Origin of the sequence: Flaviaestuariibacter amylovorans (assembly GCF_039541815.1) — a bacterium.
Classification (GTDB): Bacteria; Bacteroidota; Bacteroidia; order Chitinophagales; family Chitinophagaceae; genus Flavisolibacter; species Flavisolibacter amylovorans.
The window spans coordinates 512,890-564,685 of record NZ_BAABGY010000001.1; the positions used below are offsets into that span (position 1 = coordinate 512,890).

Below are 51,796 nucleotides of genomic sequence, written 5' to 3' on the forward strand. Positions count from 1 at the left end.
CGAAAAGCAGCTCTTTCTCCGCCTCCTCGGCGTGGCCGGCGTCGGCGCCACCACCGCCCGGCAGATGCTTTCCTCCCTGAAGCCCGTGGAGCTCGCCCGCGCCATCGCCAACGGCGACGCCCGCTCCCTGGAGCGCGTCAAGGGCATCGGCCGCAAGACCGCCGAGCGCATCGTGCTGGAGCTCCGTGAGAAGCTCGTGAAGCAGCCGATCACAGACGCCGGCAGCCCGCAGAATATTTCCGCCTGGAAAGGCAATACTTTGGAGATGGATGCGTTAAATGCCCTGGTGGCCCTGGGCATCGCGCGCTCGGCCGCCGATGCCGCCGTGCGCAAGGCGGCCGCCCAGGACCCGTCCCTCGGGGTGGAGGACCTGATCAAAAAAGCGCTCCAATCCCTGTAAGAAGCCACTGCTACGCTGCTGAGAACCAATTGATTCACGCTAATTGTCGAGAAAAACGCTTGTACCGTCCATTTACCCTGATCAAACGCTGCCTCCCGGCCGCCCTGATCCTGTTTATACTCTCTGGCATGGCCAATGCCCGCCCGGAATGGGGGGGCAATCGCCTGCCCGGACCTGCCGTAGACACCACGCCCCGTCCCGATAGCCTGCCTTACCCGATCTACGACCGCCGTACCGATGGCTACTCCTCCCGCTCCCGCAATCCCTTCGACCTGAAGGATACCGGCTACATCAAGCGCCGCGTCGAATACGACCCGGTGACGAAGCAGTATTACGTGGTGGAGAAGATCGGCAACCGCTACTACCGCACGCCCACCACCCTTTCGAGCAAGGAGTTCCTGGACCTCCAGGCGAGGCAGGACGAGAACGAGTACTTCCGCCGTCGCGCCAACACCCTCTTCGCGCTCAACAACCGCCGCGCCCGCCCCAACTTCGGGTTCGACCGCAACTGGATGAACCGCATCACCGGCAACGGCAAGGTCTCCATCAACCCCTCTGGCTACGTCGACATCGCCGCCGGCTACCAGGGCCAGAAGATCAACAACCCGACCCTGCCCGAGCGCGCCCGCCGCAACGGGGGCTTCGACTTCAACATGAACGCGCAGCTCCAGGTCGACGCCCAGATCGGCGACAAGATCAAGCTGCCGATCAACTACAACACGCTCGCCAACTTCGACTTCGAGAACCAGCTGAAGCTCGATTACCAGGGCAAGCCCGACGAGATCCTGAAGCTGCTCCAGGCCGGTAACGTCAACTTCGCCTCCAAGGGCACCCTCATCCCGGGCGCCCAGTCGCTGTTCGGGATCAAGGCGCAGCTCCAGTTCGGCAAGCTCTATGTCAGTACCGTGCTCGCCAACCAGCGCTCGCAGCGCCAGAGCGCCAACCTGCAGGGCACCGCCGCCACCGCGCCCTTCTCGATCCGCGCCGACGAGTACGAGGAGAACCGCCACTTCCTGCTCGGCCAGTATTTCCGCCTCAACTACAACGACGCCCTCAGCACCCTGCCCATCGTGCGCAGCAAGGTGCAGGTGAACCGCGTAGAGGTATGGGTGACCAACCGCACCGGCGCCACCACCAACACCCGCGACATCGTAGCCCTCGCGGACCTCGGCGAAACGACGCCTTTCGGCTCCATCGACTCCCGCCCGTCCAACGACGTCACACTGAACAACCTGTACCTCCGCCTCGCCTCCGACGACGCGGCCCGCAGCTCCACTACGGCCACCAGCACGCTCACCGGCACCTACAACCTCGCCCCCGTACAGGACTTTGAAAAGACCTTCGCCCGCAAGCTGCAGCCTTCCGACTTCACCTTCCAGACGCAGCTCGGCTACATCTCGCTCAACCAGCCCCTTATGCCCGACGAGGTGCTCGGCGTGGCGTATGAATACACCTATAATGGCAAGCGCTACCAGGTGGGCGAATTCTCGCAGGACGTGCCGCCGGACTCGACGGGCACCTCTCAGAAAGTACTCTTCCTGAAGCTCCTGAAGGCCACCTCCCAGCGGCCCAACCTGCCCATCTGGCGCCTCATGATGAAGAACGTGTACACGGTGGGCTACGGCTCGCTGCAGCGCGAGGACTTCAAGCTCGACGTCGTGTTCGAGGAGCCCTCGCTCGGCGAGAAGCGCGTGCTGCCGCTCGCCGATACCGTGCACCAGGTGCCCGGCACGCCGGTGAACCCCGTGCGCCCCGAGTATGTGGCGGTGCCCCTCATCCAGCTGACCAACCTCGACCGCCTCAACAACAACAACGACCCGCAGCCCAACGGCGTGTTCGACTACGTGGAGAACGTGACCGTGGTGTCGGCCCAGAGCCGCATCATCTTCCCGCGCCTGGAGCCCTTCGGCCGCGACCTGGAGTACGTGTTCGCCAACGAGCGCGCCCGCCAGAAATACCTGTATTACCCGCTGTACGACACCATCAAGGCCATCGCCCAGAACTTCTCCAACCTGAACCGCTATAAGCTGGTGGGCAAGTCGAAGCAGGCCAACAACGTCGACTACCAGCTCGGCTTCAACATTCCCCGCGGCTCCGTAACGGCCACCGCCGGCGGCCGCGTGCTGCAGGAAGGCGTCGACTACGAGATCAACTACGACCTCGGCACCCTGCACGTCACCAACCCCGCCATCATCCAGGGCGGCATCCCGGTGCAGATCCAGTTCGAGAACAACGCCACCTTCGGATTGCAGCAACGCAACTATATGGCGCTGCGCCTCGACTACCTCGCGAGCAAGCACCTGACCGTGGGCGCCACCATGGTGCGCCTCGGCGAGCGCCCCTTCTTTACGAAGCAGCTCTACGGCGAAGACCCGATCCGCAATACGATGTACGGCGTCGACTTCGACTACCGCCGAGACATGCCGCGCCTCTCGCGCCTCCTCGACAAGTTGCCCTTTTACAGCACCAAAGCCATGTCGGGCATCACGGCCTACGGCGAATTCGCCTACCTCGACCCGGGCCACTCGCCGCAGATCGGCAAAGGCAACGAGGGCCAGATCTATATCGACGACTTCGAAGGCACCCGCTCCTCCATCGACCTGCGCTTCCCGCTCTCCAGCTGGACGCTGGCTTCGACGCCCCAGAATTCGCCCGACGCCGGCGGCAACGTCCTGTTCCCCGAAGCCACCACCTCCTCGCTCGCCTACAACTTCCGCCGCGCCAAGCTCGCCTGGTACAACATCGAGCCCGTGCTGCAGGAGCGCCGCAACTCCAACAACCCGCTCCAGAACAACCTGCCCGAGCTCTCGAAGCCCGAAACGCGCCAGGTGTTCCAGAACGAGATCTTCCCGAAGCGGACCCTCGACATCGGCCAGGGTATCCTCACCACCTTCGACCTCGCCTATTACCCGCACGAGAAAGGACCTTATAACTATGCAACGGTCGGCATCGACCAGAACAACCGGATCACACAGGCGGCCCGTGCCTGGGGCGGCATCATGCGCTCCATCGACCAGACCGACTTCGAGACCGGCAACATCGAGTTCATCGAGTTCTGGATGCAGGATCCGTTCATCTCCGGCCGCAACCCCAACGGCGGCGAGCTGTACTTTAACCTCGGCAACATTTCGGAAGACGTATTAAAAGACGGCCAGCGCCAATACGAGAACGGCCTTCCGACCCCGTCGCAACCGGCCGTGCCCACCTCGGAAACGATCTGGGGCCGCGTCCCGCGTAACCCGCAGCAGGTGACCAACGCCTTCTCCAACGACCCCGCCGACCGCCCCTTCCAGGACGTAGGCTTTGACGGCCTCCAGGATACGGCCGAGCAGCGCAAGTTTGCCCCCTACGTACAGCAGGCACAGACCATCGTGACCGAGCCCGCCGCACGCCAGCAGCTGCTTGCCGACCCCTCGAACGACAACTTCCGCCACTACCGCGATGCCGCCTTCACCGCCAACAACGGTATCCTCGAGCGCTATAAGAATATCAACAACCCCCAGGGCAACTCGCCCGTGGCCGGCTCCGCCGACGAGTTCACGACCGCCTTCACGCTCTACCCCGACCAGGAGGAGCTGAACCGCGATAACACGCTCAACGAAACAGAGTCCTACTTCCAGTACCGCATCGAGCTGAAGCCCAGCACCATGGTGCAGGGCCAGAACTACATCACCGACGTACGTACCGTGAACGTGCGCCTCGCCAACAATTCCCAGCGCCAGGAAAAATGGTACCTCTTCCGCATCCCCATCCGCGAGTACCAGGCCAACGTCAACAACCTGCCCGACTTCAAGTCGATCCGCTTTATCCGGATGTTCATGACCGGGTTCCAGGATACGATGGTGACCCGCTTCGGTAAGCTGGAGCTCGTGCGCAACCAGTGGCGTAAGTTCAGCTACGAGATCGACTCGTCGGGCCAGTTCTTCCAGCTGCCCGCCTCCGACCCGACGCAGACCTCGGTGCTCGCCGTGAACCTTGAAGAGAACGACCAGCGCCAGCCCGTGCCCTACGTAACGCCCCCGGGCATCGAGCGGCAGCAGCAGATCTCCAACAACAACACCCAGCTGCTGCAAAACGAGCAGGCCCTGTCGGTACGCTTCAACGGGCTTAAGAAAGGCCAGGCCCGCGGCGTCTTCAAGAACATGAACATGGACCTGCGCCAGTATGGCAAGCTCCAGCTGTTCCTGCACGCCGAGAGCGCCTTGTCGAGCACCGACTTCAAGCCCGGCGACGTGCAGGCGGTGGTCCGTATCGGCTCTGACTTCGTGAGCAACTACTACGAGATCCGCATCCCGCTCGATCCCACGCAGTGGAACACGCGCGACTCCAACCGCATCTGGCCCGTGGCCAACCGCCTCGAGCTCGAGCTCAACGACCTCGCCCTGCTCAAGTCGGCACGCAACCGCAGCGGTACCTCCTCGTCGGCCTATTACCGGCAGCAACGCGCCGACGGTAAGATCTATGCCATCATCGGCAACCCGAACCTCGGCGAGGTGCGCGGCTTCCTGCTCGGCGTCCGCAACGAGAACAAGGAAGTGGCCTCCGGTGAGGTCTGGTTCAACGAGCTGCGCCTTTCCCGCCTCGACGAGAGCGGCGCCTGGGCCGCCCTCGGCCGCGTAGACCTGCGCCTCGCCGACCTCGGTACCCTGAGCCTCGCCGGCTCCATCAAGACCCGTGGCTTCGGTACGCTGGAGCAGCGCGTCAACGAGCGCTCCCGCGAGGACTTCTACCAGTACGACATCGCCGCCAACCTCGACCTCGGCAAGCTGCTGCCCAAGAAGGCCGGCTTGCAGATACCGGTGTACCTCGGGCTTTCCAAGACCAACAGCACTCCGGAGTACGATCCTTACGATCTCGACATCAAGCTGAACGACAAGCTCCGCGACACGCCGAAGGAAAAGCAGGACTCCGTACGCAACGACGCCGTGGAGCAGCGCACCATCAAGACCATCACCTTCACCAACGTGAAGAAGAACAAGACCAACGGCAAGCCGGTGCAGCCCTGGGACATTTCCAATATCGACCTGAACTACTCCTACACGCACGACGCACACACGAGCCCGATCCTGGAGGAGGACATCACCACGCGCACCCGCGCCGCGGTGGGCTATACCTACGCACCGCAGCCGAAGTACATCGAGCCGCTGAAGAAGCTGATCAAATCACGCTCGCCCTGGCTGGCGTTTATCCGCGACTTCAACTTCAACTACAAGCCAACGGTAGGCCTCCGCGCCGACGTGTTCCGCCAGTTCGGCGCCGTGCGCTCGCGCAACGTGGGCGGCGAGGGCTACAAGCTCCCCGAGACCTTCGACAAGCGCTTTACCTTCGACCGCTTCTATACGCTCCGCTGGGACCTCACCCGCTCGCTGCTCCTCGACTTCAATGCTGTCAACAATGCCATCGTGGACGAGCCCTACGGCCGCCTCGACAAGCCGGGCCGCGATACCGTGAAGCGCAACTTCTGGAGGGGCGGCCGTACCACGCACTATTCGCAGACCGGTACGCTCACCTACACCCTGCCGACTTCGAAGTTCCCCATCCTCGACTGGACCACGGTGCGCGCATCGTACACGGCCAAGTACGAGTGGATCGGCGCCTCGCTGCTGGCAAAGAGCCTCGGCAACAAGCTGCTCAACGGGCAGACGCGCAACGTCACGGGCGAGCTCAACTTCGACCAGCTCTACAGCAAATGGAAGCTGCTCCGCGCCCTCGACCAGAATGCGGCACCCGCACCGCCGCAGGCTCCCCGCAACCCGCGCGATACGAGCGCCAAGGGCAAGCCCCGCCGTGATCCCAACGCGCCCGTGCAGCTCGGCACGCTGCCCCGCATCTTCCTGGGCCTCGCTACCTCGCTGAAGCGCGTGGGCATCCAGTATACCGTGGACATGGGTACGCTGCTCCCGGGCTACCTCGACAGCACCCGGGTGCTGGGTATGAACCTCCGCTCGAACGCCCCGGGCTGGCGCTACATCCTGGGCTACCAACCCGACACGGCCGACATCAACGCCCTCGGCCGCGCCGGACTGCTGACGCGCGACGCGCTCTTCAACGAGCTCATCCAGCAGCGCTACAGCGAGAAGTTGTCCATCACCGCCCAGTTCCAGCCGGTGCGCGACCTCATCATCGACGTCAACCTCGATAAGACCTTCGAAAAGCAATACTCGGAGCTGTATAAGGATACGAGCGAGTTCCAGACCGACGGGCTGCGCCGCTTTAACCCGTACGCGGTGGGCTCCTTCAGCATCTCCTACATCTCGTACCAGACGCTGTTCACCAAGTTCGATCCCAACCAGGTGTCGGAGACCTTCCGCACCTTCGAGGCCTACCGCTCGCAGCTCTCGCAGCGTCTCGGCCGCGAAAATCCCTATGCCAGCGGCAACCCCAACCAGGGCGGCTACGTGGAGGGCTACGGCCGCTATGCGCAGGACGTGGTGATCCCGGCCTTCCTTGCCGCCTACACCGGCAAGAACCCCGATAAGGTGGCCCTAATCAAGCACAACAACCCGAACCTGAAATCGAACCCCTTCCGCGGCCTGCTGCCGAAGCCGAACTGGAACATCGCCTACAACGGCCTCACGCGCCTGAAGCCCTTCGAGAAGATCTTCACCAACTTCACGATCCGCCACGGCTACCAGAGCACGCTGAGCATGAACTCCTTCAACACCTCGCTGCTCTTCTCCGACCCGCTGCGCATCGGCTACCCGCAGTTCCGCGACCCGATCTCGGGCAACCTGATCCCGTACTTCCTGGTGCCGAACGTCACCATCGACGAGCGCTTCACCCCGCTGCTCGAGGCCGATATGACCTTCACCAACCAGCTGTCGGCGCGCGTCGAATACAAGAAGAGCCGTACGCTGAGCCTCTCGCTGGCCGATTACCAGCTGGCCGAGAACCGCTCTACGGAATACACCATCGGGCTCAACTACCGCCGCCGCGGCATCCCGTTCCTGAAGTTCAAAGGCAAAAAGCTCGAGGGCGATGCTACCTTCCGGTTCGACTTCTCGCTGCGCGACGATGCCACGGCCAACTCGAAGCTCGATCAGAACACTGCCTACCCGGCTGCCGGCCAGAAGGTGGTGCGCATCTCGCCCACGATCGACTACGTGCTGAACAACCGGATCAACATCAAGCTGTATTTCGAGAACAACCAGGTGATCCCGAAACTGGCCACCACCGCGCCGATGAGCACCACTCGCGGAGGCATCCAGGTCCGGATCTCGCTCGCTCCATAAGGCTGATTCCTAACATTTATCTTAAGCTGCGGCCTGATGGCCGCAGCTTTTTTTGCACGCGGAAAACGCTGAATACGCGGAAATTTTTTGCTTCGGCGAGTGCCAGGAAAGCGCTACGGGTAGTTGACGGTAGTCTCCGCTAAAGGCAGGATCAATCCTTACGCGCCAGAGCCAATAGAAAACGCGGAAGGCCGCAGGCGGCCTGGACCCGGTTGGTGATTGCGCGCGGGGCGGTACCATCGTGTACCACAACAAAAGGCCCTGATCGCTACGCGATCAGGGCCTTTTGTATTTAGTGCTTTCGGAGTGATGGCTACCCTACGAACAGCTCCAGCCTAAGTTTCCCATTCGGGGGACAGGGGGCCTTTAGTTATTCTCCAGGTAGTGATCGTAGTTGTTCTTTTTCTTTTTGGTCGTATCGTTCTTGGGCTGCTCGGCTGCGGGCTTCTGGGCGGGCGTCGTTTCCTTTACGGCGGCCGTAGAAATACCTGGCAGGGTCACATTGTATTTCTTCGCCTGCTCCTCGAGCTCCGTAGGGCTGTGCGTGCGGCGGAAGAGCATTACGTAGCCGGCGAGATCCGCCTTCTTCACCTTGTTTACCTGCAGCACCTTCATCATGTGGTAATTGTCGGTATGCGTCATATACGGATAGGCAATGATGTTGCCGTCCATGTCGCCCCACATATGCTTTTTGTAAAAGACCTGCTTTTCCGACCAGTCGAACATCCGCACCTCGTAGATCTTGGAGCTCATCTCGCCGATGAACACGAACTGGTAGGGCGTACCGGCCTTCAGCGGAATAACCACCGGGAACTCGAACTGGCTCTCCATGTTCACGGAGTTCTCTTTCATCAGCACATAGCCCTGCTTGAGGTAGAGCAGCTTGAGGCTGTCGGCCTGCCGCTGGATGCTGGCGTCCTTATGCTCCTTGTAGCGGATCACGTCCTGGCCAATGGCCTGGCTGCCGCAGCAGGCAAGGAGGAGGGAAAGGGTGAGGTATTTCATTGCGACGGGTCAGGTTAAGACAGGCTTTTCCGGCCTGCCCAATAAAATTACTGGTTTCGTCTACTCCTTGCCCTGCTTTTCGGTGAAATCGCCAGCTCTGCGGCACTTTTTAACAGGGAATTCGGGGCCGGCCACGGAAAATGCCCGGTGAACGAGTCGCTCAGGAGTCTTTATGAAAATAGATCGCGTCGGCCTGCTGGGTGCAGGTGAGCACGAGGTCGTTGATGCACACGTGCGGCGGAAGGGTGCTGGTATAGTGGATCACCTCGGCTACATCACGGGCCGAAAGGGGCGTGAACCCGGCGTAGACCTTGCGCGCGGTGTCGGCATCGCCCTTGAAGCGCACCAGCGAGAACTCGGTATCCGCCGCACCGGGATGTATGGCCGTAACCTTGATCCCGCGGGGGAGCAAGTCGATCCGGAGGGAGCGGCTCAGCGCGTCCACGGCGAACTTGGAAGCGCAATACACGTTGCCCCGCTCATACACTTCCTTGCCCGCCACGGAGCCGAGGTTGATGATGTGGGCGCCGCGGTCCATGTAGGGGAGGGCCGCCTTGGTGACATACAGCAGCCCCTTCACGTTGGTGTCGAGCATCGTGTCCCAGTCGTCGAGCGATGCTTCGGCAAAGAGGTCGCGGCCCAGCGCGAGGCCGGCGTTGTTGATCAGGATGTCGATGTTCCGCCAGCCTTCGGGCAGGCCTTCGAGGGCGGCGGTGGCGGCGGCGCGGTCGCGCACGTCGAAGGGCAGGAGCAGGCTTTCGGTGCCGAAGCGGGTTTTCAGGTCGGCGGCAATGGCCTCAAGGCGCTCCGTGCGGCGGCCGTTGAGGAGCAGGCGGTGGCCGGTCTCGGCAAAGCGCTCCGCGCAGGCGGCGCCAAAGCCCGCGGTGGCGCCGGTAATCAATACGGTCTTAGACATGCGCAAAGCTAATGTGCTGAAGGGACAATGGGGGAAAGGTTCAGGAGGGTTCAGGAGGGTTTCAAATGGTCGGGGCATGAAAAAGCCCGCATCGGGGGATGCGGGCTTTTTGAAAGGTAATCGCTTAGAATTTGACAACGATCCGCGACATGCTGGCGCCGCTGCGCGGTTCTGACACCTGCACATAGTAGGTGCCCGGGCGAAGCGACCCCAGGTCGGCGGTTGCCGTAGTGCCGGTGAAGCTGAAGGGCGCAAGGGCCGGGGTACCGCTGGCGTTGAGTACCGTCACCACCAGTTGGGTTGCCGTGCCGCCATAGACGATCCGCACGGTGCCGCGCGTCGGGTTGGGACCTACGGTCACCTGTGCGTCGAGCGCGGCGCGCTGTCCGTCGCCGTTGGCTACACCCCCGCCGCCGCAGGTAACCACGAAGATCGGGTAGACCAACGGCGCACCAACGCAACGCGCCGGGCTTGTCGGGACCACCGTTACTTGGGCCAGGTTCGGCGACACCAGACTGGGATTGAACGTGACAAAGGCCGGCACCGTATTTACCCCGCTGGCGCCCAGTCCTACCGTAGTATTACTGTTGGTCCAACGATAGGTGGTCCCGGGCACCGTGCCCGAAAAGGTCAGCGCCGGTACCAGCACGTTGGGACAGCGGACAATAGGGCCAACCGGGCTGATCGTGGGCACCGGGTTCACGGTGATGCGGAAGCCGGCGGCCTTGCTCTCGCAGCCCTGGCTCGAAACGGCCCGGACCCGCACGTGGGCCAGCTGCTCGGAGCTGCCGCTGTTTATGACCGTAAAGGAGGGAATCGATGTGCCTGAGCCGGAGGCTGCAAGCCCGATCGACGGATTGTCGTTCAGCCAGGTATAGTTGGTGGTATTGCCGATAAATGGCGTGTTCGCCGTCATCGTGTTGGCGCAATAGGTCTGGTTGGCGATCGGCTCGATGGCGGGCATCTCGTTGATCGTGATGTTGCTGCCGTTGTCGGGGCCGGTGAGCGCCGGGTTGGTGGAAAGCAGGCGCACCCGGAAGCCGTTCCCGGACATATCGGCCGGGACGATGACGCTCACTGTGCCCGTTTTGCGGGCTGAAAACGTGCGCAGGATGGTCGATTCGACAAAGGAGCCGTTCTCGTCGCTGAGCTCGACCTGGAATTGGTTGCCGGGAGCGAAATTCGACGATACACTGTAGCCGACCTTCAGCACAGCGCCGGCGCATACGGTATTGTTGACGCTGGTGACGGTGGCCGAGGGGCCCTGGGCCATAACCGGATTCAGGAGGGTGCCGCAAAGGAGGAGCAGGAGCAAGCAGGTTGCTGTTCGTTTCATAAAAAGCAGTTTTTGGGTTTATAAAAAGGTAGGAGACCCGCTGGCCACGGGTGGGTAGGGAGGGAACGGTTACCTAAAGCTAGGTAAAAAGCCTGAGCTTCCCTGCTGCGCGGGATTTTTCCCCGGTCAGGGCCGCCTGCGGCCGTCAGCGTTCTACCGGGCTGCCCCGCAAAAGAAAAGCCCCGCACGTGGCGGAGCTTTTCTTTTATAAGGTAAATGCATGGCGCTGACTGACCGAAACAAATATCTTTCTCTTTATTCCGCGCCTTTCGCGTGCCGATCCTCCTTACCGGATCAGCGTTACCGTACCTTTCGCGAAGTATTCCTTGCCTTTGAAGTCGACGGCTTTCACCACCCACACGAACACGTTGGAGCCCTGGTCCTTGCCCTTGATGGTGCCGTCCCAGCCGTGTCCGTTCTTCTGCGTTTCGAATACGAGCTGTCCCCAGCGGTTGAACACCCGGAACCACTCGATCTTGCGCATGCCCACGGCAATGGGGCGCACCACGTCGTTCCTGCCGTCGCCGTTGGGCGTAAAGGCCGTAGGCACAAAGATCCAGGGCTCGGTGCGGAACACGCGCACCCGCAGGCGCGCCGAGTCCACGCAGTCGCGCGGGTCAAACACGCGCACGATATAGTTGATGTATTCCGGGTCTTCGCTGTAGAAGCCCACCGGGTTGGCAATATTCGGGTTGTCGAGGCCGAGGGCCGGGAGCCATTGGTAGCGCACGCCGCCGGTGGCGAGCAGCTGCACGGGCTGTCCTGCCACCACCATCGTGTCGTTGCCGGCCCAGGGGTAGATGCGGGGCATCACGCCTACGGTAATGGTATCGCGCCGCGGCTTCGGGCAACCGCTGGACGTATTCCATACCGTGAACACGTATTGCGTGGTGTCGGGCGGCCGCACCGTGGGCGTTGCCGACTGCGGGTTGGTCATCCAGGTGGTGGGGCTCCATTCAAAGCGGTTGCCGTCGTGCACCCCATTGAGCTGCAGCGATGCCCGGAAGCAGATCGTCGTATCGTCCTGGATCCGCACCTGCGGGTAGGGCACGGTACGCACCCGCATCGTTTGGGTGGCACTGCAATGACCAATGTAGGCGGTCAGGCGGTACGTGTTGAGCCCGGGCCCGGGTAGCACCACTGGTGTCAGTAGCCCCGGGTCGTCCATCGCTTCGCCGGGCGTCCATTCAAAGCGCAGGCCGTCGGTCTGTGCGCCGAGGCGTACCGAGTCGGTAAGGCAGATCGTCGTATCTGGGTTGATGTTCAGGGTCACGAATTCGACCACGTTCACATCTACGGAATCGTGGTTGAGGCAGCCGTTCTGATCCAGCTGGACGTAGTAACGCCGCGTGGTGGCCGGCCATACCCGTGGGCTCGGCGTATTCGCGCCGGATATGTTCACGGCGGGCGTCCAGGTAAAGATCCCGTCGCCGGCAGCACCGAGCTGCAGGGTGTCGCCCTTGCAGATCAGGGTGTCGCTGAAGGCCATCGTGAGGGGAGGCTTGTCCATGATGGTGACCGTCTTCGTGATCGTTTCGGAGCACCCTTTGTTGGTGCCCACCGTAAAGGTCACCGTGTAGGTCGCCGGCGCTCCGTAAGTATACTGGGGCAGCTTTAGCAGCGACGTGTCGGCCAGGGTCGTGGGGTCGCCGAAGTTCCAGAACCATTTGTCCACGAAGCCGTGGTTGGTCTTGGTAGTATCCCGGAACTGGGTGGGCTTGTTGGCGCAGATGCCCGAGAACTCGAAGCCGGGGAAGAAGCCCGGGTACACGCGCACGATGGAGGTGGTGCTGTCGGCGCATTTCTCGCCGCGGTTCACCAGGAGCTTCACCACGTACAGGCCGGTGTCGGGATATACGAAGGTGGGCGTGTTGATGTTGGCCGTATCGTTTGTCTGCGACGCCACGCCGAAATCCCAGAACGAGGAGACGACGCCGGTAGGGGTTGCGTTGTTGAAGATGACATTGAAGTCCTGGCAATTCACATACTGGGGCAAAAGCGTGGCCTGCACCGCGGAGCAGTCGGCCACCTTGATGTGGAGCTCCTTGCGGGTCTGGGCGATGAGCACGCCGTTGCGGTATTCGTTCACGCACACCGTTACCACGTACTCGCCCACTTCGGGTGCGATGCCGCTGAACTTGCCGGTGCGCGGGTCGATGCTGACCTGGGGCCCGAGGGGCTGGCCGCCCGAGAAGCCGGAGCTGTAGCCGATGACGGGGTAGGGCGGGGGCGCGGCCGGGTTGGGCGCGGGACAGGTGGTGCAGGTGCCGCCGGGCGACTGGCCGCCGCCATGCAGGGCATCGCAGAAGCTGTAGCTCAGGCTGTCGCCATCGGGGTCGGTGCCGTGGAAGTCGTATTCGAAGTAGGAATTGCGGCAGATAATGCCGGTGTCGTTGACGAGGAAAACAGCGGAGCTGTTGGTTGGCGCGGCCAGCAGCACGTTGCGCCCGGGGATCGTGATCGCATAGGTATTGCCCGAGCTGTTCGACGGCATGATCACGTTAGCGATGCCGGAGATGCGGCAGCAGCGCTGGTAGGCTACCACCCAGCCATTGTTGTTGGGCGACAGCTCGACCATCGGCAGCTGGTACACCAGCACCTTATAGAAGATGCCGACCGGTGCGTTGATGATGCACTCGTCGGCGGTATTCTTGCGCAGGGTATCGAGGCGGATCCTGCTTGCATCGAGGGTGGTAAGCTCGGTGCCGTTGTCGGCATTGAAGATGGTGAACGGGATCGACGTCGTGATCTGGTTGGAGGCGAATTCGTCCATGTACACCGTGAGCGTGATCTCGTAGGCATTCTTGGAAGGGTCATTATCGCCGGGGCCCAGGTACCGGTAGGTGAAAAAGCCGCCTTTGAGGTGGTCGGCCGAGGCCGTGCCATAGGCAAACACAAGCAGTAGCAGTACAAGGAGTCTTTTCATTGGGCGGCGGTCCATTGGTTTACAAATCGCAGGTAGGTGAGGAGCTGATCGTTTGCCGCTTCAGGACATTCCACCATGCCCATATGCCCGGCCTCGTTCATCAGGAACACCATGCCACGATCCGGCAGCACGCATTGGGCGAGGCCGTCCTTTAAAGGTACGGCATTATCGTGCCTGCCGAGCAGGAATAGAACGGGAATTTTTGCATCCTTTAACATAGCGGATCGGTCGGGGCGTTCGATCATAGACCGGTAATAGGCGGTCAATGTTGCATCGGCTACCGGCAAAGTTCCGGAAAGGTGGGCAGCCACAAGTTCGGGCCGGCGCGTGCGGCTCTCTTCGCTGTAGAGGTTCGGGGTGCTTGCCCGCAGGAAGGCGGTGCCCCCGTTCTTTTCGATAAAGGCGATCCCTTTACGGCGCGTTTCCCGTTTTTCTTCGGTGTCGGCATAGGCCGTGGAGTGAAAGAGACCAAGCCCCTGCAGCCGCCCCGGGTAGCGCTCGCCAAAGGCAAGGGCCACGTAGCCGCCCATGCTATGGCCCACCAGGATGCAGCGGCTGATTCCTTCCGCGTCGAGCATGGCGGCCACGGCATCGGCCATGCCTTCCATGCTGAGGTCCCCCGTCGGCGCCGACCGGCCGGAGCCGGGCAGGTCGGGGAGCAGGAGCCGGCAGTGCGCGGCCAGCTCCTGCTGCCGGGCCCAGATGCCGCTGTCTTCGCCGAAGCCATGAAGCAGCACAAGTACGGGGCCGTCGCTACCGGAGATCCCGTAGGAGAGCAGGGCGCCCTTATGTTCGGTCAGCTTCCGGAGCATGGTAGTGGGGTTTCAGGATGATCAGCCAGGCACGCAGCAGGAGCAGTAGGACTACCGGGAGGAAGCCCGTGTTTAATTGCTGTGGTAAAAAGATCCACCCGATCAGCGCTAGGGCATTGAGGGCGATGGTTGCCCCGAGGTACCAGTGCATGGGGCGGCTGTCGCGCCGGACGAAGGGAGCGGCGAGCAGGTTGGTGGGCAGGGCCCAGAGCAGGTTCCAGTTGTTGGCGCACAGCTGGTGGTCGGTGCCGAACCACATAAAGAGCAGCAGCACGCCCACGGCGCCGGTGCTGAAGAACAGGAGGAAGTCGAAGGCCCGGATGAACCCGCGCACGCCGCGCCGGGGCATGAAGGACAGCACGGTCACCACGGCCAGCAGGGCGCCAAATACGATCCCGGGCCGCGGAATACCGCCGCCATCGGCAGGGCGGGGAAGTTGCAGCACCGGGCGGGCGGCGCTTACGATGAGGCTGTCGGCTCCCCGCGCGCCCGTCATGCCCTGTAGCAGGATCTCGGGCAGGAACTGTGCCTCGCGGTTCGTAACGCGTCGGTCGAGTTTGGCCCCGAGCAGGAGGTCGATGCCCAGCTTGCTCCAGTGCTGCTGCCCGGAGTCGAGGTACCGGTGTATGAGGTTGCGGAAGGTGGGTGCCTTGTCGGCCGCCTCCGGAATGACGCGGGCCGTGGTCACGGGTGCCGGCGCCTGGCGCAGGATCATGTCGCCGGCGCGCGTGGTGCAGTTGTCGAACAGGAAATCGTATCGGTACTGCCGGTTCTGCGGAAGCGCGTTCTCGTCGAGCGCGCGCAGCAGCGCCGCCCGCCGGGTGCAGTCGAGGAGTACTTCCTGCTCCCACACGCTGCGGCTTTCCATCTGGTACTGGTAGATAAAATCGTCGTACCGCTCGATCGAAAGAAAATAAGGCAGCTTGCCTCGCACGAACTTCACGTAGAAGTCCTCGCCAAATTCGAAGGTCCCGTAATTATACACCCGGTCTTCGCCTGTCTGCACGTTCTGCACCCGGAGGGCCGTGTGCCCGAAGGTGGAATACAGCTCTGCGCCCGGCGCGCAGGTGAGCAGGGTGATGCGCAGCGGGCAGTCGGCCTGCGCGGCAGCAAGGAGCGGGGACGCAAAAAAAAGCAGGAGAGCAAGGAGGCGTGCAGGCACAGGCAGGGTTTGCCGCAAGTTAACGAAAAGCGCGGCCGGGCGATGGCTTGTCGGGATGAACCGGGCAAAGGGATGGATGTCCGCTTGTTGTTATAGGCTGAACCCGCAAGGCGTTAGGCACGAAAAGGAAATGCCCGATCATAATGAGGCTTTACCTCACGCCTCACGCTTCAGGGCCCCCCGTTAGTTCTTGCGGGCAGGCGTTGCGGGGGGCAGCAGCTTGAAGGAGGCGGCCTTGTAGCGTCCGTCTATGATGCTGCCGGTCACTTCGGCCTTTCGGATGGCATTGCAGAAGCCGTCGGCGGCATGGGCGTCGCCGTGGTTGTCGATCTTGCTGCCGTCCACGAGGTAGGCTTTGCCGTCGATGCGCACGGCCAGCTCGCACTCGTCGCCGGTCATGCCGAACTTGCACTTGCCGCAGGAGGCTTCTACCACCTGCACTTTAGCGGCAGCGGTTTTGGCTTCGGATTTTTGCTGGGCATGGGCGGCTGCAGCGGAGAGGCACAGGCCGAGGGAAAGCAGGAAGACGCGGGTCATAGGAGCTCGTTTGAAGCGCAAAAGTAGCCGTTTGGTTGCGTACCGGCTCCTGATTCTGCTCATGCCCCCGCAACTACAACCATCAAACTACGCTCCGATCAGGTCCCAGAGGTTACCATACAGGTCGGCGAACACCAGTACCTGCCCGTAGGGTTCGCTTGCGGGGCCGCGCACAATGCGCACGCCTTCCGATACGAGCCGCTGATGGTCGCGCGTAAAGTCGTCGGTATGCAGGAAGCCGAACACGCGGCCGCCGGTCTGGTTGCCCACGCGGCTCATTTGTTCCTCGCCCACGGCCTTTGCGAGCAGCAGGCAGAACTCCGTCGCTCCTTTCGGGGCCACGCGCACCCAGCGCTTCGTGTCGCTCAGCGGCGTATCCTCGAGCAGGTCGAATTGTAGTTTCCCGGTATAGAAGGCAACGGCCTCGTCGTAATCGGCCACTACGAGGGCCATCTGGGCAATGTGTTGTTTCATGATTCGATCGTATGGGAAGAGCGGTAGAGCAACAGTTCTTCTCCGGCGGGCGATGTGCTCGTGCCGATCCGGTGCATCCTGAGCCGCTCCAGCAATCGGATGGAGGCTGTATTATCCGGCAACGTAATGGCGTCGATCGTGGTGAGTCCCCAGGCGCTGCGGGCATGGCGGAGGGTAGTCGAGGCAATCTCGTACCCGTACCCCTTACCCGCATGTTCCGGCAAGAAGGCGAAGCCGATATCGGGATAGTCCATCGTGTCGCGCACAAGAATCCCGCACATACCGGCGGCTGTCCCTTCTTTCGTTTCCACCAGCGAAAGCCCGAAGCCGCGCTCCGCATAGCTTTTGAACGGGCCGTTCCCGAGGTAGCGCAGTGCGTCGGCCTCGTTGTGTACACCACGGTCGCCGATGAAGCGGAGCCAGCCCGGACTGTTGAGCAGGGCTACGATAAAGGCTGCATCGCCGGTAGTAAAGCGGCGCAGCCGGAGGCGGTCGGTCTGCAGGATGATCCCGGGTTGCATACGGACACGAAGCTACAATTTCCCGGGCCGGTTTATACAGGCTGCTTCGCTCAAAGCCGCGGGAGCCATTCCCGGTACTGCGCACGCCGTCCCTCCGGTGTCAGCGCGCCCCACTGCTCGGCGAGCGGCGAGGGCGAGAACAGTGTTACCGTGTCGATGACGCGGGCGCTCCCCTCCGCATCCGTGAAAGTGAATTGCCGGCGGCGCGGGCCCTTTTGCCGGATGATCCTCATGCCGCTGAGCCGGCCGGCATCGCGAAGGATCCGGAGCGTGCCGCTTTCGGCGTTCACCTTGCCCGAAGAGGAGGTGAAGTAGAGCCGGGTGATGGAGGAGTGGGTGTCGAGATCCCTGATGAGCTGTAAATTGGGTTCGAGGTCGTGCAGCGCCGTATCCATGGCGGAACCCAACGTATGACAGGCATAGATGGAATCGGAGAGCCCGAGGCTCAGGTCGTCGAGCAACTGCATGCGTTGGCGGATCGCTTTCTCCGTGCGCTCCTGGTCGAGGGGGCGTCCGTAGATATACGAGAGATCGCGCCAGAAGTTGTTGTCCTTGCTGCCGTAGAAAAAGTCGACGTCCTCCGGGCGGATCCTGCCGAAGGCTTCGCGGATGAGCACACTCGGGAAGGTGCCGAGCAACAGCGCCCTTGCACCCTTGGGGATGTACCAGCCCCGCCCGATATAGGAATGCACAACACGGGTCCCGGCCCCCTGTCCCCCCAAGGGGGAACTTAGGTCATTGCTTTCGTTTTGCCTATCCACCATGCTCAACGCACAGCAAAACAAAGGCCCGGATCGCATAGCGATCCGGGCCTTTAGTTATTAGCACATTAGCTTATTAGCACATCAGCACATTAACCGGTTACCAATTCCAGCTTTTGGAGTAACCGCTACCGGAAGAATTGTTCGGCCTAAGTGCCCGCTTTGGGGGACAGGGGCTATTTCCTGCTATAGTTCGGGGCCTCGCGCGTGATCTCCACGTCGTGCGCATGGCTCTCGCGCATGCCGGCGTTCGTGATCTTGACGAAGGTGGCCGTCTTCAGCGTTTCGAGGTCGGGGGCGCCGCAGTAGCCCATGCCGGCGCGGAGGCCGCCCACGAACTGGTATACGATCTCGCGGAGCGAGCCCTTGTAGGCCACGCGGCCTTCGATGCCCTCGGGCACGAACTTCTTCACGTCGGCTTCGGGGTCCTGGAAGTAGCGGTCGGAGGAACCCACGCTCATGGCGCCCAGTGAGCCCATGCCGCGGTATTCCTTGAACTTGCGGCCCTCGTAAATAATGGTGTCGCCGGGGCTTTCCTCGGTGCCGGCGAAGATGGAGCCCATCATCACGCAGTCGGCGCCGGCGGCGAGGGCCTTCACCATATCGCCGGTGTAGCGGATGCCGCCGTCGGCGATGATCGGGATGTTGCGGTCTTTGAGCGCGGCGTGCGCCTGCATCACGGCCGTGAGCTGCGGCACGCCGGCGCCCGCTACGATGCGGGTGGTGCAAATGGAGCCGGGCCCGATGCCCACCTTCACGGCGTCGGCGCCGGCGTCGGCGAGGGCGGCCGCGCCTTCGGTGGTGGCGATGTTGCCGGCAATGACGGGCAGGTTCGGGTAGGCGGCTTTTACTTTCTTCAGCGAATCGATGATGCCTTTGGAGTGTCCGTGGGCAGAGTCGAGCACCACCACGTCCACGCCCACGGCCTGCAGGGCGGCCACGCGATCGAGGATGTCGGCGGTGACGCCGATGGCGGCGCCTACGAGCAGGCGGCCGAGCGAGTCTTTGGCGGCATTGGGGTAGGAGGTTACCTGCAGGATGTCGCGGTAGGTGATGAGGCCGATGAGCTTGCCGGAGCCGTCTACCACGGGCAGTTTTTCGACCTTGGTCTGACGGAGGATGGCTTCTGCTTTCTTGAGGTCGGTGCCTTCAGGGGCGGTCACGAGGTTGTCTTTTGTCATTACCTCGGTAACCGGCTTGCTCATGTCCTCCTGGAAGCGCAGGTCGCGGTTGGTGAGAATGCCGGCGAGGGTGCCGCCGTCGGCCACTACTGGGATGCCGCCGAAGCCGTATTCTTTCATGATGCGGCGGGCGTCGCCGATGGTGGCGGAGGTGGGCAGGGTCACCGGGTCGAGGATCATGGCGCTTTCGGAGCGCTTCACGCGGCGCACCTGGTCGGCCTGCTTCTCGATGGTCATGTTCTTGTGGAGGATGCCGATGCCGCCTTCGCGTGCGAGTGCGATGGCGAGTTTCGCCTCGGTCACGGTGTCCATGGCGGCGGAAAGCAGCGGGATGTTGAGGGTGATGTCGCGGGTAAGGCGCGCCCGGATGGAAACGTCGCGGGGCAGGATCTCGGAATAGCCGGGGACCAGCAGCACATCGTCGAATGTGAGTCCCTCCAGGAAGGTGCGGGGCGTGAAGTTTGTTGCCATGTGCAAAGATATAGGGCGGGCAGGGAAAGCCCCGTTACCGAATTGTAAACAGGTGTGGAGAACAACAATGGTTTAGAAGGTTTTGGGGGTTTAAAAAAAGGTTGTTGCTACCAGCCCACGGCTTCAGCCGTGGGTTTTCGATATGCACTAGCCCACGGTTTTAACCGTGGGTTTTGCGTCCGTCCGCACGCATAATTGAAAGTGCCATCAGCGCCCGGCGAATGGTCAGGTGGGTTTTCCGCTAGGTTAAGTGGTAACCAGGAACTTCCCCTGCAACCGCACCAGCCTATCGCTTCACCAAGGACGATAAGCTCAATCTGTCGAACCTACCTGAACCTCATTATCCCATCAGCACATTACCCCATTAGCACATTACTCCTCACGCCAACCGGTAGCACTTTCCCGGCAGCCCCACGATCACGCCCTGCAGCTCCAGGTTGAGGAGGGCCGCCGCGGCGCTGCTGTTCGGCAGGCCGCTCCGGAGGTAGAGGTCGTCCACGTGCAGTTGCGGCGCTCCTTCCAGAAGCTGCATCAGCTGCCGCTCGTCATCCGACAATTCCACGAACAGGGCTTTCTGGGTTGCCGCCGGTCTGTTCCGGTCTTTCCAGCCAAGCGCCTCGGCAAGGGCGTCGGCCGAGGTAAAGAGCTGCGCCTTCTGCTGCCGCAGCAGCTCGTGGCAGCCGGAGCTGCCTTTGTCGGTAAGCCGCCCCGGCACGGCGAACACGTCGCGGTGATAGCCATCGGCCATCCGCGCCGTGATCATCGAGCCGCCTTTCACCTGGGTCTCGATCACGACAGTGCAGTCGCAAAGACCGGCTACGATGCGGTTGCGTAGCGGGAAGTTGTGTTTGTCGGGCTTCACGTCATGAAAAAACTCGCTGAGCAGGGCGCCGCCACCGTCCACCATGGAGCGCGCGAGCCCATGGTGCTCATAGGGGTACACCCGCGCGAGCCCATGACCCACCACGCCGATGGTGGGCAGGCCAGCGCGGAGGGCTGCCTTGTGGGCGATGGCGTCGATGCCGAAGGCGAGCCCGCTTACGATCGTAGCTCGATAGGGCGCGAGCTCCTGCACGAGGGCTTCGGTTACGGAGCGGCCATAGTCGGTAGCGTTGCGGGTACCCACAATGGCCACGAGGCGCGGCGTATTGAGGTCGGCAGCTCCGCGGCCGAAGAGGAGGGTAGGCGGGTCGTAGCAATGCAGCAGCCGCTGTGGGTAGGCGGCGTCGGTAAGGCACCAGGCCTGCAGCCCGGCCCGCTGCAAGTAGCGCAGCTCGCTCTCCGCCAGGTGGAAGTCGCGGAAGCGCCGGATCGCAGCGGCGCGGGCGGTGCCGATGCCTTCGAGCGATTCGAGCTCGGAGCGGCGTGCCCGGAACACGGTTTCGGCGTTTCCGTAGTGCTGCAACAGGAAGCGTGCCTGCACATCGCCGATGCCGGGCACCTGCGTGAGGGCAAGCTGATATAAAAGGTCAGGGGCCATCGCCTCAAAATTCGGCGCCGGCCCGCAGGAAATCAGGGGAAAAACAACAGAAAACCGCGTGAAAAATCTCAGATCTCGGCCCCCTGTCCCCCGAAGGGGGAACTTAGGCCGATGCTTCCGTTATAACAGCGAGTTTTTTCTCAAAGCACGGATGGGCGATCGATGAGCACATAAGTACGAGATTGTATGATTTTACGAGGTGTTCGATTGCCGGCGTTAGGCCACCTCGTTTGCTCACCTGCTCATGTACTCAAATACTCAAGAATTCCCCCTCCGCCCTTCAACCCCTTACCCTCCTAACGTAGAAAGCCCCCGCCTCAGGCGGGGACTTTCGTATGAAGTGCTCTGAGAAAAGGTCGAATCAAGAAAAGTATAATCGACCTAAATTCCCCTACCGGGGGACAGGGGGCCGTCACTTCGCCACGATCTTCACTTCCGTTCGTCTGTTTTGGGCACGACCAGCATCGGTCGTATTCGGCGCTACGGGCTGTGCTTCGCCGAAGCCCTTCGCCGTTACGCGCTCGTTCTTGATCGCCTTTCGGTTCAGGTACTGCATCACGGCGCGGGCACGGAACTCGGAAAGCTTCTGGTTGTCGGCAGGCTTGCCCACGTTATCGGTATGCCCCTCGATCTGGATACGCACCGTGGGGTTGTCGCGGAGGAACTGCACGAGGCGGTCGAGCTCCACCTGCGACTCCGGCCGCAGCTCGTACTGCTTCACGTCGAAGAAGATGTTCCGTAATACTACGGAGGCATTCACCTCGATGGGCTGCAGCGGGATGTCCTTGCGGTACGTCGAGTCCGAGGTCTTTTCGCGCAGCAGGAACTGGTCGGAGTAAAAAAGGTAGCCCTTGCGGTTCACGTTGAATACATAGTCTTTGCCCAACGGCAGCGTCACGAGGTATTGTCCGGTTTCGTCGGTCTGGAGGCGCGATTGCTCGAAGCCTGTTTTCAGGTCGATGAGCGCTACGGTGGAGGGCAGGCCGGCTTTCGTCTGGGCATCGTGCACCCGGCCCTGCACCCAAAGCGTGCGGCCGGGCCGCATCGACGGACGCATGTCGAAGCTGTAGATGTCCAGGCTGCCGAGGCCGTCGGGCCGGTCCGACGCGTAATAGGCCGTCACTGCGTCGGAGGCGATGGCGAGCGCGCTCTCCTCGTCGATGGTATTGATCGGGTAGCCCAGGTTCTCGGGTGTGCCCCACTGCCCGTCGGCACTGCGGCGCACCACGAAGAGGTCCTTGTTGCCGTAGCCCGGAAGACCGTCGGAGGCGAAGTACAGCGTGTTGTTGTCGGCGTGTACGAAGGGCGTGAACTCGTCGCCCGGGGTATTGATATTCGGACCGAGGTTCTCGGGCGCGCTCCAGCGTCCGTTGGCCAGCTGGTGCGACACGTAGATATCGGCGCCACCTAACCCACCAAAGCGGCGGCTTACGAAATAAAGGTCCTTTTTATCCGGCGAGAGGCAGGGCTGCGATTCCCATTGGTCGGTGTTGATATTGGGGCCGAGGTTGATGGGCTCGCTCCAGCCTTCCTTTTCGCGGTAGGAGATATACAGGTCGCAGGAGCCTGCGCCGCCGGGGCGGTGGCAGCCGGTGAAGATAAGCCAGTTGCCGTCCTGCGATACGTTCTGAGCGCCTTCGTTCTGCGGCGTGTTGATGGAGCCGGTGAGGTGGTGCGAGGCGCCCCAGGTGCCGCCGGCGCGCTGGCTCAGGAAGAAGTCTTCGTTGCGCCCGCCGATGCGGCGCGTATAGATCATATTGTCGCCGTCGATGGTGATGGAGGGAAAGTATTCCGGGTCGGGGCTGTTGACGCCGGGACCGAGGTTGCGCGGGTTGAACACGTAGTTGTCGGGGTGGGTGCGGGCATGCTCCACGGCGAAGCCGAAGCTTTTCTGCCGGTACTCGGCGGCCTTGCGCGTGGCGTTGGAGATCTTCGGGCGCGTGGCGAGGTCGGTGACGATGGCAAGGGCTTTTTCGAATTGCCCGTTGCCGGCCAGGGCAATGGCGTAGGGTAGCCGTATTTCTACGAGGTAGGAGGAGTCTATGGCAAAGGCCTTTTCATAATTCTCGATGCTGCGCCGGCGGTCCTTCAACTGGCTGTGCACCCCTGCCAGCGACACGTACGCCTCCAGGTAGTTGGGGTCGCGGCGCACGGCTTCGTTCAGCTGGTCGACCGCGTCGCTCCACTTGCTCTCGTCGATCTTGACGAGCGCTTTCTGGTAGGCCTCCACCGCTTTTTTGTTAATGCGGGAAGGGTCGTATTGGGCGGAAGCAAGGAGCGCGGACAGCAACAGGCAAAGTGTGGTGAGGGACCTCAGGTTCATCCGATGAAAATACGGTACGCCCGCTGTACCGGAAAGGCCGCGTTGCTCTTTTAACGTTCCCTTCATGCCACGGGAGCGCTCTTTATCTAGGAAGGTAAAGACGCGCCATGGCGCTTCTCCATGACAGCAAGGAGCAAGGAACAAAGAACAAGGAACAGGGAATAAGGAACACGGAACAAAGAAGGAGTGATAGAAAAGGGAAATAGGCAAGGCCCATTACTCCGGGCAAAACCTGCATCCACTCCCACGCGCGCCAGCCCAAATCTGAAATCTGAAATCTGAGATCTGAGATCCCTACGGCACGTTGATATACTTGTGGGTCTGCAGCGTGAGGGTCCACTGCGGGTGGGCTTTTACATAATCGATGATGAGCGGCGTCACCTGTGCGGCCTTGTCCCACTCGGGCTGCAGGTAGAGGCGGCACCCCGGTTTTACCTGTGCCGCCCACTGCTCGGCCCAGGCAAAGTCCGACTTGTTGAACACCACCACCTTCAGCTCGTCGGCCGCGGCCACCGCTTCGGGGAGGGGCGCCTTGAACTTCTTGGGCGACAGCGTGATCCAGTCCCAGCGGCCGGAAAGCGGCGACGACCCCGACGTCTCGATATGGGTGCGCAGGCCTGCGTCGCGCAGGGCAGCGGTGAGCGGATCGAGGGGGTGCAGCAGCGGCTCGCCGCCGGTGATGACCGCGATCGGTGCGGGCGTCTCTTTCACCAGCGCCACGAGCGAATCGATGGCATAGTGCGGGTGCCGCTCCGCATCCCAGCTGTCTTTCACATCGCACCATACACAGCCCACATCGCAGCCGCCGAGGCGGATGAAATACGCGGGCCGGCCCTGGTGCAGCCCTTCGCCCTGCAGCGTGTAGAAATGCTCCATCACCGGCAGGGTGCCGGAGGGAGCGAGGCGGGCTTCATCGGTGATGGGGATGCTCATGGGAGAACAAGGTTTAGGAGGTGTAGAGGGTTTAGGTGGTTGGTTCCGGTTAATCAGAACCTTCTAAACCTCCTAAACCCTCTAAACCCTTTATTCGAAGTGCTTTCTTGCGCACGCATGATAGGTATTCTTCATCAGCGCGGCGATGGTCATGGGGCCGACGCCGCCGGGAACAGGCGTAATGAACGAGGCTTTTTCGGCCACGGCTCCAAAGTCGACGTCGCCGGAAAGGCGGTAGCCGCTCTTCCGCAATGGGTCGTCCACACGGGTAATGCCTACGTCGATCACCACGGCGCCTTCCTTCACCATATCGGCCGTTACGAAGCCCGGGCGGCCGAGGGCGGCTACGATGATGTCGGCGCTGCGGCAGATCTCCGCCAGGTTCACCGTATGCGAATGCGTGATGGTGACGGTAGCGTTGCCCTGCGCGCCAGCAGCGCTCAGCAGGATGCTCATTGGGCGGCCTACGATATTACTGCGTCCGATCACCACGGCGTGCTTGCCCCGGGTGTCGATCTTGTAATGCTGCAGCAGCAGCATGATGCCGTAGGGCGTGGCCGGGATAAAGGTCGGCTGCCCGAGCACGAGCTTCCCCACCGTATTGGGGTGAAAGCCGTCCACGTCCTTGGCCGGGTCAATGGTGTTGATCACTTCTTCCGATGAGATATGCGCCGGCAGCGGCAGCTGCACCAGGATGCCGTCGACGTCGGGGTCGCCATTGAGTTCACGGATGGTTTCGAGGAGCTTGAAGGCGGATACCGATTCTTCGAACCGGATGAGGGTCGACTTGAATCCCACTTCCTCACAGGCCTTCACTTTTGCGGCTACATAGGTTTCGCTGGCGCCGTTGTTACCCACCAGGATCGCTACCAGGTGCGGAACTTCCTTGCCGTTGGAGGCTAGCTGCGCCACTTCGATCTTCAGGGCATCTTTGATGGCCTGGGCAGCTTCCTTCCCGTTCAGGATTTGCATGCGCCAAAGGTAAATTCCCACCATTTGATGGGAAAAACATTTTCTTTCCCCCAACCGGGCGCAGGAGCTTTGCACAAACCCTTTTCCATGAGACCGTTGCTGCTGCTCCCTTTCCTGCTGGTGCTGCTGCGTGCCGCCGCCCAGCTGCATCCCGCGCAAGGCGCTTCGTTGTACACCCGCCTGTCGGCATCCTCGCCGCGCTTTGCCGACGCGTCCTCCTTTGCCGTCAACCCGGCGGCGCTGGCAGGCCGCACCCAGTTTTCGGCTGCCCTTTACGGTGAGTACCGCTTCGGGCTCGAAGCCCTGTCGGCCTACCAGGCTTCGGCGGCGTTGCCGCTTGCCGGCGGGGGCGCCGGAGCCCTGCTGCAATTCGGAGGCGGCCCCGACTACTCCGAAAGCACGGTCGGACTCGCTTATGCCCGCCAGCTTGGCTCACTGCTCGACGTCGGCGTTCAGTTTCGCTATGCTGCGGTACGGGCCTCCGGGTATGGAGCGGCTGGTGGCCTTACGGCGGACGCCGGTCTGCGGCTGCACCTCGGTGAGCGGCTTCATGCAGGTGCCTGGGTGCACAATCCGGCGCGGGTGCGCCTCGGCAAGCAGGGTACCGAGCGGCTGCCGTCGGCGTTCGGACTCGGGCTCACGTGGGAGCGCACTGGCCAGTGGCTTATGGGCGCCGAGCTGCGGCAGGAGGGGGGCGGGCCGCCGGCCCTCACCGCCGGCCTCCAGTTCCGTGTTGCCGGGGCCCTTCGCGGGCGCGCCGGCATCACTACGGCCGGCCCGGTGGCCTACCTCGGCGCCGGGCTGCGCCTGCGCCACCTCTTGCTCGAGGTCACCGCCACCGGCCACCGCTACCTGGGGCTGACCCCGGGCCTGCTGTTATTGTTTCCCGCCCAATGATCCGCCATGCACTACCTGTACCTGGTCCTGCTTTGTAGCATCCTGCTGCCGGCCGCCGCGCAGGATCTGGACCCCGTTCGCTCGGGGCTCGAGCAATTGGGAGACCCGCCCGAGCGCAGCACCGACGCCGAGCCCCTCGCCCAGGAGCTGGAGTACCTCCGGCGTCACCCCCTTTCGGTGAACACCGCCACCGCCGAGCAGCTGCGCGCGCTGGGCGCCCTGCACGAGCTGCAGGTGCAGAGCCTGCTCCACTACCGCGCCCGCCTGGGCCCGCTGCTGGCGGTGGAGGAGCTACAGGCCGTCCCGCATTGGGACCCGGCCCTCGTGCAACAGCTCCGGCCTTACCTCAGTGCCAGTGCCGCCGGCCCGCCCCCTCATCTGTTCCGGGGCGAGCACCGTCTGCAATTCCTCTTTGCCCGCGAGCTGGAGCGGGCAGCCGGTTACCGCCTCCCGGGAGGCTACGCCGGCAGCCCCGACCGCCTTCAGCTCCGGTACCGCTTCCAGGGGCCGCGCCTTCGCTGGGGGCTGACGGCCGAGAAAGACGCGGGCGAGCCACTTTTCCGCAAGGGAACGGGCATCGATTTCCTGTCGGGGCACCTCTATTATGAGGGTTCCGGCTTGCTCCGCACGCTTGCGCTCGGCGATTACACCGTGAATATGGGCCAGGGCCTGATCCAGTGGCAGGGGCTTGCTTTTGGCGGGGGCGCCGATCTTTCGTACCTGAAGCGACAGGGCCCGCTCTTCCTTCCGCACCGGGCGGCGGGCGAGTTCGCCTTTCACCGGGGCGCGGCGCTGACGCTGCAGCGCGGATCCCTGGAGCTTTCCGCCTTTGCCTCATACCGTCGCCTGGATCCTACGGGCGCCGAAACAGCTGACTCGGGGCGACTGCACTTTACCGGCTTCGGGGAGAGCGGCCTGCACCGGACGCCGGGCGAGCGGGCCAGCCGGGGGCGCCTGGTGCAATGGGCAGGTGGCGGGCGACTGCGGTACCGGAGGGGGCGCTTTGTGCTTGCTGTTCAAGGAATTAGGTATCGATTCTCCGCCCAGATGCAACAAAGAAAAGAATCATATGATCTTTTTTCGCCGCAGGGCAATGAATGGTTCAATGGCAGCGTTGATTACGCCCACAGCCTCGGCAACGTCCACTTTTTCGGTGAATGGGCTACCGGGCAGGGGGGCGGCAGCGCCCTTGTGCAGGGGCTGCTGTGGAGCGGCGACCCTGCCTGGGACCTTGGCCTACTCTATCGCCGCATTGCCCCGCGCTTTGCCAGCCTGGGCGGCAATGCGTTCACCCGTCATTCGGCGCCGCAGAACGAAGAAGGGCTTTACCTGACGCTCCAGGTGCGCCCTTCGGTCCAGTGGCAATGGAGTGTGTTTGCAGACCTCTATCATTCCCCCTGGCTTCGATACCGGGTGGATGCCCCGGCCGGCGGGGCAGATCTCGGTGCGGGCCTCCGCTACCGACCGTCGCGGCGGGTAGAGCTGTCGCTTCGGTATGCGTGGCGGCAACGAATGGTGAACAATGGAGGCGATCAGCCGGTACGCGGCGTGGACCCGGTGCGGCGGCACAGCGCCCGGCTCCTGCTGCGGCAGCAGCTGCCGGGTATGGCCGTGCAGCTGGAGGGGGCGGCTACCTGGGGGGTGCAGGGGGGCGGGTCGGGGATGGCGGTGGAAGGGGAGGGGCGCCTCGGCCGCCGCTGGCGCCTGACGCTGCGGGGACATTTGTTTGCGACCGGGGACTGGGAGGGACGCCTCTATGCCTGGGAGCCGGATGTACAGGCAGGTGCCCCGGCGCTGGCCGTGTACGGGAGGGGCGCCCGCTGGCTGGCACTATTGCGGTACGAGGGAAGAGGCGGCATCGGTGGGTCACTACGCTGGGCACAGACGATCCGGCCCGACGAACCATTCACAGGCAGCGGGATGGAACGGGTGGCCGGAAGCCGGGTGTCGGAGATCCGGGTGGGGGCAATGATCCGCCTTTGATGCAGGTTTTGCCCCGCTTATCACCGCTAAATTTTAACAACAAAGAAAATTTTTGTTAGAAAAAGTATAATTTGGCGCAGCAAATCCGCAAAAACTGTTGTCTGCTTACAATGGTTCTCCGATGCGGAAGACCGCGATAGAATGTATTTAAGGCTTTTTAACAATTAAAAAACACGTCTAAATGAGAAAAATTGCATCGCTGCTAACGGTGTCAATGCTCTTTTGTTCATTGGCATTTGGGCAGCAACGTAACGTCTCCGGACAGGTTCGTGACGCGCAAGGGAACGGTGTTCCCTTCGCCACAGTTACTGAAACTGGCACCAGAAACGCTGTAACGGCCGACGCAAATGGTAACTTCACCATTAAGGTCGCCAACAACGCCCGCCTGAACATCACAGCTGCCGGTTATCAGGCATCCACAGTCGGCGCCGACGCCGCTACCGCCATCAGCCTCACCCGCGGTGGTTCTGAGCAACTGACCGAAGTAGTAGTAACCTCCCTCGGCCAGGCCCGCCAGGCTAAAGAACTTGGCTACTCTACTGCCAAGGTGCGCGCTACGGAACTGACCCAGGCTGCCCCTGTGAACCTTCAGAACGGTCTTACCGGTAAGGTGTCCGGCCTCAACATCAATACCACCAACGCCGGTGTATTCGCCCAAACGCGTATCACCCTGCGTGGTATCCGCTCGCTCACGGGTAACAACCAGCCCATGCTCATCCTCGACGGTGTGCCGCTGAGCCTTGGTTTCCTGAGCTCCATCAACCCCAACGACATCGCCGACGTAACGATCCTCAAGTCGTCGTCCGCCACGGCCGTTTACGGTCCCGACGGTGTGAACGGCGCTATCGTGGTTACCACCAAGCGTGGCCAGAAAGGCCGCCCGCAGGTGTCGGTAAGCCACACTACCCAGCTCGAGAGCATCGCCTACATGCCGAAGTTCCAGAAGCGCTTCGGTTCCGGTTATGCCCCCGACGCCCTCGGTTACGGCACCTTCGAGCCGATCGAGCAGCAGAGCTGGGGTGATCCCTTCGACGGTTCTATCCGCCAGATGGGTCAGACCGGCCCCAACGGTGAGAAGCTGATGCTGCCCTACTCTTATGTAGAGAACGGCCGCAAGAACTTCTTCAACACCGGTGTGACGCACCAGACCGACGTTTCCTTCTCCACCGACGGCTTCTACCTCAGCGGCCAGAACGTGAGCATCGACGGTGTTATGCCCGGCGACCAGAACAACCGCCGTACCTTCACCCTGAAGGCTGACCGCGAGTATGGTCGTTTCCGTGCCGGCTTCAACCTGCGCTACACCAACCAGCAGTACGACGTCACCACCAACAACACCCTCGTTTACTACGGCGTGACCTCTGCCCCCGGTCAGTATGACCTGGGTATGTTCAGCGACTGGAGAAACGACTACTTCTCCAGCCCCGACGGTTTCTACAGCCCCTACCTCGACAACAACGGCAAGACCCCTTACTTCGCTAAGGACAACGCCCGCGAGTACGGCAAGGGCGACGATATCTTCGGTAACGGTGAACTGAACTTCAAGGCTACTAACTGGCTGAACTTCACGTACCGTGTAGGTCTTACCTATGCCAACGCCGACTACAAGCGTACCCGTGAGCCGTTCCAGTACTCGGCCTTCCACAACACGCTCCGCGACCACGGTACCGCCAACATCACCGGCGCTGTAACGAACGGTTCTACGCTCAGCAACCGCTTCACTTCGGAGCTGTTCGCTACGGCCAACAAGACCTTCGGTGCCTTCGGTGTGAACGCCCTCGTGGGTCACTCCTATCGCGAATCCCGCTCCCGCTTCCTCTCGCTGGGTAGCAACAACCTCGGTACCGCTACGGCCTACACCATCGCCCTGCGCAAAGGTGAGCCGAACGTTGACGTGGACAACTCCGTAACCCGCCTGGAGCGCTACTTCGGTCGCGTGTCCTTCGACTTCAACAAGTGGGCCTTCATCGAGGCTACCGGTTCCTACGACTTCGACAGCCGCCTGGTGAAGCCGGGTGTTGCCTTCGAGAAGAGCGACATCGGTTACTTCTACCCCGGCGTGAGCGCCTCAGTGGTACTGAGCGACGCTATCCCCGCGCTCAAGTCGAACAAGATCCTCAACTACGCCAAGATCCGCGGTGCCATCACCAAGACGGGTAACGTGAACCTCAGCGCCTATGGTTTTGAGAACGTGTTCGCTGCCGGTACCTTCTTCCCCTTCAACGATGTTCTGGGCTTCCAGGCTACCACTACCACAGTGGCTGCCCAATACCGCCCCGAGTACGTGAACAACCGTGAAGTAGGTCTGGAACTCGGCTTCCTGAACAACCGCATCAACGTAGAAGCTACCTATTACAACCAGGACAACACCGACCAGGTGATCAACGTACAGCAGTCCAACACCACCGGTGCCACGACCGCTATCCAGAACGCCGGCTCCTTCATCAACAAAGGATTCGAGATCGATCTGCGCCTGACCCCGCTCGTGAAGCTGGGCAACGTGAACGTTGACTTCAAGGTGAACTACTCCAACCAGGACTCCAAAGTCACCAGCCTCATCGGCGACGTGAAGGAACTCGGTATCGGCAACTTCAACTATGCAGTTGTAGGCCAGCCCGCTTACGTGTTCCAGGTGTCTGACTACCAGCGTGACGACCAGGGTCGTGTGATCGTGGATGCCCAGACGGGTATGCCGACTATCGCCGGCGACCTCGCTCGCGTTGGCCGCACCATGCCGAAGCACATCCTCGGTCTCAACCTGAACGTGACCTGGAAAGGCCTCAGCTTCAGCGCGGTTGCCGACTACCGTGCCGGTAACAAGATCGTTGCCGACCAGCTCGGTGGCTTCCTGGACGACAACGGTATCTCTGAGCGCAGCGCCCAGGCCGACCGTCGTGCCTTTATCTTCCCCAACTCCGTAGTAATGGACGGTAGCGGTAAGTACGTGACGAACACGAACGTGTACACGCAGACTTACGGCCGCCTGTTCTGGAACAGCGACCTGAACACCGGTGTCGAAACCAACTACGTTGCCAGCGGTGCCTTCTGGAAAATCCGTGAAGTAGCGCTCAACTACACGATCCCCACTCGTATCTTCGGTGCCCGCCTGGGTAACGTGATCAAGGGTGCTACGATCGGTGTGAACGCGCGTAACCTCCTGATGTTCCTGCCGAAGTCGAACGTATGGACCGATCCCGAGTTCTCCGCTAACGGCAACAACGCCTACACGGGCAACGCCGTTGGTCGCAGCACGGCCTTCAACATGCCTCCGACCCGCATCTACGGTGCTAACCTGACACTCCGTTTCTAACCACCAAAAAACAGGATTAAGATGAAATTGAAAAGAATCATATACGCAACCTCCCTTGCGGCACTCATGCTCGGCATGGGCAGCTGTAAGAAGGACAAGTTCGATATCAACGCCAACCCCGATGACGTAACGGACGTTTCCGTAACGCCCCAGGTACTGCTGCCGGCCGCACAGGTAGTTACCTCCGACATCGTGGCTACGAACTTCACGACCCTTCAAATGTGGATGGGCTTCTGGGCACGTTCCGGCTCCTACCAGTCGCTGACGGAGATCGAGACCTACAAGTTCGGACGCGATTTCGAAAGCCAGATCTGGACCAACCTGTACGCGAATGCGAACAACTACCAGATCATGATCAACAAGTCGAAGGCTGACGGTGCTGCATTCTATGAAGGCGTTGGCCGGATCATGAAGGCGCACAACTTCGGCATCCTCGTCGACATCTACAACAACGTTCCGTATTTCGAGGCGTTCCGCGGTACCGCTGAGCCTACCCCGGCATACGACAAAGGTGTAGACATCTACAACGACCTCTTCAAGCAACTCGACACGGCAATCACCCTGCTGAAGTCGCCCGCTGCTGCTGACGCGTCGCTGAACCCCGAGAAGAGCACGTCTGACCTCGTGTACGCCGGCGACCCCACTGCTTGGGTACGCTTCGCCAACACGCTGCGTCTGCGCCTCCTCATCCACCTGCACAATGGCATCAACAGCACCCAGGTTGCCCCGGGTGTGGATGTTGCCGCCCAGGTGGCCAAGTTCACCACGGAAGGGTTCATCGGTGCCGGCCAGTCGGCCCACCTGAACCCGGGCTTCTCCGGTGCTAAGCCGCAGCCCTTCTACCGTCGCTACAATACCAACGAAGCGGGTACCGGCAGCCAGCGCGACCACGTGCGTGCCAACGACTACGCCATCCGCTACTATACCTACAACGCTGACCCCCGCCTCGCCCGCTTCTATGTAGCTGGTGCTTCGGGACAGAAGGGTATCAAGTTCGGCCAGGCCTCCGGCGACCAGACCCTGATCGGCTCCAACCTGTCTACGGTCCGTGCTCCGGGTTATTCCCCCAACGGCGCTTCTTCCCGCGCCTGGATCCTGACGAGCGTGGAAAGCCTCTTCCTCCAGGCAGAAGCTATCCAGCGTGGCATCGCGATCCCGGGTGCAGGCACCCCTGCTGACGCCCTGCGTGCTGCTGTGCGCGAGTCGTTTGTATGGCTGGGCCTCACGAGCGCTCAGGCTGATACCTACATCTCCACGAACGCCGGTTACGAAGACGTAGACATCACTGCTCCCGGTGGTGGCCTCTTCACCATCCTGTCGCAGAAGTGGTTTGCCCTCAACGGCATCGCTCCCTACGAGCTGTACACCGACTACCGCAGAACGGACTATGTGCTCGGCGACACTCCGAACATCGGCTTCACCGCCGGCCCGCCGCTGTCGATCGATCCCAACCGCGCTTCCCGCATTCCCCGTCGCCTGTTCTACCCGCAGAACGAGTACAACTACAACACGGAGAACGTAACCGCACAAGGCGACATCAACGTAACTACGGGCCGCATTTTCTGGGACTTGAACTAATCCTTAAACTAAATCAATTAACGTAAGATGAAAAAGACCGTATTATATTCGGCAGTGGCGATCGCCTCGCTCGTCGCTGTAACCGGGTGCTTGAAGGACAAGGACTTTGAGGACCAGAAGTATGGTATCCAAGTTAACGACACGAAGCCCGCTGTAGCATTCGCTCAGGAAGCATCGGGTGTGAATGTGGGTATCACGTCGGCCGCCACCCCGGTGGTGATCGCCGGCCCTGCCCTCACGATCGAAGGCCAGCGCACGGCTACTGTAGACGTGCCGGTTACCATCGTGGCCGATGAGTCCGTCGTTACCGCTGCCCGCGCCGCTGGCCGTGCAGAAGGTTCCGGCGACTCCGCCCTCGCAATCCTGCCCGCCGGCACCTACACGCTCAGCAACATGAGCCCGGTGATCCGTAAGGACAGCGGCTTCGTGAACAACCTGACGATCTCCATCACCAATACCCAGGCGCTGAACCCGGATTCTACCTACGCCATCGGTTACCGCATCACCAATGTGGGTGGCGGCTACCAGGTTGCCGAGAACTCCCGTACGGTGCTGGTGCGTATCAACATCAAGAACAAGTATGACGGTGTGTATCAGCTGACCGGTTACCACAACCGTACGCCCTACACCTTCCGTTACAACACGGAGATGCACATGATCACCCAGGGTCCGGCTTCCGTATACTTCTACTGGCCCGAGGTGAATTCGAAAGGCCACCCCATCGGCGTGGGTCCCAACAACTCCCTCAGCTGGTATGGCGCTGCGATCTCCCCGATCGTTACGTTCAACACCACTACCGATTTGGTAACGGACGTTCGTAACCTCGATGCCTCCGTGCCCATCACGATGTTCACGGGTGCTGGTGCCGGTGTGAGCCGCTTCCGCGACAACCCGGGTACGACCAACGACACGATGTTCGTGTACTGGAACTACAACAACAACCCCCTGCGTGCCTTCTTCGACACGCTGGTGTACAAATCCCCCCGTCCCTAAGGGATCACGGATTTTCTAAAGAAAGGGCTGCTTCATGCAGCCCTTTCTCTTTTTTGTACGGTCTGGTGTACAGTCCGTACAATTACGGGCCCGGTATCCCCCGGATTTCTTAACTTCATTACCTAACGAACACCTATTATGAGAAAAAGCATCCTCGCCCTTTTTACCGTGCTGGCAGCAGCGCCGGCCTACGCCCAGCAAATGTCGTATTCCGACGCCGCTCAGGCCTATAACCGGATCCTGCTGGAAAAAGGGGACGGCACTTACCAGCGCATCAGTGCCTATAAAGTGGTCGGCACCCAATATCTCTTCGGCGAACGCCATACCGGCGACCTGTACAGCCCCGGGGAGATGGCCCTCAACATCCGTGTCAGCTACAATACCTATAACCAGCAAGTCGAGTTCTATACAAAGGAAAATCCCACGAAGCCCCTGGTCAAGGACGCTAAGGACGTGGATTCGTTCCGGCTTCGTCCCGACCCGGCGATCGGCCTTCCCGATCAGCAACTGGTATTCGTAAGCGGCAAGGCCCTCGGAACCTCGGGCAACACGCTTTATCAGCGCGTATCCGCCGGTCCCAAGTACAGTCTCTTCAAGAAGTATAAGTCCACCCTCGGGATCGTGACCACCAGCTATGTGGATGCTGACCTCCGCCAGTTCAACCTGGAGTTTGAATTCTATTACTTTGACCACGCCAAGAACCAGTTCAAGAAGCTGAAGCCCAACCAGTCGTCGGTGGAGAAGGAGTTTCCTCAGCTCACGAGCCCCGGTCAACTGTTCATCGACTACCCGATAGCAGCCAACCCCGAGCTGACACTGAAGCAGGTTTTTCTGGCCCTGAATAAGTAGCTTTGCCGGATGAATGATTCTGCCAAGCAGCCGTTGGGGCTGAACATAGAAATCACTGAGGAAATCGCCGAAGGGAGCTACGCCAACCTCGCGATCGTAACGCACTCCGACGCCGAGTTCGTGATTGATTTCGTAAACGTGATGCCGGGTACGCCCAAAAGCAAGGTGAAGGCCCGCATCATCTTCACCCCACAGCATGCGAAGCGGTTCATGAAAGCACTTGCCGAGAACGTGCACCGCTATGAGTCGGCCAACGGCGAGATCAAGGACCTCGAAGAGATGCAGGTGCCGATGATGTTCGGAGGCCCTGCCGGACAAGCATAAAAACGCATAAAAAAGGAAGCCCCCGCTTAAAGTGGGGGCTTCCTTTTTTATGCGGATCTCAGATCTGGGATCGTGGATCTGAGATCTGTTACAGGAGCCGGAGTTCCTCTAACAAGGGACCTAGCGAGTGCGTCACGTAATCCAGCAAAGCCGCGTTCCACCTTCTGATCGGGGCCATCCTGAATTGTAAGCCAAAGTGAATGACAACAGCATAAAAAGTCGTCGCTCTTTCAGCAGATCCAAGATCACAGATCCCGGATCTGAGATCCTCACAAGAGGCCTTCGTCGGCAAAGGAGAAGTAACCTTCATTGCTGACGATGAGGTGGTCGAGTACGCGGATATCGAAGAAGCGCGCGGCCTCCCGGATCTTGGTGGTCAGCTCCTCGTCCGCCCGGCTCGGGCGCAGGTTGCCGGAAGGATGATTGTGGCAGAGGATCAGGCTCACGGCGTCTTCCTCGAGGGCCCGCCTGAGGATGATCCGCGGATCGGCGACAGTGCCGGTAATGCCCCCGACGCTGACGATCTCGTAATGGTTGACCTTGTTGGCGCGGTTCAGGTAAAGTACGCAAAACACCTCGTGCCGGTGGTCGCGGAGCAGTCCTTGCAAGTAGCCGGCCACCTCCTGGCTGCTGCTGACGGAGGCCTTGCCGCTGAATCCGGCAGCTTGCCGCCGCCGGCCGAGCTCGAGCGCCGCGACAAGCGTTACGGCCTTTGCGGCACCGATACCGGGCACCTTTTGCAGGTCGGCAACCGAGAGGCGGCCAAGCGCTCCCAGGTCGTTGCGTACGCCCTGCAGCACCTCGCGGGCGAGGTCAAGCGCGCTGCGCGACCTCGTGCCGTTGCCGATCAGGATGGCCAGCAATTCCGAGTCGGAAAGGGCCTCAGCGCCCTTCAGGAGTAGTTTTTCGCGCGGCCGGTCGTCTTTTGCCCATTCCTTAATCGAGTATTTCTGCGCTTGCATGAGTTTAATTTAACAATTATTTTTACACCAGTTCAAAATCCTCAATACCTTTTAAAACCACCCCTATGAACCCCAGATCCAAAGCCTCTATGGGCGCACTCCACCCTGTGCTCTTCTTCGTGCTCGTGTACGGCATCACCCTTTTCATGGCGCTTTTCGTTTGCCGCTCCGTTTATTATGGCATCAATGGTCCGGAGCCCGGGCCCACCGCGGGAGCGGGCGATCCCGGCCTCACAGCTGTTGCCTACCGGTGAATTTAGCAGGCGAAAATGTGCGGCATCTGACTATCTTCGCCGCACATTTTTTCCCATGCTGCAACCTTCTGCCAAGATCTTCTCGGGCATCGGCTCGCAGAAGCTGACCCAGCAAATTTGCGAGCGCTATGGCTGTAAAGTAGGTGAGATCACCATCCAGCGCTTTTCCGATGGCGAGATCCTGCCGGTTTTCAATGAAAGCATCCGTGGCGACGTCGTTTTCCTCGTGCAAAGCACCTATGCCCCCTCCGATAACCTGATGGAGCTCCTGCTCATGATCGACGCAGCCCGTAGGGCTTCGGCATCCAAGATCGTGGCGGTGCTGCCCTATTACGGTTATGCCCGGCAGGACCGGAAAGACAAGCCCCGCGTGGCCATCGGTTCCAAGCTGGTTGCCAATATGCTCGTGGCGGCCGGCGCCGACCGGGTCATCACCATGGATCTCCACGCCCCCCAGATCCAGGCTTTTTTCGATATCCCGATGGATCACCTGGACTCATCTGCGGTTTTTATACCATATATAACGCAACTCCGGCTCGAAAACCTTACCTTTGCGGCCCCCGACGTAGGTGCCACCAACCGGATCCGTGAAATAGCCACTTATTTCAACGCCCATATGGTGATCTGCGACAAGCACCGTAAACGCGCGAATGAGATCGCGTCGATGCAGGTGATCGGGGATGTAACGGACCGCGATGTGATCATCATCGATGACATCTGCGATACGGCCGGCACGCTGGCCAAGTCCGCCGCTCTTTTAAAGGAAAAAGGCGCCCGCAGCGTTCGTGCGCTCGTCACCCACCCGGTGCTGAGCGGCAAGGCCTACGAGAATATCGAGAACTCTGTTCTCGAGGAGCTTGTGGTCTGCGACACGATCCCCCTGCGCGGCGAGTCTTCCAAGATCAAGGTGCTGTCGGTGGCCGAGCTTTTTGCCGTCGCCATCCGCAACGCCCACGAGAACAAGAGCATCAACAACCTGTTCATTCATTCGCAGAGAAGGAATAAGTAGGACCGTTTGATGTTGGGTGTTTGAAGTCTGAAGTTGGTCCGAACAGCCTCAGACAGCAAGCGTCGAACCTCAAATTTTAGCATGTCATTTTTAAAACCTCAATAATGAAAGCAATTACAATCGAAGGACAACTGAGGACCGCATTTGGCAAGTCAGCCACCCGCCAACTGCGCTCTCAGGAACTCGTGCCCGGTGTAATTTACGGGGGTGCAAAAGAGATCAACTTCACGACCTCTGCCCGAGCGCTGCGCCCGATCGTATATACCCCGAGCTTCCAGCTCGTTGATGTGACCATCGACGGCAAAACGACCCGCTGCATCCTGAAGGATCTCCAGTTCGACAAGATCTCCGACGAGCTGATCCACGTAGACCTGCTGGAGCTGGTAGAAGACAAGAAAGTGGTCGCTACCATTCCGATCAAGTTTACCGGTACTGCTCTGGGCGTGCGCGCCGGCGGCCGTCTGGAGACCAAGATGAAGGCCCTCAAAGTGAAGACCCTGCCGAAGTACCTGAAAGAGCAGATCGAAGTACCCGTAGATGCCCTCGAGATCGGTGCCAACCTCCGCGTTCAGGACATCGTGACCGAGAACTACGAAGTGCTCAACTCCCCGCGTATCCCCATCGTGTCGATCGTTACGACGCGTGCCCTGCGCCAGGAAGAAGCAGCTGCCGCCAAGGCCGCTCCTGCCAAAGGCAAGAAGTAATAGCGCCTCTAAAAAGAAAGCCCCGACGATTCCGTCGGGGCTTTCTTTTTAGAGGATCTCAGATCTCAAATCTCAGATCTGTGATCTGTTCTGGGCCCTAACTTTCTTTCCGGATCAACCACGCTCGTGTTCGAAGATTTCAGGTTTGCAACCAGCTTTTTAGACAGTGGAATCAATGAAGTACCGTTTGTGCGGTAAACAAATCTGAGATCCGCGATCCGAGATCTGGGATCAGCGACTAGATTTGCCTTGCATGAACAAGTTCCTCATCGTGGGTCTCGGCAACATCGGCGACGAGTATGCCCATACCCGCCACAATATCGGCTTCGACGTGGCCAATGCCTTCGTGCGCAAGCACGGCGGCTCTTTTTCCTCGGAACGCCTCGCTTATAAGGCCGAAGTGCGCTGGAAAGGCCGCCTCTTCGTGTGTATCTGTCCCACCACCTATATGAACCGCAGCGGCGCGTCGGTGAAGTACTGGATGGACAAGGAGCGGTTCTCCGCCGAGCAGATGCTGGTGATCGTGGACGACCTTGCCCTGCCGCTCTCCAAGCTGCGCCTGCGGCCCGGCGGGTCCGCAGCCGGCCACAACGGGCTCAAGGACATCGAGGCCGTGCTCGGCACGCAGGAATACCCGCGCCTCCGCTTCGGCATTGGTAACAACTACCCCAAGGGCCGGCAGGCCGACTTCGTACTCGGCAAATGGCTCCCGGCCGAAGAGCCGCTCGTGCTGAAGAAGATCGACCGGTGCATCGAGATCATCGAGAACATTTCCACCATCGGGCTCACCGCCACTATGAACACGGTAAATAATCTCGATCTCTCCGTTTGAACTAAGCGCGGATTGCCTATTTTTATTTCGACAACGGTACTGCCCGTAGCATCCTTATCCTTCCGAAAACCTAGCTTATGCAGGATCAACGCTCCCGGCGTATCCCGTATATGACCAAAAACCACCTGTATGAAGATTTTTTGCGTAGGCCGGAATTATGCCGAGCATGCCAAGGAGCTGGGCAACGCCGTTCCCGAGGAACCGGTGATCTTTATGAAGCCCAAGAATGCGCTCCTTCAGGCCCATATGCCATTTTACTACCCGGAGTTCACCAATGAGCTCCACTACGAGTGCGAGCTCGTGCTCCGCGTATGCAAGAACGGGAAGTACGTGCAGGCGCCCCAGGCGGGCAAATATTACGACGCCCTCACCCTCGGGATCGACTTCACCGCCCGCGACCTGCAGAACGACCTGAAGAAGAAAGGCCTGCCCTGGGAGAAGGCCAAGGCCTGGGACAATTCGGCCGTGGCCGGCAAGTGGGTGCCGTTTGCAGACATCAAGGACCGCAAGAACATCGACTTCTCGTTCCGGAAGAACGGCCACGTGGTGCAGCAGGGCAACTCCCGCGACATGATCCATTCCTTCGACGCCATCGTAAGTCATATCTCGCAGTACTTCTCCATCAACATCGGCGACCTCATTTACACCGGTACCCCGGCGGGAGTCGGCGAAGTGGTCGTTGGCGACGAGCTCGAGGCCTTCCTCGGCGAACAAAGCCTGCTGAAGCTGGAGGTCAAGTAGACCAGCAGAACAAGGAATTTTCGAATAGCGAAGTGACGGAGGAACCAAGGTTCCTCCGTTTTTTGTCGCTCCGGTTCGATGTTCCTTGTTCCTTGTTCCTTGTTCAATTGTTCCGTCCCGTAGGGCGTCGGCTTTATCTTTGCGCCCGTATGGATCACGATCTCTTGCTATCCGCCTACCGCCAGATGTTCCGCGTGCTGAAAATGGCCGAGACTTACGAAGCCAACCGACCCATCACCAAGTACGTACACTCCACGTCCCGCGGCCACGAGGCCATACAGCTCGCCACGGCCATGCAGCTGCTGCCCTGCGACTGGGTAAGTCCTTACTATCGCGACGAAAGCCTGCTGCTCGGAATGGGCTGGACGCCCTACGAGCTCATGCTGCAGCTCCTTACGAAAGGCGACGATCCGTTCACCGGTGGCCGCTCCTACTATGCGCATCCCAACAGCCGCGCCGCAGGCAAGCCGAAGATCATTCACCAGAGCTCCGCCACCGGCATGCAGGCGATCCCCACCACCGGCGTGGCCCAGGGCATCCATTACCTTGAGGCAATTAACCATGACGGACTGGAGCGCGGCCCCGAAGGCGAGCTGCCCGTGGTGATCTGCTCCCTCGGCGATGCGTCAGTTACGGAAGGGGAGGTGAGCGAGGCACTGCAGTTTGCGGTGCTGAAGGGTCTGCCCATCATCTACCTCGTGCAGGACAACGAATGGGGCATCTCCGTAACGGCCGAGGAAGGCCGGGCCATGGATGCCTACGAATATGCCGCCGGCTTCAAAGGACTTAACCGCGTGCGCATCGATGGCACTGACTTCGAGGCCTCGTATGAAACAATGCGTAAGGTAATCAGCCACGTGCGCGCGCAGCGCAAGCCCTGGCTCGTGCACGCAAAGACCTGCCTGCTCAACCACCATACCTCCGGGGTGCGCAAGGAATTTTACCGCAGCGAGGACGACCTCGCCAAGCATGCCTGCACCGACCCACTGGTACTCCTGCGCCAGAAGCTGGCCGGCACCGTGGACCCGGCGCAACTGACGCGTATCGAACAGGAAGTGACGACAGAGGTAGCCAGTGCCTTTGAGCGGGCGGTTGCGGCCCCCGAGCCGTCGGCCGCCACGGTGCAGGATCATGTGTTTGCGCCGACGCCTATCACCGAAGAGAAAGGGGAGCGGACACCGGCCGGGAAAGACAAGGTCATCCTGGTGGACGCTGCCCTCTTCGCGATCCGCGAGCTCATGGCACAGCACCCCGAGTGCCTGATCTACGGCCAGGATGTGGGCAAGCGCCTCGGCGGCGTGTTCCGCGAGGCGGCTACCCTCGGCGAGCAGTTCGGTGATCACCGCGTGTTCAACACGGCCATCCAGGAAGCCTACATCATCGGCTCCACCGTGGGCATGAGCGCCGTAGGCCTGAAGCCGATCGTGGAAGTACAATTCGCTGATTATATCTACCCCGGCTTCAACCAGCTCGTGACGGAGATCTCGAAAAGCTGCTACCTCTCCTGCGGCAAGTTTCCTGTCGCGAGCATCATCCGGGTACCCATCGGCGCCTACGGCGGCGGCGGACCCTACCACAGCGGCTCTGTGGAGTCGACGCTGCTCACCATCAAGGGCATTAAGATCGCATATCCCTCCAACGCTGCCGATATGAAAGGCCTGATGAAGGCGGCCTATTACGATCCCAATCCTGTGGTGATGCTCGAGCACAAGGGCTTGTACTGGAGCAAGGTGCCCGGTACCGAGGAGGCAAAGACGATCGAGCCCGCGGCCGATTACGTGCTGCCGTTCGGCAAGGGTGCCGTGGTACTGGCGGCGAGCGATGAGGCGGTGGCCAACGGGGAAAGTGCCTGCGTCATCACCTATGGCATGGGCGTATACTGGGCAAAGGCTGCTTCGAAAAGCCTGGCGGGACGTGTCGAGATCATCGACCTGCGCACGCTCTTCCCACTCGATGAGGAGTTGATTTATCGAACCGTGAAGAAGCATGGAAAGTGCCTCGTGCTTACCGAGGAGCAGCAGAATAATTCATTTGCCGAAGCGCTGGCCGGGCGTATCTCGAAGGCCTGCTTCCGCTCCCTCGACGCACCCGTAGAAGTACTGGGCGCGCTCAACCTGCCGGCCGTGCCGCTCAATATGGGCCTCGAGGCGGCGATGCTCCCGAACGCGCAAAAAGTGACCGAGCGTCTCGAAGCGCTGTTAGGGTATTAACGAGCAAAGTCAATCATAAAAAAAGAGACGCACCCGGTGCGTCTCTTTTTTTATGAACCGGCCGCCGGCCACAGCCGGTGCGTGCCGCTGTCGGAGCGCACCGGCAGGGTGTCGGGAAGGGGCGGCGGGGCTATGGGTTCCCGGATGTCGACGGGCGGCTGCGGGCCTTTTTCTGCCGGTGGGTATACGACCCTTCTTTTCCGGCGCCCGCTGCGCGGATCGATCCGGTACTCCACGTACCGGGGTACGCCTTGAGCAAAGCGCACCGGGCCGGTGAGATACCAGTACCACTGCCCGCTGGCGGCATCGCGGCAATCATACACCACCTGGTAAGCTCCGAGCTTATGCTTACTGCGGAAGCTGAAGACTTCCTTGGTCCCGAAGCGCAGGCGGCCCCTGAGGAGGTCGCGCCAGGCGCGCAGCGCCGCCTGTGGTGCCGGCTGGCCGGCGCGCGGCGGCAGGAGGCGGCCAAGGCTGTCGGTGCGGATCGTCAAGGTCCCGATGGGTACCGTATCCCTTCCTTCAACGCTGGTCACGATGTAGGAGAGCTGGTAGGCCACTACGGTCATCCCCGGGTCGCCGGCAGCGTCGAGGGGCTGATAACTGTACTCCGCCAGCTGGCGATAGCTCGCGTCCCGGTAGAGGCGGAAATGGCGGCGGAAGGTTTTGGTGCCCAGTTGTGCCTCCAGCATGCGGGCCGTATGCCGAAGAACGCGCTCCGTGGCGGCACGGTGCGCCGGCTGGGCCGCGGCTGCAGCAGGCAGGCACAGAAGCAGGAACAGGAGTGGTCGTAGAACGGGCATCAGGGACTGGGATGCGCGGCCGGGGCGCTTTTCACACCGCGTGGGTAGCCTCTTTAATCCACCAGGTTGTTCTTCACGGCGAAGAACACGAGTCCGGCGGTGTTCTTGGAGCCGAAACGCTCCATGAGTCGGTCTTTGATGGCTTCTACGGTGCGGTTGGAGATGTCCATCTTCTGCGCGATCTCCGTGGCGGTAAATTCCATGCAGATGTATTTGAGGACGTCCTTCTCGCGGTCGTTGAGCACGATCTCGGTGGCGAGGGAGGGCGCGCCCTTCTGCCGGGAGTGCGACTTCTTGAGCAGGATGCGGTTGACGAAGTTGTTGAGGTAATAGCCCTTCTCCATCACGTCGATGATGGCCTTGCGGATCTCCTGGGGCTCGGCGTTCTTGAGCAGGTAGCCCTGGGCGCCGTTCTCCATCATGTGCGACACGAAGCGCTCGTCCTCGTACATCGACAGCACGATGATGCGGATGCCGGGGTAGGCCTTGGAAAGCTCCTTGGTGGTCTCGATGCCGTCTTTGATGGGCATGCGCAGGTCCATGAGCACGACGTCGGGCTGGGAGAGGGGTACGCCGGCGAGGAGCTCGGCGCCGTTCTCGGCTTCCTGCACGAATTTGATGTTGGTATAGGGGCGGAGCGAGAGCACGACGCCTTTGCGGAAGATCTTATGGTCGTCGGCGATAGCTACTTTGATGGTCGACATAATCGGGTGGCCTCGGCGCTAAATTAGTATTTTTTCACATCTGTGTCGGGTGCTTCGTCGCGGGGCACCTCGAGGGTCACCTTGTAGTAGGTCTGGGAGGCGTCTTTTTCGAAGAGGATGCGGCCGTGGGCGACACGGAGGCGGCTCGAGATGTTCTTGAGGCCGAGGCCTGTTTTGCTCTTGTTGAGCCGCTCGAAGTCGGACTGCACGATGCCGCGCCCGTCGTGGTGTACGCGGAGCACGAAATGGTCGTGCTGCAGGTGCTGGGTGATGTGGATAAAGGAGGGTTTCGAATGCTTGAGTATGTTGTTTACGAGCTCCTGGAGGATGCGGAAAATGAGGAGCTCGGTTTCGGGCCGGAGGCGGTCGCGGTACTCATGGAAGCGCGAGGAGATGTTGATAGCGCCGGAGCCGCCGATCTTCTGGGCGAGGTCGTTGATGGCGCTTTCGAGGCCGAAATTGCGCAGGGTAGGGGGCATCAGCTGGTGCGAGATGTTGCGGATCAGCTGGATGGTATCGTCGAGGATCTGGCGGGCCTGGTAGATGCTCTGGAGCTGGGTGGCCTTGTCCTGGTTCACGAGGTTCTCATTGAGGTAGAGGCGGGCGGTGGCCAGCAGCGGGCCGGCGTCGTCGTGGAGGTCGGCCGCGATGCGGGAGCGTTCCTCTTCCTGGAGGCGTACGGAGGCGTTGAGGAGGAGTTTTTGTTGCTCTTGCTCCATGAGTTGGAGTTGAGATTGGTAGCGGATAACCTTTCGCTGATGGAAAACAACGAAAATGATTAGGCCAGCTACCAATAGCAGCATCCCGAGCGTACCCAAGAGCAGTGCTGTTGATTCAGCTGATGGAGTATCAATTTGTAATAGGAACATTGGATAATTTCTAGAAGCTCAACTGATTTAGGCGTCCCACTTTTCCATTTCGCCGATTGTCAACAGCAACTAACATAGCCACGAGGAAAAAGCTACACTTAATCGTTGTGAAGATGTTCGTGAACATCCAAAAAATGTTGATTATGGATTTATCGACTTGGTTGGCGAAAATATAGCAGAAGAAAGAACCAGCGAGATAAAGCATAATCGCGCATGCGATCCAAAAGTGATAGCGATTGTAAATGAAACCGTCTGTCACCTTATCCATTTGCTCGAAAAGATACCAGAACGCCATTAATAATATTAGAATCGTTTCTACTCCAATAGGGATAGAATCTAATACACGGTACTTTCCAAAAATGCGGTAGAGACACCAAAATAGATAGAACCCGAAGCTAATGAGGTAAATACCTTTTTTAGCTTTGGTATTGGCAATAAACAAGAAAAAAAGAAATGCAAAAAGGCCGTATTCTAGTGCTGTAAATATTGAGTAAAGGTTTCGAATCTGGGATACAGGCACCCACAGCGATGTATAATTAGTGACAAATTCACAAGCACAGTAGGCCGCTACGATCTTTAGAGGGAGCGAGTTACGAAGAGATTTATACTTCCAGAAAAAGAAAAGAATCGGAAGAAGCGAGATATAGATCGCAACATAAATAAAAAGGCTTTCTATAGCTTCGGTCATTGACCAAATATAGAAAACCTTTTAAATTTCGTAGAAGAGGAAGAAAGTTAGTTATTCTCCCACCATACAAGATCACCGATCGGGGGGATAGCGCGCGAGATTTTAGTTTTCATACCAGTAAGTTTTCGTTTTTAGGTAACGTAAAAATGTACTCGCAGAAACACTATCCGAATAGGTGTATCCTCTTAATGTAGGCCAGATTCGCGTAAAGAAGTAGTTTGGAAAAGGGTTTCGTGGGATTTCACTCGTAAGGATACTTGGTCAGAAAGCGTAATAATCCGCATGTCGAATAGTAAAATTACTATCTACTTTATTAGTAAAACTCCGTTCATGCAGGTGATTTCGATTGAGGCGCGATCCAAAAATATTAATAGCTCCGAAAACGGAAACTAGGTAAGCTGATTCTGTCAAATTGGCATTTTCGGAAGGGGGCACCTAGTATTTAGTTGCTAGTTGGCATTTGGGCGTTTGTGAGGTCGAAAGCAATTAGTTTGTTTGGACCTTCGTCTATACTTGTGATATTATATTTCATTGTTAGAACAACAACGATCATTATAATATAATGATAGCAATAAAGAAGGAACGACACTTTTGGATAATCCGTTAGGAGGAAAGCGGTGCATGGGTAGATAAGCAAGCTTGTGATTACATAGCAGAAAAGACCCAAAATCGTCGGAAGTGTATAGGTGGAATGAATCGTTCTTTTATAACAAAAAAACACGAAGTATACAAAGCCGGGAAGAAGCAAAGCGTTTGTGATCCCGGCGAAAAGCTCGCCATTGAAAAGTATGGTTTGAAACGAGTTCGAACTCGTAATAAAATAAAACTGGATGGGCAGCAATAGCGCTACTACGGTTGTTCCGAAATTTCTCATTAATCGAATTTCTCGGTTATTCAGCGACAGGTTAATTATGGTATAGATTACATAGAATTCGATTATTTGGAACACTAATGTGATAGATTCGAACAGTTTGGTAATAGATTTAAATGAAATTTTTATTAGGTGAGCCTGCCTCAGAAAGGTAATAGGTTCCATATAGGAAAAAATAAATGCAGCGCAGGATAGATATGTGATGCATAGGCTTCTTAAGCGGTTCCGTTTTGGTGACCGAATAATTTTGAAAAGACAGAAAAGAATTGTAATTAGTACAATTGGTCTTAGATAGAAAAAGAATGACCAATACTCTAAAATGTATTCTACTGCCCGTTTAATCATGCAGATTCGTTTTATCAACTGTAAGCACGTAATAGATAGTGATTCGAAGGCGAAACGAGACTATACAAATGTCGGTTGCTCAAAGCAAACTGTATATGTTGACCGCAACCATCGCTTACACTAGTTTCGGACGTAATTCTCATTGACCTTCCATACTATCACTGAATGCCGACCGTCAACCAAGCTAATACAAACTAATTTCTACGGCCCCATCACCCCGTTATCACCCCATTCTTCAAGGCCAGCATCCGAATGTTTAATGCACGATGAGGACATTAGAAATTCACGGAGAGCTGTTTATGATGGTCTCCAGTTGGCTGAGGCTTCACTAATTTACTTAAAGAGGATTACCGGTGGTTGTGTCTCAAACCCAATTCGATACATTTCCTTTTTACCAATGACCATTTTTGTAAATACTACACAGATAAAACAAACTAAAAGATAGTGATATGTATTAATCATTTCTCTGTAAATAGAGTCAAGTTCAAAGCTCCTTGAGAAAACTCCTGCTTCTAACGTAAGGATAAGAATTGAAATGAGAGAATACGAGAAAATTGCAACTGACGTCCAGTTGGTGATAATCTTGAAGATCGAAAGGTGATGTAGGATATAGACGTATGCACAAAATCCGAGCATACTACCCACGCAGCTAACAAAAGACAGTACTTCGCTCCAAAACAAAATATGTCTTGCGAGACCTGTTTGATCTGAAATTGTTGTTGTAACGAATGCTGCAATTAAATAAAGCACCAAGAAGACGTTTCGCATCCGTGTAAGAAGGGGATGTTTTATCTGATGATTAAATATTGCGTAGAAAGTGTATAATTCTACTAGTTCGAGATACATATTGCTGTAGTTAAAAAACTTAGCCATGGACGAGTTCCCACGTGTGTTCTGAGTCATCGCTACACAAGCGTTGGTAATTGCAAATACTCCAATAACCGCTGTTAAGTAAATTATTCCAACGGACCTTAGCTGATGTTTCTTGCATTTCGTGATTGTTAGGTATAGACAGATTAGTCCACATACAATCACAGTTGGATGAAAGAACCAACTCATCCTCCAAAAGCGAATGAGTCTTTCAAAGACAGTCATGTGAGTATCAATTTAACTAGAAAGATAATTGTGCACGCGAGTAGTAGCTCCAAGTTTACTAAAGCATTGCCAGCTCTTTTTACCCCGTTATCACCCCATTCTTCAACGCCAGCATCGCCAGACCCACCCGGCTCCGAACATCCAGCTTAAAGAACAACTGGTCGCGCAGCACGTCCACCGCCCGCGGCGTGAGGTGCATCTCCTGCGCAATCTCCTTGTAGGTGAGGTCGGAGCAGGCAAGCGACAAGAAGCGGATCTCCTGGTCCGAGAGGGTGGCATTGGGCAGGCTTTTCTTGTCGCGCTGTTGGGTGCGGAACAGGTTCGCAATCTTACCGGCTGCCGAAGTGGAGTAATAGTAGCCGGTGTCCATCACGGTATACAGCGCCGAGCGCAGCTCCGCCGGGTGCACGTCCTTTTTCAGGAACCCGCGCACGCCCAGCTGGAGTAGTCGGATCAGGGCAAGCTCGGAATCATACATCGTCAGCATCAGCACCCGAACCTCCGGAAAATCTGCCTGCAGGCGCTCCGCCACCTCGTAGCCGTTCAGGTGGGGCATGTTGAGGTCCAGCAACAGGATGTCCGGCACCTTTCCTGCCTTCAGTCGGTCCAAAAGCTCACGGCCGTCGTTGGATTCGTGGAGCACTTCGCAATGCTCAAACCCGTTGATCAGCCGGGCCAGGGCGTTGCGTACCAAGGTGTGGTCGTCCGCCAGGGCGATCTGGTAAGTTTGTTTCGGTATCATGGTCATTTATTGGGAGTTCGAAATAGAAGCGCGTGCCGGAACCTGGGGCGGACTCCACCAGGAAGGAGCCGCCAAACAGTTCCACGCGCGACTTGATGGTGAGCAGCCCGGTCGACTTCCCGGCTTTCTCGCTGAGCGTTTCCGGGTCGAAGCCGATCCCGTCGTCGCGCATTTCCACCTTGATCCACTGGGAGCAGAAGACGATCTGCAGGCGCGCGCTGCTGGCGCGGGCGTGCTTCAGGATGTTGTTGAACGACTCCTGTATCGTCCGGAACACCAGCAGCTCGCCCTGGGCCGAAAGAAAGGCGGGCTCTCCCTCGACCACGAACTCGGTGCGAAGCCGGCTGCTGCGCTCTACGCGGAGGATCTCTTCGTTCAATGCATTGAACAGACCTTGCTGGTGGATGATCTCGGCGTTGAGCCCTCGCGAGATGGCACTGAGGTCGCGGATGGCGTCGGAAATGTAGCCGAGGCTCCGCTCCACGAGGTCTTCCGGAGGGTTCGGCTCTGCGAGCTGGTGCAAGGTCAGCTTGGAGAGGGTCAGGGAAAGGTTGATGTTATCGTGGATCTCCTGGGCGATATTCTTGAAGGTCTGTTCCTGGCTTTCTACCTGGGTGAGCAGGAGGCTGTGCGTGTATTGCGCCTGCAGCGCGCCCAGGCTCGATTGGTACACTTCATGCCGCTTCTGGTTAATCAGCACCAGGCCCATCAGGATCCCGAGCAACGTGCTCATGACCAGGATCGTGGCAATAAGGAACAGCGCGATATAGTGTGGCGTTGTCTGCATGAGTAACTATTTTAAAGGTAGCGCCGTGAAAAAGTGCTGGCAATGGGAAAATCCTCATGGTTTTCCGGTTTTTTTCCTGTATAACGCGTGTGCGCCGCACCTGTTGAGACGGGATTTTTCAAAGAATGGTGGTATTCCCGTCATAATTCCGGAAAGTCACGCTTACGAAAGGGAAAAGGACCATACGGAAGCGCCTGTCGCCGCGCTACTTTTGAATTGGGCACCCGGTGGGGTGGAGGTATGCAGCCATACCAATCCGTACCTGCATGTCGACCGATACCGGGGTACCTGTCTATCCTCATATGTTATGAGCCTCCGCATCCTTGCCTTTATTCTGGCCCTGATGCCCGCCACCAGCCGCGCGCAGGGTTTGCAGACGATGCTCCTGCTGCCCGACTCGGTGCACCTGGCGCGCAGCTCGGCTTCCGTACAAATACGACCCTACGTGGCCTCGGCCTACCTGCTCGACGCGGCGTTGAATTCGCTGAATTCGCTTAGCTCGCTCGTGAAGAAGGAGAACTACCGCAACCGCGTAACGGCGTTCAATAACCCGGCTTCCGCGGATATGGGGTTCTCGCTGGAGGCGGAGCTGCAGGCGTCGCTGCGCCCGATCCTGGAAAAAACGCGCAGCACCAATACCGACAAGTTCAGCGGCGTGCTATCGTCGATCATCAATGGAGGGCGCACGCCGGGCACCGCAGGGCCGGCCGGCGGTATCTTCCCGGCCATCATTTCCCTGGTGGGCGACCTGGCGGTACGGGAGAAGCGGGTAGAGCGGGCCGACGTCGACTCCTTCCTGCAGGTAATGGGCCGCTACTTTGCGCAGTACGAGAAGCTGCAGACCGCCAACAACCGCTTCGAGGAGCAGGTGGCGCGGCTCAACGGGCGCCTGCAGGAGCTGCACTTCGACATCCGCGAATACACCATCGACCTCGTGACGCTGGTGCACCGCGGCCCGGCGCGGGCGGGGCTCAGGGGCAAGACGATCGAAGAACTGCTGCTGCTCTACCTCGACGTACCCGTGCTCGACAGCATCGGCGCCGCGGCCGGGCCCGCGCTCCCCGCATACCCTACCGATGGCGTGAAGGGTGCGAAGGACATCTCTTCCACCTTGCAGAAGCTGTTCGGTGAATACCAGAAGATCTACAAGGATAACTATACCGAGATCAGGGCCATTCTGTCGGGCGGGCGGTCTCTCGGGAAAAGCATCAACGCAACCCAGCTGGAGACGTCGCTGCGGGAGCTCGACGAGTTGTATCAGGAAAGCGGAAAGGCGGACGTCCTGAACCTGCGGGTGCAAACATTGCAGGAGCGGCTGCGCGCGCTGGTGACGGCTGAGGGGGCTGCGCGGGCAGGCGGACGATAACCGCAAACCCATTGCCGGTGTTCCGTTACCGAAATTTTGGTGGCGCTGCGCAACGCGTTGTATCTTTGGAAGGTACCGGCGCTGCGTTCCTGCGCTGCCGGACCCGGCTCCGGCCCGAAACATTTCATCCAACTGCAACAATGATCAACAGTTATCCTTTCCTGTTTACGCTCCGCGACGGCACCTCGGTAGAAGTCAATCCTGTACTTGACGGCCAAGTTTTCTTCTTCAACCTGACAAAGCCTGAGCAAGAGGGCGAATCTTTCGTGTGGGCGCCTCCCGGCAGCCCCCAGAGCGCGAATAACTACGAGTCGTCCCTCAGTCCCAACGAGATGGAAGCGCTGCAGACCTTCCTGAAACAACAGCAATAGTGCTGCCCGCCGCTGGCGGAGTACCCTCAATAACAGGAGCCACCGGCTCCTTTTCGTGTTTGCGGCTTTGATAACGGGCAGCCCCTGCAACGAGAAGCTGCGCTCCGGCCAGGCGGCCGGCCACCGGTACCGATTTTCCTGCCGACCTTGTCTTGCGGCAATCCAGTAGCGGGTAGCCTTGCCGCCCGGTACCGCTATATATATAATGTACGCTTTGCGCCAGCCTGACCGCTTTTGTATCGACGCGCCTCCTGACAACATACCACGTATCCGGCTCTCCCTCCATGAAACTACGAGTGCCGTTTTCAAAAACACATGAGATTTAAACTTATATCGGCCGAAGGCACTCCGTTCCACGCCTTTTCGCGCCCTGTTCACAAATAAAGCTTGGCAGGGATACCCGACGTCCCTATCTTTGCGTCCGCTTTTTGAAGGTAGGGGCACAGGATACAGGCCAACAGGTTTACAACAGGAGTGAAACGTCTCCTGGTTCCTTTCACAGATCTTTGAGAAAATACTTCAAAAAAGATTTGGAAGGAGCGCTCTGGGAACCGTATCTTTGCACTCCGCTTCGAACGAACGGTACGCTCTTTAAAAGGATGGGAATCAAACAGTTAGAAAGAAGTTAAGACGAAAAAAATCTTACTGAATTTCGAAAAAATGTTTGGCTGGTTTCAAAAAGCCTCCTATCTTTGCACTCCGCTTCTGAAAAAAGCAACGCTCTTTAAGTCACTGAAAGTCAACCACTACGCTGCTAACGACAGCAAAACAAATTCGAGAAAATCGAAAAATAAATTTGGTGGTTCGGTTTGACTCTCTTTACTTTGCACTCCCGTTGCAAAACGGTACAGCAAAATAACAACAGCTCTTTACGATCACGAGGTGAGGCGCACGATAAAAAGTGTGGCCATGGGTTTCGCCGCCCGACACTTACGAAATGACCTTTGAACGATAGGTTCGCTGGTTTAAGTTCTTTGAAAGAATGGGAAGCAATAGTAAAATTTAGTAGTTATCTACTAGTTTACAGGTAAAGGATGAATTGAGTATGCGATATTAAAATCGACAAA

Annotated in this window: 39 protein-coding genes (1 of these 39 cut by a window edge); 17 read left to right on the forward strand and 22 right to left on the reverse strand. The window is 59.2% G+C overall.

Annotated elements, in window-relative coordinates; genetic code table 11:
• Positions 1-400, forward strand: the 3' portion of a protein-coding gene (ruvA, locus tag ABD937_RS02205) for a Holliday junction branch migration protein RuvA (RefSeq protein WP_345253022.1). The gene continues 197 nt to the left of window position 1, outside the view; the window shows 400 of its 597 coding nt (coding positions 198-597); its start codon lies off the left edge, out of view; its stop codon occupies positions 398-400.
• 128 nt (positions 401-528) lie between these two features.
• Entirely contained in the window at positions 529-7,632 is a 7,104-nt protein-coding gene (sov, locus tag ABD937_RS02210) for a T9SS outer membrane translocon Sov/SprA (protein WP_345253023.1), read from the forward strand.
• 366 nt (positions 7,633-7,998) lie between these two features.
• On the opposite strand, the gene ABD937_RS02215 is transcribed toward sov, so the two are convergent.
• The 15 genes from ABD937_RS02215 to ABD937_RS02285 form a co-directional block, all read right to left on the reverse strand.
• A complete protein-coding gene (locus tag ABD937_RS02215) occupies positions 7,999-8,637 on the reverse strand; it encodes a hypothetical protein (protein WP_345253024.1) in 639 nt (212 codons plus the stop codon).
• Positions 8,638-8,797: 160 nt separating this feature from the next.
• Positions 8,798-9,553: an SDR family NAD(P)-dependent oxidoreductase gene (locus ABD937_RS02220; protein WP_345253026.1), complete on the reverse strand. Its 756-nt coding sequence runs from the start codon at positions 9,551-9,553 to the stop codon at positions 8,798-8,800.
• A 124-nt stretch (positions 9,554-9,677) separates the two neighbouring features.
• Entirely contained in the window at positions 9,678-10,889 is a 1,212-nt protein-coding gene (locus ABD937_RS02225) for a T9SS type A sorting domain-containing protein (RefSeq protein WP_345253028.1), read from the reverse strand.
• Between the two features lie 286 nt (positions 10,890-11,175).
• Complete coding sequence (locus ABD937_RS02230; RefSeq protein ID WP_345253030.1) at positions 11,176-13,815, reverse strand: T9SS type B sorting domain-containing protein; 2,640 nt, start codon at positions 13,813-13,815, stop codon at positions 11,176-11,178.
• Entirely contained in the window at positions 13,812-14,627 is an 816-nt protein-coding gene (locus tag ABD937_RS02235) for an alpha/beta fold hydrolase (RefSeq protein WP_345253031.1), read from the reverse strand. Before ABD937_RS02235 ends, ABD937_RS02230 begins: the two co-directional genes overlap by 4 nt.
• On the reverse strand, positions 14,602-15,789 hold the full coding sequence (locus ABD937_RS02240) for an Lnb N-terminal periplasmic domain-containing protein (RefSeq protein ID WP_345253032.1): 1,188 nt from the start codon (positions 15,787-15,789) through the stop codon (positions 14,602-14,604). The genes ABD937_RS02235 and ABD937_RS02240 overlap by 26 nt, the downstream gene beginning before the upstream one ends.
• Positions 15,790-15,972: 183 nt before the next feature.
• Positions 15,973-16,326 (reverse strand): DUF6370 family protein, encoded by a 354-nt coding sequence (locus ABD937_RS02245; protein WP_345253034.1) that lies wholly within the window; start codon positions 16,324-16,326, stop codon positions 15,973-15,975.
• 87 nt (positions 16,327-16,413) lie between these two features.
• Positions 16,414-16,800 (reverse strand): VOC family protein, encoded by a 387-nt coding sequence (locus ABD937_RS02250; RefSeq protein ID WP_345253035.1) that lies wholly within the window; start codon positions 16,798-16,800, stop codon positions 16,414-16,416.
• Positions 16,797-17,321: a GNAT family N-acetyltransferase gene (locus tag ABD937_RS02255; protein WP_345253036.1), complete on the reverse strand. Its 525-nt coding sequence runs from the start codon at positions 17,319-17,321 to the stop codon at positions 16,797-16,799. The genes ABD937_RS02250 and ABD937_RS02255 overlap by 4 nt, the downstream gene beginning before the upstream one ends.
• Before the next feature lie 50 nt (positions 17,322-17,371).
• Positions 17,372-18,013: a uracil-DNA glycosylase family protein gene (locus ABD937_RS02260; RefSeq protein WP_345253037.1), complete on the reverse strand. Its 642-nt coding sequence runs from the start codon at positions 18,011-18,013 to the stop codon at positions 17,372-17,374.
• A 245-nt stretch (positions 18,014-18,258) separates the two neighbouring features.
• Positions 18,259-19,734: an IMP dehydrogenase gene (guaB, locus tag ABD937_RS02265; RefSeq protein WP_345253038.1), complete on the reverse strand. Its 1,476-nt coding sequence runs from the start codon at positions 19,732-19,734 to the stop codon at positions 18,259-18,261.
• A 379-nt stretch (positions 19,735-20,113) separates the two neighbouring features.
• The gene (gene dprA, locus ABD937_RS02270; protein ID WP_345253040.1) at positions 20,114-21,214 is read right to left on the reverse strand and encodes a DNA-processing protein DprA; all 1,101 of its coding nucleotides are present in this window, start codon (positions 21,212-21,214) and stop codon (positions 20,114-20,116) included.
• A 412-nt stretch (positions 21,215-21,626) separates the two neighbouring features.
• The gene (locus tag ABD937_RS02275) at positions 21,627-23,537 is read right to left on the reverse strand and encodes an OmpA family protein (RefSeq protein WP_345253041.1); all 1,911 of its coding nucleotides are present in this window, start codon (positions 23,535-23,537) and stop codon (positions 21,627-21,629) included.
• A 294-nt stretch (positions 23,538-23,831) separates the two neighbouring features.
• On the reverse strand, positions 23,832-24,470 hold the full coding sequence (locus ABD937_RS02280) for a 7-carboxy-7-deazaguanine synthase QueE (RefSeq protein WP_345253042.1): 639 nt from the start codon (positions 24,468-24,470) through the stop codon (positions 23,832-23,834).
• 90 nt (positions 24,471-24,560) lie between these two features.
• A complete protein-coding gene (locus ABD937_RS02285) occupies positions 24,561-25,442 on the reverse strand; it encodes a bifunctional 5,10-methylenetetrahydrofolate dehydrogenase/5,10-methenyltetrahydrofolate cyclohydrolase (RefSeq protein WP_345253043.1) in 882 nt (293 codons plus the stop codon).
• Between the two features lie 87 nt (positions 25,443-25,529).
• Here ABD937_RS02285 and ABD937_RS02290 point away from each other — a divergent pair, with 87 nt between their 5' ends.
• From ABD937_RS02290 to ABD937_RS02320, 7 genes are all read left to right on the forward strand, one after another.
• Entirely contained in the window at positions 25,530-26,339 is an 810-nt protein-coding gene (locus tag ABD937_RS02290) for a hypothetical protein (protein WP_345253045.1), read from the forward strand.
• A gap of 6 nt (positions 26,340-26,345) precedes the next feature.
• Positions 26,346-28,322, forward strand: a complete 1,977-nt coding sequence (locus ABD937_RS02295; RefSeq protein WP_345253046.1) for a ComEA family DNA-binding protein — start codon at positions 26,346-26,348, stop codon at positions 28,320-28,322.
• A gap of 181 nt (positions 28,323-28,503) precedes the next feature.
• Positions 28,504-31,632: a SusC/RagA family TonB-linked outer membrane protein gene (locus tag ABD937_RS02300; protein ID WP_345253048.1), complete on the forward strand. Its 3,129-nt coding sequence runs from the start codon at positions 28,504-28,506 to the stop codon at positions 31,630-31,632.
• A 21-nt stretch (positions 31,633-31,653) separates the two neighbouring features.
• On the forward strand, positions 31,654-33,210 hold the full coding sequence (locus tag ABD937_RS02305) for a SusD/RagB family nutrient-binding outer membrane lipoprotein (protein ID WP_345253050.1): 1,557 nt from the start codon (positions 31,654-31,656) through the stop codon (positions 33,208-33,210).
• A 27-nt stretch (positions 33,211-33,237) separates the two neighbouring features.
• Entirely contained in the window at positions 33,238-34,203 is a 966-nt protein-coding gene (locus ABD937_RS02310; RefSeq protein ID WP_345253052.1) for a DUF1735 domain-containing protein, read from the forward strand.
• A gap of 138 nt (positions 34,204-34,341) precedes the next feature.
• On the forward strand, positions 34,342-35,052 hold the full coding sequence (locus tag ABD937_RS02315; protein WP_345253054.1) for a hypothetical protein: 711 nt from the start codon (positions 34,342-34,344) through the stop codon (positions 35,050-35,052).
• Positions 35,053-35,061: 9 nt separating this feature from the next.
• The gene (locus ABD937_RS02320; RefSeq protein ID WP_345253056.1) at positions 35,062-35,376 is read left to right on the forward strand and encodes a DUF3467 domain-containing protein; all 315 of its coding nucleotides are present in this window, start codon (positions 35,062-35,064) and stop codon (positions 35,374-35,376) included.
• Positions 35,377-35,645: 269 nt separating this feature from the next.
• Here the strand turns inward: ABD937_RS02320 and radC are convergent, their stop codons facing one another.
• The gene (radC, locus tag ABD937_RS02325) at positions 35,646-36,338 is read right to left on the reverse strand and encodes a RadC family protein (RefSeq protein WP_345253057.1); all 693 of its coding nucleotides are present in this window, start codon (positions 36,336-36,338) and stop codon (positions 35,646-35,648) included.
• Positions 36,339-36,403: 65 nt separating this feature from the next.
• Here radC and ABD937_RS02330 point away from each other — a divergent pair, with 65 nt between their 5' ends.
• The 6 genes from ABD937_RS02330 to ABD937_RS02355 all read left to right on the forward strand — a co-directional run bounded on the left by ABD937_RS02330 (position 36,404) and on the right by ABD937_RS02355 (position 42,088).
• Positions 36,404-36,592: a hypothetical protein gene (locus ABD937_RS02330; RefSeq protein WP_345253058.1), complete on the forward strand. Its 189-nt coding sequence runs from the start codon at positions 36,404-36,406 to the stop codon at positions 36,590-36,592.
• A 55-nt stretch (positions 36,593-36,647) separates the two neighbouring features.
• Positions 36,648-37,601, forward strand: coding sequence for a ribose-phosphate pyrophosphokinase (locus ABD937_RS02335; RefSeq protein ID WP_345253060.1), 954 nt, complete (start codon positions 36,648-36,650; stop codon positions 37,599-37,601).
• Between the two features lie 104 nt (positions 37,602-37,705).
• The gene (locus ABD937_RS02340) at positions 37,706-38,305 is read left to right on the forward strand and encodes a 50S ribosomal protein L25 (protein ID WP_345253061.1); all 600 of its coding nucleotides are present in this window, start codon (positions 37,706-37,708) and stop codon (positions 38,303-38,305) included.
• Between the two features lie 253 nt (positions 38,306-38,558).
• Entirely contained in the window at positions 38,559-39,137 is a 579-nt protein-coding gene (gene pth / locus ABD937_RS02345) for an aminoacyl-tRNA hydrolase (protein WP_345253063.1), read from the forward strand.
• Between the two features lie 129 nt (positions 39,138-39,266).
• Positions 39,267-39,878 carry a fumarylacetoacetate hydrolase family protein gene (locus ABD937_RS02350; RefSeq protein ID WP_345253064.1) on the forward strand — a complete coding sequence of 204 codons (612 nt, stop codon included), beginning with the start codon at positions 39,267-39,269 and terminating at the stop codon, positions 39,876-39,878.
• 149 nt (positions 39,879-40,027) lie between these two features.
• Positions 40,028-42,088 carry an alpha-ketoacid dehydrogenase subunit alpha/beta gene (locus ABD937_RS02355; protein ID WP_345253065.1) on the forward strand — a complete coding sequence of 687 codons (2,061 nt, stop codon included), beginning with the start codon at positions 40,028-40,030 and terminating at the stop codon, positions 42,086-42,088.
• A 50-nt stretch (positions 42,089-42,138) separates the two neighbouring features.
• On the opposite strand, the gene ABD937_RS02360 is transcribed toward ABD937_RS02355, so the two are convergent.
• The 6 genes from ABD937_RS02360 to ABD937_RS02385 form a co-directional block, all read right to left on the reverse strand.
• The gene (locus ABD937_RS02360) at positions 42,139-42,891 is read right to left on the reverse strand and encodes a hypothetical protein (RefSeq protein WP_345253066.1); all 753 of its coding nucleotides are present in this window, start codon (positions 42,889-42,891) and stop codon (positions 42,139-42,141) included.
• A 53-nt stretch (positions 42,892-42,944) separates the two neighbouring features.
• Complete coding sequence (locus ABD937_RS02365) at positions 42,945-43,595, reverse strand: response regulator (protein WP_345253067.1); 651 nt, start codon at positions 43,593-43,595, stop codon at positions 42,945-42,947.
• Positions 43,596-43,618: 23 nt separating this feature from the next.
• Entirely contained in the window at positions 43,619-44,314 is a 696-nt protein-coding gene (locus tag ABD937_RS02370) for a sensor histidine kinase (RefSeq protein ID WP_345253069.1), read from the reverse strand.
• A gap of 160 nt (positions 44,315-44,474) precedes the next feature.
• A complete protein-coding gene (locus ABD937_RS02375) occupies positions 44,475-45,152 on the reverse strand; it encodes a hypothetical protein (protein WP_345253070.1) in 678 nt (225 codons plus the stop codon).
• Positions 45,153-47,542: 2,390 nt separating this feature from the next.
• Positions 47,543-48,205, reverse strand: a complete 663-nt coding sequence (locus ABD937_RS02380; RefSeq protein ID WP_345253072.1) for a response regulator transcription factor — start codon at positions 48,203-48,205, stop codon at positions 47,543-47,545.
• The gene (locus ABD937_RS02385; protein ID WP_345253073.1) at positions 48,117-48,992 is read right to left on the reverse strand and encodes a sensor histidine kinase; all 876 of its coding nucleotides are present in this window, start codon (positions 48,990-48,992) and stop codon (positions 48,117-48,119) included. Before ABD937_RS02385 ends, ABD937_RS02380 begins: the two co-directional genes overlap by 89 nt.
• 307 nt (positions 48,993-49,299) lie before the next feature.
• Between ABD937_RS02385 and ABD937_RS02390 the strand changes: the two genes are divergently transcribed.
• A complete protein-coding gene (locus ABD937_RS02390) occupies positions 49,300-50,358 on the forward strand; it encodes a hypothetical protein (protein WP_345253074.1) in 1,059 nt (352 codons plus the stop codon).
• Between the two features lie 140 nt (positions 50,359-50,498).
• Entirely contained in the window at positions 50,499-50,729 is a 231-nt protein-coding gene (locus tag ABD937_RS02395) for a hypothetical protein (protein WP_345253075.1), read from the forward strand.
• The last annotated feature ends 1,067 nt before the right edge of the window (positions 50,730-51,796 follow it).

Excerpts from the sequence above, each read along its gene's own strand:
- ABD937_RS02235 (WP_345253031.1), bottom strand. The coding sequence starts at position 14,627 with ATGCTCCGGAAGCTGACCGAACATAAGGGCGCCCTGCTCTCCTACGGG.
- ABD937_RS02360 (WP_345253066.1), bottom strand. The coding sequence starts at position 42,891 with ATGCCCGTTCTACGACCACTCCTGTTCCTGCTTCTGTGCCTGCCTGCT.
- ABD937_RS02285 (WP_345253043.1), bottom strand. The coding sequence starts at position 25,442 with ATGCAAATCCTGAACGGGAAGGAAGCTGCCCAGGCCATCAAAGATGCC.
- ABD937_RS02340 (WP_345253061.1), top strand. The coding sequence starts at position 37,706 with ATGAAAGCAATTACAATCGAAGGACAACTGAGGACCGCATTTGGCAAG.
- ABD937_RS02245 (WP_345253034.1), bottom strand. The coding sequence starts at position 16,326 with ATGACCCGCGTCTTCCTGCTTTCCCTCGGCCTGTGCCTCTCCGCTGCA.
- ABD937_RS02225 (WP_345253028.1), bottom strand. The coding sequence starts at position 10,889 with ATGAAACGAACAGCAACCTGCTTGCTCCTGCTCCTCCTTTGCGGCACC.
- ABD937_RS02315 (WP_345253054.1), top strand. The coding sequence starts at position 34,342 with ATGAGAAAAAGCATCCTCGCCCTTTTTACCGTGCTGGCAGCAGCGCCG.
- ABD937_RS02280 (WP_345253042.1), bottom strand. The coding sequence starts at position 24,470 with ATGAGCATCCCCATCACCGATGAAGCCCGCCTCGCTCCCTCCGGCACC.
- ABD937_RS02305 (WP_345253050.1), top strand. The coding sequence starts at position 31,654 with ATGAAATTGAAAAGAATCATATACGCAACCTCCCTTGCGGCACTCATG.
- ABD937_RS02355 (WP_345253065.1), top strand. The coding sequence starts at position 40,028 with ATGGATCACGATCTCTTGCTATCCGCCTACCGCCAGATGTTCCGCGTG.
- dprA (WP_345253040.1), bottom strand. The coding sequence starts at position 21,214 with ATGGCCCCTGACCTTTTATATCAGCTTGCCCTCACGCAGGTGCCCGGC.
- ABD937_RS02275 (WP_345253041.1), bottom strand. The coding sequence starts at position 23,537 with ATGAACCTGAGGTCCCTCACCACACTTTGCCTGTTGCTGTCCGCGCTC.
- ABD937_RS02335 (WP_345253060.1), top strand. The coding sequence starts at position 36,648 with ATGCTGCAACCTTCTGCCAAGATCTTCTCGGGCATCGGCTCGCAGAAG.
- ABD937_RS02365 (WP_345253067.1), bottom strand. The coding sequence starts at position 43,595 with ATGTCGACCATCAAAGTAGCTATCGCCGACGACCATAAGATCTTCCGC.
- ABD937_RS02395 (WP_345253075.1), top strand. The coding sequence starts at position 50,499 with ATGATCAACAGTTATCCTTTCCTGTTTACGCTCCGCGACGGCACCTCG.
- ABD937_RS02215 (WP_345253024.1), bottom strand. The coding sequence starts at position 8,637 with ATGAAATACCTCACCCTTTCCCTCCTCCTTGCCTGCTGCGGCAGCCAG.
- ABD937_RS02295 (WP_345253046.1), top strand. The coding sequence starts at position 26,346 with ATGCACTACCTGTACCTGGTCCTGCTTTGTAGCATCCTGCTGCCGGCC.
- ABD937_RS02380 (WP_345253072.1), bottom strand. The coding sequence starts at position 48,205 with ATGATACCGAAACAAACTTACCAGATCGCCCTGGCGGACGACCACACC.
- ABD937_RS02385 (WP_345253073.1), bottom strand. The coding sequence starts at position 48,992 with ATGCAGACAACGCCACACTATATCGCGCTGTTCCTTATTGCCACGATC.
- ABD937_RS02320 (WP_345253056.1), top strand. The coding sequence starts at position 35,062 with ATGAATGATTCTGCCAAGCAGCCGTTGGGGCTGAACATAGAAATCACT.
- ABD937_RS02330 (WP_345253058.1), top strand. The coding sequence starts at position 36,404 with ATGAACCCCAGATCCAAAGCCTCTATGGGCGCACTCCACCCTGTGCTC.
- ABD937_RS02390 (WP_345253074.1), top strand. The coding sequence starts at position 49,300 with ATGAGCCTCCGCATCCTTGCCTTTATTCTGGCCCTGATGCCCGCCACC.
- ABD937_RS02230 (WP_345253030.1), bottom strand. The coding sequence starts at position 13,815 with ATGAAAAGACTCCTTGTACTGCTACTGCTTGTGTTTGCCTATGGCACG.
- radC (WP_345253057.1), bottom strand. The coding sequence starts at position 36,338 with ATGCAAGCGCAGAAATACTCGATTAAGGAATGGGCAAAAGACGACCGG.
- ABD937_RS02255 (WP_345253036.1), bottom strand. The coding sequence starts at position 17,321 with ATGCAACCCGGGATCATCCTGCAGACCGACCGCCTCCGGCTGCGCCGC.
- sov (WP_345253023.1), top strand. The coding sequence starts at position 529 with ATGGCCAATGCCCGCCCGGAATGGGGGGGCAATCGCCTGCCCGGACCT.
- ABD937_RS02250 (WP_345253035.1), bottom strand. The coding sequence starts at position 16,800 with ATGAAACAACACATTGCCCAGATGGCCCTCGTAGTGGCCGATTACGAC.
- guaB (WP_345253038.1), bottom strand. The coding sequence starts at position 19,734 with ATGGCAACAAACTTCACGCCCCGCACCTTCCTGGAGGGACTCACATTC.
- ABD937_RS02290 (WP_345253045.1), top strand. The coding sequence starts at position 25,530 with ATGAGACCGTTGCTGCTGCTCCCTTTCCTGCTGGTGCTGCTGCGTGCC.
- ABD937_RS02300 (WP_345253048.1), top strand. The coding sequence starts at position 28,504 with ATGAGAAAAATTGCATCGCTGCTAACGGTGTCAATGCTCTTTTGTTCA.
- ABD937_RS02375 (WP_345253070.1), bottom strand. The coding sequence starts at position 45,152 with ATGACCGAAGCTATAGAAAGCCTTTTTATTTATGTTGCGATCTATATC.
- ABD937_RS02310 (WP_345253052.1), top strand. The coding sequence starts at position 33,238 with ATGAAAAAGACCGTATTATATTCGGCAGTGGCGATCGCCTCGCTCGTC.
- pth (WP_345253063.1), top strand. The coding sequence starts at position 38,559 with ATGAACAAGTTCCTCATCGTGGGTCTCGGCAACATCGGCGACGAGTAT.
- ABD937_RS02350 (WP_345253064.1), top strand. The coding sequence starts at position 39,267 with ATGAAGATTTTTTGCGTAGGCCGGAATTATGCCGAGCATGCCAAGGAG.
- ABD937_RS02220 (WP_345253026.1), bottom strand. The coding sequence starts at position 9,553 with ATGTCTAAGACCGTATTGATTACCGGCGCCACCGCGGGCTTTGGCGCC.
- ABD937_RS02370 (WP_345253069.1), bottom strand. The coding sequence starts at position 44,314 with ATGGAGCAAGAGCAACAAAAACTCCTCCTCAACGCCTCCGTACGCCTC.